Raw genomic sequence first — 57,671 nt, 5'->3', positions numbered from 1 at the left:
TGAAAATTAAATACATATATATCGCTTTGTCCGTTGCTTTTTTGAGTTCCTGCACGAAGCTTGATGAAAATATTTACGATAAAGTGCCGGCAGATGAATTCTTTGCTTTACCCGGAGCTGCGGCAAGTTCGCTTGCCAGTGTTTATGCCCAAATGCCGGGTAACTGGGACGGTGTAGGTTACGCCGGAGCAGATCGTGGTTGGTATGATTTGAATGAAATGTCGGCAGATTATCAGGTGGTACCTCATCGTACAACTGGTGATTGGGAATTAGACTTCGCTAGACTGTATAAACGCGAATGGCTCCCTAGTGACGGTTTTATGAATAATACATGGAATTGGTTGTATAAATCAATCTATAGAGCGAACAGAAGTATTGCTCAATTGGAAACTGCGAAAGCCGATCCATCAGCGATTGCTGAGGCTAAAGTATTAAGGGCTTTCTTTTATTATTTATTGATTGATGATTTTGGTGATGTTCCCTTTTTTACAGTGAATGATACCCCTGTTGAACAGGTTCCGCAAGCTAAACGTAAAGAGGTCTATGATTTTGTCGTTTCTGAGCTGTTAGCTAATATAGATCAGCTTTCTTCTACAAAAGGTGGAAATTATTATGGCAGGTTTAATAAATGGGCAGCGTACAGCTTATTAGCTAAGGTTTATTTAAATGCACAGGTTTATACCGGTACACCCATGTGGAATGAGTGCCTGGCAGCTTGCAATAAAGTTTCTGAGGGTGGTTTTAGTTTGCACTCCGGTGCTGCTGATGCCTCTAATAAATTAGGTTATAAGTATTATGAATTGTTTGGTGACGTATTGCCTGATGATGAAACTATCTTGGCTATCTATGTAACTGCGGATATAGTAGGAAGAAATATTTTCACTGTAAGAAGTCTTGGAGGCACTGATGGTACTAATTTATTTGGAGCGGGTGCATGGAATGGTTCCATTGTTCCCCAAGCCTTTGTGGAAAAGTTTTCGAATACGGATATCCGTAAAAGACAATTCAGATATGGAGCGAATCCTTATGGACCACAGCCAGCAGGGTTTATCAACTACTCGCTTGAAGTACTTAGTCTGGATAATCCTGGTGCCCTTCCTAATGCAGGTGCTCGAAATCAAAAGTTTTTCCCGGTAGCACCTATATCTAATGGAGGATCAAATGATTTCCCAATTTATCGATATGCCGACATTTTACTGATGAAAGCGGAATGTAATGTGCGATTGGGAAGTGCGGCAGTAGGAAAGCCATTTATTGATCAGGTAAGAGAACGGGCAGGTTTGAATGCTCTGACTGCAGCGCCTACTTTGGATAATATTTATGATGAAAGAGGTTTTGAATTGACTTGGGAAGGACACCGCAGACAAGATATGATCCGCTTCGGAAAGTTCCTGCTTGCTCATGATTTTGCTCCGGCAGTTGGGCCTTTCAGGCTTTTGTTTCCAATCCCCACTGCAGCTTTAAATGCAAATAAGTTATTAATACAAAATCCGGGTTATTAAATACAAGAAGATTATGAAAAATATATTTAAAAATATACTAGGATTAAGTGTCCTTTTGCTTCTGCTGGCAGGCTGTAGGAAAGATGCGGCATTTACGTACCTGGAGAAAGTGGAATTCAATTCTACGATAACTTCTTCTTCGAGTAATGTGGTGCTTACAGAGCAAAATGATGCTGAAAGTGCAGTTACCGTAAACTGGACCGCAGTAGTTTATCCTATTGTGGCACCTGTTACTTACCATCTTCAACTGGATGTACCTGCCGATACCTTGACTGCAACACCCTGGTCAAAGGCTGTAAGTGTTGAAGTAGGTGAGGATGTTTATAGCAAGTCAATGACAGTTAAAGAATTGAATGACATAGCCATGGCTTTAGGTCTTAAAGTGGACAAAGCTGATTTGGTGGTACGGGTGAGAGCTTTTGTAGACCGTTATGTGTACTCTGCGCCAATTGTGGTTGCGGTAAAGCCTTATGTACCTATTCCTCCTGCTCCTGTAATTCCTTCATTATGGGTTCCTGGCGCTTATCAGGGATGGAATCCTGCCATTGCACCAACACTTGGTTCTGTAAACCATGATAATGTGTATGAAGGTTATGTAGATTTGCCGGTAGGTCAGATTAAGTTGACAGCTCAAGCTGGTTGGGAACCTATGGCTTATGGAGATGGTGGTACCGATAATCTAATAGAGGCTAATTTTAATGGTGGAAATTTCAATATCGAAACTGCTGGATATTATTTTCTATATGCCAATTTAAATACGATGAAGTATAAGTTCATTCCGGTTACATGGGGTGTAATTGGTGCGGCTACACCTGGAGGTTGGGATAGTGATACTAATCTTACTTATAATACAGAGACCAAGAAATGGACAGTCACACTTGATTTGAAAAGTGCAGACCTGGGTTCATTTAAGTTCAGAGCGAATGACGCCTGGGCATTGACAATGGGACAGAAGGATGGAAAGCTATCTTACTCAGACAATCCGATGTATCCTTATGATCCGGCAACTGCCGATTATACTGTTCCTACAACGGGTAACTATACCATTACGCTTGATCTCAGTGTACCTGGTAATTATACTTGTACAATTAAGAAGAATTAAAAATATTGAACATTAGATAATAGTTTAAATCAGGAGAGGAGTTAAAAGCTTCTTTCCTGTAATTTTTATCTTGATTAAGAGAGAGAAGGTGCAAATGAATTTGTGCCTGCAAAAGTTAAATTTTTGTTGGATGAATTATATTATGAAAAAGAATCGAAAGCTGCTTTTATTTATTTTGATGCTGAGTTTAACTTGGGCAAGCTGTAAAAATAGCGAAACACCTGCTCCAGTTACTCCTCCTCCTGCTCCAGTGGCTAAAGATCCAGCACAGTATGGTACTCCTTTTAGCAATGTGCCTAATACGGAAGATGTGGTCATGTATGAGGTTAATCTTCGTGCTTTTAGTAGTCAGGGGACTTTAAAAGGAGTTCATAACAGGCTTGATTCGATTAAAAATTTAGGAGTGAATGTAATTTGGCTGATGCCCATATATCCAATGGGCGAGTTAAAGGGAGTAGGATCCCCTTATTCGGTTAAAAATTATAAAGAGGTTGGCTCTGAGTATGGTACTTTGGAAGATTTACGCACCTTAGTCAATGAAGCTCATACTAAAAATATGTCGGTTATCCTGGATTGGGTAGGAAATCATACTTCCTGGGATAATCCTTGGATTCTAAACAAAACCTGGTATACAACAGATGCTTCCGGCAATATTGTTAGCCCTAATGGATGGACGGATGTAGCGGATTTGGATTATGGTAATACTGCTATGAAAAAGGAAATGATTAAGGCCATGAAATATTGGGTCTTAACCGCCAATGTAGATGGATATCGCTGTGATTATGCTGATGGGGTACCTTATGATTTTTGGAAACAAGCGATTGACACACTTAAGAAAATTCCTAATCATAAGTTGGTGATGTTTGCTGAAGGGACAAGGACTGATCATTTCACTGCTGGTTTTAATCTAACATTTGGCTGGAACTTTTTCAATGCGATGAAGAGTGTTTTTAACCAAAATCAACCGGCTAATACAATAAATAATACCAATATTGCTGATTACAACAATGTGCCAGCGGGTTCGCATATTCTTAGGTTTATCTCTAATCATGATGATAATGCCGTTGATAACGCACCGTTTGCAACGTTTAAAGGCAATGAAGGATCTCTGTCGGCTTTTGTAATTTCGTTATATATGGGTGGGGTTCCATTGATTTACAATGGACAGGAAGTAGGCAACCCGCTTAAACTTTCATTTTTTACCCGTACGCCAATCGATTGGACTATCAATCCTGCTATAACTGCTCAATACAAAAAGCTTATTTCTTTAAAGAAAACAAGTAGTGCACTCAGAAATGGCACTATTGTGAATTATCCAGGTAACACAGATATCGTGGCATTTAAGCGGACATCGGGTACAGAAAAAGTTGTGGTGCTGGTTAATGTGCGGGATAAAGCAGTTAATTATACGCTGGATACTTCTATAGCTAATAAAAGCTGGACAAATGGTTTAACAGGATTAGCGGTAAATATGGGAACGGAAATTACTTTAGCGCCTTTCTCTTACTTGATCCTGAAAAATAATTAATACTTCGGTAATGGTAAAATAAGTATAAGGCTTGTCATCATACGATGATAAGCGGATTAAATAGTACAGATAGAATAATATAAAAATGAACAAGAGCTGCTTTTTACTTTTCATGTTGCTTTCAACCTTGAGCTACACTGTTTCCAAAGGACAAACAAATCAAAAGTCACCTCAGCAGGTGCAATATGGGAAACCTTTCCAAAAGGTACCTGACCGTCGAGATGTGACCCTTTATCAGGTGAACATGCGCACCTTTAGTAAAGAGGGGAGTTTTAAAGGGGTCATTGCACGTTTAGATTCAATAAAGGCTTTAGGAGCAAATGTGATTTATCTGATGCCTATATATCCTGTTGGGATTGTTAACTCTGTAAACTCGCCTTATTGTGTGAAAGACTATAAGGCTATAAATAAGGAGTTTGGAGATCTTAATGATTTAAGAACCCTTGTTGAAGGAGCGCATGTTCGGAATATGGCTGTTATATTAGATTGGGTAGCCAATCATACTTCATTTGATCATGTTTGGACAGTTAATAAGTCATGGTATCTACAAGACTCAGTAGGAAATATTATCAGTCCGCCAAAGACAGGATGGAATGATGTAGCGCAACTTGATTTTACTAATAATGCTATGCGTTCTGCCATGATCAGTGCAATGAAATACTGGGTGCTATCAGCCAATGTAGATGGTTTTCGATGCGATTATTCTGATGGGCCTCCTTTAGCTTTTTGGAAACAGGCATTGGATACATTAAAAGCGATTCCTAATCATAAATTATTGATGCTTTCTGAGGGCACCAGGACTGATCACTTTAAGGCTGGTTTTGATTATAACTTTGGATTTCGGTTTTTTGAAAATATGAAGGAGGTGTATGAACACAACAGATCAGTGCTGTCTATTGATAGCATGAATGTGGCGGATTACAGAGACACTTCTCCCTCAAATCTGATGGTCAGATATACTAGTAATCATGATGTCAACAGTTCAGATGGCACCGCATTAGATTTATTTGGAGGGAAAAAGGGTTCAATGGCTGCTTTTGTTGTGGTATCCTATATGAAAAGTGTGCCCATGATTTATAATGGACAGGAAGTGGGAACGCCTTACCGGTTAACCTTTCCATTTAAAACTACTACAATCGACTGGAGTGTTAATCCGGATGTGACAGCTGAATATAAAAAGATCCTGGCTTTAAGAAATAGCAGTGATGCGATTAGACGAGGTGAATTGACATCTTATAGCAGCACGGATGTATGTGCGTTTACAAAAGTACTTGGAAACGAGAAAGTACTCATCATATCTAATCTAAGAAATAAACCGATACAGTTTACTGTCCCAGAAAAGCTTAAGAATACAGGATGGAAAGATGCTTTTAACAGTGTCAGCAAGGAAATAAAAACGGTGATTACTTTAGAACCCTATTCCTATTACGTTTTAAAAGCAGTATAAGATAGCTACGTTTTAAAAGTAGTTGAATGTAGCTTTATAAGTTTGGGTTTGCGTATTGATTGCTTCTTGTACCCAGATAAGATAGTTTTTTAAGTTTAGTTAGTAGCGGGCAAGCGCTTTGAAATAAGGCGCTTGCTTTTTAGGTCATTACAGTCCTCTTGAAATAAATATCTTTTGTGGTTTTAAACACAAGGGTATCTTTGAATAATTAATATTAATAATAAGTACGAAATGAAAAAATGCTTCCAGTTTCTATTACTCTTGATCTCTACATCCCTCTTTGCCGTTGAACAGCCTAATCCAGTGAAATTAAAGTCTCCTGATGGAAACCTGGAAGTGTCTTTTTACCTCAAGAACGGAATTCCATATTATAGTTTGAATAGAAAAAACGCAGTGGTAATAAAGGAATCAAGATTAGGATTGATATTGACGGAAAACCAATCTTTAGACAAAGATTTCAAGGTAGCTGATATCCAGGAATCAGCATTCAATGAAACTTGGAAGCCTGTTTTAGGCGAAGTGAGTACCATTCAAAACCACTATAAAAGCGTTAAGATATCCCTGGAGGAAACCAGTAAATTAAAAAGAAGATTAGATGTAGTTTTCAAAGTATACAATGATGGCTTGGGATTTCGGTATGAGTTTCCTAAACAGGCTAACCTTCAATTTTTTGTAATTTCGAGAGAATTAACAGCATTCAATTTAACGGGAGATCATAAAGCATTTTGGATTCCAGGTGATTATGATTCAAATGAGTATCATTATGCTACTTCAAAGATCTCTGAAGTAGATGCATGGAAGCAACCTTTGATATCAAAAGGGAAATTAAACAAGAATATTCCTGACCAGTATGCCGTGCAAACTCCATTAATGCTCAAAACTGCTGATGGTTTATATATCAACATACATGAAGCAGCTCTTGTAAATTATCCAGCTATGCAATTGCATGTGGATAGGAGTAACTATAGCTTATCGGCTAATTTAGTACCTGATGCATTAGGGAATTCCGCTTACCTGCGTGCCCCGGGAAATACACCATGGAGAACTATAATAGTAAGTGATAAGGCGACAGATATATTAGCTTCAAAAATGATATTGAACTTGAATGAACCCTCAAAACTGGCTAATACATCCTGGATTAAACCGTTAAAATATATGGGCGTATGGTGGGAAATGCAGATTGGTAAAAGCAACTGGAACTATACTTTTGATGTGGATTCTCTTTCATCAACAGGTACTCTTATTCCACAAGGAAATCATGGAGCGAACACTGCAAATGTGAAGAGATATATTGATTTTGCTTCCAAAAATGGAATCAAAGGACTCCTGGTAGAAGGATGGAATACTGGTTGGGAGGAATGGACAGGCAACTGGAAAGAAAATAATTTTGATTATGTAACTCCTTATCCAGATTTTAATGTAGAAGAAATAACAGAATATGCGAAGCAGAAAGGTGTAGAAATGATCATGCATAATGAGACTGGTGGAAGTGCTACAAACTATGACCGGCATTTAGATACTGCTTTTCGTTTCATGAATAAGTATTCCTATAAATCAGTAAAAACAGGCTATGTAGGCCAAATTACTCCTCGTGGAGAGCATCATGACGGGCAATGGATGATTGAGCATTTTGTACGTGTGGCAGAGAAAGCTGCTCAATACCAAGTGATGGTTAATATGCATGAATCGGTGCGACCTACCGGTCTGAACCGTACTTATCCGAATTGGATTGCTAATGAAGCTGGGCGAGGTAATGAATGGAACGCCTTTAGTGATGGTAACACACCTGAACATGAAACTATACTTCCATTTACCCGATTAATGGGAGGTCCAATGGATTACACTCCGGGAATTTTTAAGCTTAGAAACTATGCTTCAAATGCACCAGATAGACAAATGCATACCACCCTTGCTAAGCAGTTAGCCTTATATGTGACGATGTACAGCCCTTTACAAATGGCAGCTGATCTGCCTGAAAACTATGAAGCACATCAGGATGCCTTTCAATTTATAAAGGATGTTGGTGTAGATTGGGATGATACCAAAATCCTGGAAGCAGAACCTGGAGATTACATTACTATCGCTCGTAAGGAAAAAGGTAAAGCGAATTGGTTTGTAGGGGCTATAACAGATGAAAATAGTCGCCAGTCTGTGATACCTTTGAACTTCCTTGATAAAGGGCGAAAATATACGGCAATCGTTTACAAAGATGGAAAGGATGCAGATTGGAAAACTAACCCGGAGGCCTATACTATTGAAAAGAGAATTGTAACCAGTTCTACAAAGTTGAAACTCAATTTAGCCAAAGGGGGAGGGGCAGCAATTAGTCTGATTCCTGTTCAATAACAATGTCATAGCTAGCACCCATTACCTGTCACCAGAAGGGATTGCATGTAAAGGGTCAGTAGCGGATTATTTTAATGGTCGTATCTTTTCTACCCGTTATTTGGGAACGGAAACTACACATACAAGTTGGTTAATTAGTAAAAATGCTCAGATGAATATCTGAGCATTTTTTTTAGAAAAGATGGATGGACGTCAATGGATGAACAACTCATCTTTTTATGAATAAACGGAACCTGTAATCTTTATTACATTTTCAATTTTACAAAGTATAAACGATTTCTATCTACTGCATTTGTCAATGGTAATATTTTCTGGGCAAAGCCACTTGCACCATTGTCAACCACTCCGAAATCGTCATCATTAGAAATGACTAAGATGTTTCCCGGCAACAAAGCCAGGCCTTCTGCTTTATCATGTGGATAGACAGATGGTAAATCCTTTAACAGATCTAAGACCAGCGTTTTTGTAACAGGAACTATTCCAGCTCCTTGTAAACCCGCCTGGTTATTCAATTCTTCGACTGTTTTTCCACCATACAGCTTTCCTGCCGTTCCGTTTGCAGCATCAGAAATATCTGTCGCTCCTGATAAATCAATCTTAAAGACCTTTTTAAAGATAGCAGGATTACTAGCTGCACCTCCAAAAAGCCCGTCACGTTCAATGGTTAAAAAAGTTGTTGCATTAACTGCCACGATATCACTTACCCCGGTTAATGTGATGTTATCCATCAAATAAGCATACTGTTTGGTAGCGCCTGTAGCAATATCAAATGTCAATATCCTTAAAACGGTAGAATTTGCAATTGCAGTTTTCGATGGGTTATACATCGGTGATTGCATTATGCCAACTAATGTCTTTCCATCGGGAGTTATTGCTAATCCTTCCATTCCTCTATTGGCTCTGCGATTTGCAAATACGGCTGGAATTTTACGACCACCTGTCCCCGTTCCAAAAGGATTTATTCTTTCTATCATTTTTCCATTGGCATCAAAATGTGCAATGTGTGGCCCGTATTCATCGCTAATCCAAAAAGAACCGTCTGCCAGCCTCACCAATCCTTCAGAATCTATACCATTTGCGCTTGGTGCGATTACCACTCCGTTTAAATTGTATGCTGTTTCTCCAGAAGCACCCATCCCAACGGGATTTGGAATACCATTAAGCTTTGCACCTGCTTCATTTTTAAGATCTATAACCGATTCAAGGAATAACTTGCCATCTTTCAACCTGAACTTACCAATCTGAGGGTCGAAGTCTGGTTTACCAATGATGATGGAGTTGGCAATTTGACCCGCGACATTAGAACCACGATCGGTTAGCATATAGAAAACGTCAGGTTCATTGGGGTCAACGGCAACGCCTGAACCAAAACCCCCATTATACACCTTGATGCCGGCTGTTGTAGTGAAAAGGATAGATGGGTCTACCGCCTCTGCCATATCTGGGTAAACGATAGCAATAGTTTCAGTTTCGTTTTTCTTGCATGATGTAAACAAGAGGGCTGCCAATGCTGGGATCAGTAATTTTATTTTCATAATGAATAAGGAATAATTTTTTTGCAAGAATAAGTGGTCGGTGTAAAATCACAGTTAACATAAAAACAACAATAGAATTCAAACCAATAATGGCATGGGCTTAACTTAGCATCAAGCAAGGTGTGCAAATGGGTTAAAGCTATAAGCTCAACTGAATCGTCATTTAAGTCCAAATAAGCATTAAATTTATTAGTGCCTAGTTTTTTATATTGGATTGTTACCATGATATATTAATTACTTTGCTTTTTGTTATTCATTAAAGCTGAACAGTAGTGAACGGGTAACGAAATAGAAGATTAAGAACGGGAACATACGTTTTCTGTGGTGATAATCAACAAATTAACACTATTCATTTACCCAATTCTATATAAGATTATACACGCTTAAAGCCATGGTCGGCATTGAATATTAAATTGATTTTCAGGTAGTTAAAATCTTAAAGTAACAAATAGGTAACAATGGGAATTGAAAGAACATCGTTAAAAAAATCATTAGCTTACGTGGCATGCAAATGATCTATTAAAAAGGCAGGGTATAATGGTATTGTTTCCAATTTGGAAGATCGTCAGTACGGATAAATTGCTTTTAGCACTGATCAAATAAAAATTTTAGAGATGTTGAATTATGGGGATGAAAGGCATCTGACTGAGGTTCCGGCCAGACGACGTAGTTAATTTAAAATCTGGAGCGTTTGTTTCGCAGGGCTATAAAGTATTGGTAAAAATAGGTGCTCCTTTTCGCGTTGTCTCGAGCTCCTTATAGGCTTTTCAGTAAGGTGAAACACGAAGAGTAGAACAACTCGAAAGGCGATAGCTGGCCCAATGTATGGATAGGTTTTCATGCTCAAATTTGGAGTAATTCACATGAAAAAAGAGTGACCGTTTTTCTTAATGTATATAGATTTTAATTTCAAACTTTCGGCAATAATTCTTTATTTATGCCGAAAGTTTGAATATCGACTAAACCGTTTTTGTGATCGATATCTGGTGCCAATAATAGAACGCTTCAGGGTTTCCTTTCTTAAGTTTATTTAGCTTTTGGTTGAAGCTCTGCTCTATGGTCAGATCTTTTATCTGGTCAATTCCTGTATATTTTTCAAACTTGGTTACGCCATATTTCAAAACTGTAGCTATGTAGGCTGCTTTTGCCGCATCAACAATTGCCCGGTCAATTTGGTAGTTTTCCGAGAAGATAAAATTTCTAACAGATTGTATCCCCTGACTTAATGCTACAAAATCGCCTTTACCTTCAGTACCCCTGCTGCAAATGTGCAATGCAGTGTCATAAATGTCATCCAACACTCCTGTTGCATCCGTTTCACATTTACGGTATCCAATCTCAGTGTTGGCAAAAATATTAAACGTTTTGGCAACGATACTTACATCTTTAGCCGGATTCAGCAGACTTCCGATATCATATAACTGCTTCATAATTTCCATCGCGCGTGAATCTTCTCCTTTATAGTACGGTATACCGGTTGTATTTGGAGCGAAGGCCGTGAGTTTGTCGCCCAGAATATCCTCATAGCAAGGGATATTTACAAATATCGGTTCTCCGTCCTGTTGAGTAAAGGTGGAATCAATTGGCCAGCTGATAACATTTGCATAGTGAGGCTCTTCGAAAAGTATATCCAATAATACATAATCCTCTTCTTTTTTAGACTTGAGAATAGGAGTATAAAAGAATTTGTAATGCGCTTTTTCAATGTCTGATGTTGTTTTTCTTTCTTGGAGCTCAAAACGGGTAAAACTTTGTTCTTCCAGGAATGTCTTAAAAAGTTCCTCCAGTTCCTGATGGGTACTTACTATAATGTCGATATCTATCGACAGGCGTTTGGTACTTCCCATAAGTAGCATCAGCGCTGTTCCTCCTTTGAAGACAAATTGAATGTCAGATTTTACCAGGCCTTCCAGTAGGAGTAATGCCCGTATAACCTTTTCTACAAGGGTTGGATCCACTTTCCTGTTTTTGGCGGACACGGTTTTTAGCCAGTCAGTGGTGAGGCTTTCTTTTGAAATCATGGGCTATTGGTTAGTTCTTTTGCTTGTTAAAGTTACCCTCTTGGATATACTTATGTAAGTCTGGTCGTCTGCCTTTTCGTGCAGCATACCGTAATAGCTTGTTTTCGTTCACTACATATTTATAGTATGCGTTGCTAAATACCGATCTGCATTCGCTGCCGGCCAGGTAATTGAATTCATTATCACAAAATATGTCTACCAACAGCTTTTCAATCGAGACTGTAAATATGTTGTTAACCTGATTTAATGGACTTTCACTGGTTAAATACCGAACAATAATGGGTAATTGAAAGTCAGGCAGCAGGTCATGGATTAATGTTTCGCTGGGGCGCAAAAAAACACCTCTAAACTCTTCCTTAAGACTAAAGTATACCGATTCTGAAACATTTCTCTCAACATCAACCAGTATAAATGGATAGCTGCTTAGATGTTGAGCAAATTCGTTGATCATCCCTGAATCCCATGTGCAGTAAGAAGTGGTAGGAAATTTTTTTTTGATGTATTTACTGATCTTAAGCACTCGCGTCGAAAGCTCAGGAATATAATCACTAGTTGAAACCAGTTGATACAGGCCGTGACCAGTTCTGCTAATGACCGATTGATTTACTAAATCATGAACCCTCCATCTGATTGTTGTATCGGGTAAAGTCGGGTCATCTTTTTTAAAAAAAGCACGCAGTTCGTCTAGGGAAAATTGCAACTGTTTTCCAAAGTGCTTATTTAAACTATCTATGTCATATTTGTTTTTTGCCATTTCAAAGTAATATACAAACTTACGGCAAATATTTTGATCTACTGCCGATTGTTTGAAAATGAAATTTTGTTATATATGTATAATATGGAGCTTATAATTAAATTTTTGCCAGGAATTGATCAAGATAATCCTGAAGGTGATAATTAATTTTGGCAGGTTGTTTATAGCGATATTCAGAAAAATTCAATTCATCCTCTCTTTTGTTACGAAGTGATTTAATGATCTTGAGTTTCTCTTTATCAGGCTCGCTAATCCGGGCATGAGGCATCCGAATAGCCTTTATCAACATAAATCTTTAGGAACTCGTAGTTGCGTTTACTTTTACCCTCGCCAGTATTGGAATACACATCCAAATAAGCACTAAATTTGCCGGTGCTTAGCTTTTTATATCTGATCGTTACCATGATATATAAGTTACTTTTCTTTTGTTACTTTTGTTACTCGTTAAACTCGATAAGTAACAAATGAGTAACAAAAATAAAATAAAATAGAATAAAAATCAATAGAACAAAAAAGATTAAAGATATTATTTATGCTAATAATCAATGAGTTAACGTTACTTATCTGTCCGATTTTATCAGGGATTATACACTCTTAAACCCATGGCCGGCATCTATTTTCATATTCCATTTTGCAAGCAAGCTTGTCATTATTGTGATTTTCACTTCTCCACTTCTAAAAAATATAAGGACGAGATTATAAATTCAATGCTCAAAGAGCTTGAATTGCAAAAAGAATACCTCGGCCGGCAAACTATTGAGACCATTTATTTTGGAGGAGGAACTCCTTCAATTCTAACCGCTCAGGAAATACAAGCGTTTATAGACCGGGTGATACATTTGCATCCGGTTGCTTCAGGTGCGGAAATTAGTATGGAGACCAATCCGGATGACTTAACCCCGCAACAGGTTAAGGAGTTGAAAACTACCGACATCAACCGCTTCAGTATCGGCATTCAATCATTCTTTGAAGAGGATTTGAAGTGGATGAACCGGGCACATAATGCAAAAGAAGCAGATAGTGCCGTGAAACGTGTACAGGATGCCGGTTTTGAGAATATCACACTTGATCTGATCTATGGTTATCCCTTGCTTACGGATCAAAAGTGGAAAGCGAATCTGGACAAAACACATGAGTTAAACGTTCCACATATCTCTGCTTATTCGATGACGGTAGAATCTAAAACTGCCTTGGCTCATTTTATTAAGAAAGGAAAGCAGCCGGAAATGAATGATAATCAGAGTGCTGAACAATTCTTATTCCTCATCGAGCAGCTTAAGGAATGGGGATATGAGCATTATGAAACGTCTAACTTTGCAAAACCTAATCAGTATTCCCGGCACAATACAAATTACTGGAGAGGGGTATCTTATCTGGGTATTGGTCCATCGGCACATTCTTTTAATGGCGAGGCAAGGAAGTGGAATATTGCCAACAATGCCAAATATCTCGAGTCTTTATTGCTGGACAAGATTCCTGCGGAGATGGAAATTCTTACGCAGAATAACCGGGTGAATGAATATATCATGACATCCTTAAGAACTATGTGGGGAATGGATCTTTCTAAAATTGATCGTGACTTTGGCTCTGGTTATAGTACTGAGATAGAAAAGAGTGCAGAGGAGTTTCTTGACAAAGGATGGATTATAAAAAAGGATCCGAACACGCTGGTCTTAACCGATGCCGGTATGTTATTCAGTGATCACATCGCTTCTGAACTGTTTATCGACGAAGAAAGGAAATAAAATTCTTAGTTTAGCAGCAGCCTGTAATTATAATTAAATATGAAAAGAATTAGCTTATTTCTTGTACTGTCCATGTTTTTAAGCGTAGTGGTACATGCCCAAAGTAAAAGTGAAAAACAAGTTGCAATAGCTGTAGAAACACTTAGAAAAGCCATGGTAGATGGAACCAAGAGTGAATTGGAAGCAATAGCGGATAACAATTTAACCTATGGTCATTCCAGTGGTGTGCTGCAGAATAAAGCGGAATTTGTGGAAGCAATAACTAGCGGAAATTCAGACTTTGTTACACTTGAATTTAATAATCAGACTATTCATGTATCTGGTAAAACAGCTATCGTTCGTCATGATCTTGTGGCTTCTACTAATGATAAGGGGAAAAGTCCGGGAACAGTTAATTTGCATATTCTTACTGTTTGGCAAAAAACGCATGGTAAATGGCTGATGCTGGCACGTCAGGCTGTTAAAAAAATCTAAAATAAAGGGGCTTTTAGCCCCTTATTTTTTTACTTACAGATAATTATTGATCCTAAAACTCCCTCTTTAGATTTGCTGATCCGGTTGTTGAGATTAGCTTCCTTCATAGTAAAATGCCACTAGCCCCTTCCATAAATTAATACCCAATCCCTTAAGGCTTTTGCATGTTTTGCATTCAGCTGATCAGGTAATAACCGCCATTCCCAGTTCTTTTCTATTGTTGCCGGACTATTCATTCGGGCACGCTCATCTAAACCAATAATATCCTGTACAGGCAAAATCACCGTTAATGCAACACTGGAGTAAGCTAGGCGACTCAGTTCTATGTGTACATTTTTTGCACTAATCTTTTTCCCTAAATAACTGTTTAAATTTCGTTTGATGATTTTGTCGGCATCTTCCTTGTACCAACCAACCATCGTATTGTTATCATGAGTGCCGGTATACACAAAAAAGTTTTCTTTAAATAAGTGTGGGCTATTAAGCGATTGAGGCATATCATCTCCAAAAGCAAATTGAAGCACTTTCATACCGGGTAGGTTAAAAGCGTCCCGAAGTTCATAAACAGGTTGGTCAATGTCACCCAGATCCTCTGCAATAAATGGTATCTTTCCAAGTGCTTGTTCTACTGCATTGAAGAAGTCTTTGCCTGGCCCCGGTTTCCATTGTCCGTTTCTAGCGGTAAGCTCTTGCACTTGCACTTCCCAATAGGAAGTAAATGCCCTGAAATGATCAAAACGTATAAGGTCAAAAAGTTCTATATTCTTTTTTATCCGCTTAATCCACCAATCATAATTTTGCTTTTTTAAGACATCCCATCGAAAAACCGGCATACCCCAAAGTTGGCCGTCGTCATTAAAGTAATCGGGAGGAACTCCTGCAACACCTAACATTCGGCCTGATTCATCCAGACTAAACAGCTCAGGGTTTGCCCAAACATCTGCGGAGTCGTAACTGGTATAAAAAGGCATATCGCCAAACAGACTAATTCCTAAATCATTGCAGTAACTTTTTAATGCGCTCCATTGTTTGCTAAAAATAAACTGGATCCATTTTATCTCTTCAATTTGCTCGGTTTTAGAAAGCCTAAAAGTTTCTAATGTTTTTGGGTCTCTCAATTTAAAGGTATCAGGCCATTCATGCCAAGCTAATTGGCCAAATTTATCCTTAAGAGCCCTATATAAAGCAAAGTAATCAAGCCATGAAGCTTCCCTTTCACAAAACAAAGTAAACGCATCTGAAGGCATATTCTCGTCTTTAAACCTACGAAATGCTTTTTTGATTAATGCTGATTTTGATTCCTGTACCAATTTGAAGTCAATTCGATCCGTTGGAACCAGATAGTGCTTTTTTAAGTCTTTATGACTTAGTAACCCTTCTTGCTGTAAATACTCAGGACTAATAAGCAATGAATTGCCAGCCATGCTTGAACACGAACTATAAGGAGAATGCATACTGGCCTCCTCTGTAGGATTTAGAGGAAGTATTTGCCAATACTTTTGTTTCGCAGAAGCTAAAAGATCGGCGAATTTAAAAGCTTCAGGACCGAAATCGCCTATCCCGAAAGGGGAAGGCAATGAGCTGATATGTAATAATACTCCAGCTGATCTCTTGTTCTCAAAAGATTTTAGTTTCAGAACAGCGAAAGGCAGCTTATTGAAAATGGATCCAACCAGGAGCTCCTCTTCTGCTTTTCCAGTCGCACCACTGAAGATATTTGTCCATTCCGAAGAAACAGATGAAGGTAGTTCCAAACGGGTTTTATGCCAGTCAATTTTCAATGGTTCACAATTTTGTTCTTCACAAATCTCTACCAGATGAAGAGGGACTACGGTAACTACCCAATTAATATGATGTTTTCGTGCAAATGCAAGAATGTTATCCTTATATCTTCCTTTTACTATCAAAGGTAGATAATCTCCCTTTTCAAATAACTCCGGAGATTGCTGCCTTAAATCAAAAAGTTGATGAGTTAACACCAATTTGATTTCTCCGGAGTAACGATTTTTCCATAAGTGTTCAAAAAGGTTTTTCTGGTCAAGAATCTCTTCATCAAATAATTGTTCCTTTAAAATATGTTCTCTTTGAGAATAATTAACTGGCCTGCGATTATCCGGATCAACCAGACTCAAATCCCATAATTCACAACCCTGATAAACATCGGGTACACCGGGACAAGTGAACTTAAGTATGGTCTGAGCCAATGAATTCAAGATTCCAAAATCGGCTACTTTGTTACGTATTTTTTCAAAGCTTTCCCAAAATGGACCATCGCGTTGAAGTAATTTTAAAGCAAATGATTTCGTTGCTTCTTCATATTGTTCATTGGGCTCCGACCAACTAGTCTGGATTTTTGCTTCCCTTAGTGCTTTAACCAAGTACTCCTGAAGCCTTTCGGGAAAATTATCTTCATCTTGTCCCGGCATTGGGTAAGCGCCGATAATAGTCTGATAGATTAGATATTCGTCATTTGCATCGGGCCTCGTTAAGGTTTTTAGTGGCTCATTCATTTTGATCCATTTATCCACCTTCTTAAACCAGAGCTCAGGAATATCAGTCAATACGTTTAAACGGGCTCTCACATCTTCCCCTCTTTTGGTGTCATGTGTCGATGTTCCATTCATCGATAAAGGTCCAGACTGTTGTCTTTCTTCCATTTTAGTGTGGAAATCCTTTACTGAGATTCCAAAGGAACCAGGTGCGTCTCCTACTTCGTTATGACCAATAAAACGATTATAGGTATACATGAGGGTATCTTCCACTCCTTTAGCCATTAGTGGCCCGCTGAATTGCATACAGCGCTGATAAAAATACAGAGCCTGTGCATTGCATTCCTCGTCTTGTGTATCTGGTTTCGGTAAAATAGTATCTTCCAGAATATCGACAGCAGTTCTTAAATGTGGTTTTTTATCTCTAATCTTTTGGAATATACTCTTAAGACTTTTCCTTTCGGCTTTATTTAAAGGCAGAGCATTTCCATAATAACGGTAAACAGGTGTGTAAATAAGGAAATAAGCAATTGCCGTTTTAAAATCAATCTCTGGATATACCGCCCTTGGAGAGAGATTTGAATTGATGAAAAGGTGATACAGATTTTCAAGCTCACCCGTCATGTTTTGAAAGAGTATGGCTGCTTTCTTTTCATGTATCTGATCTTCAATCTGTTTTCCCAAAGGTACCAGATCATTGTAAAAATTGATGAAGAACTTTTTGTTCTTTTGCTGACTAAATACATTGTTTACGATGCTAAGAAAATCATAACCGGAGTTTCCTTGTACGGGCCACGAGGTGGGTATCGATTCTCCTTCTTCCAATACCTTTTCCACAATGATATAAGGCTCTGGTCCTGTTAACGTTCTTAATCGATTTAAGTACTCTTCCGGATTAAATAAACCGTCTATATGATCTATTCGCAGGCCCTGAAACAGGTTTTCATCCACTAGCTTTTTTAAATATTCATGATAAACGTCAAATATGTTTTGATCCTGAATATTGATGCAGATCAGCCCGTTAACCGTAAAAAAACGGCGAAAATTGATTTTGTTGTCGGTTTCTTGCCAATGGCAAAGTTCATAAAACTGTTCGTCTGCAATGTGTTCCAGAAGATCAGGACTTGCATTGATATGATCCAGACGGGAATGAATGGAATCATCTTCTTCATGCGTAATATTGTCGTCGTTGAATATTAATGCATAAGATGCCGCATTCAAGGGATAATACGCATCTAAATAGTTTAATACGAATTTTTCATTCTGATAATCCAGTTTTAACTCTTTCTTTTCTATCGCCTTTTTTAGCGTAGTTCCTAAAAAAGGAACCATGAGTTTCCCCTGAAAGAAATCACCACTGAATGCCGTATCGAAAAATGTAGCATAGATGGAGTCTTTCCCTTTCTCTAATACATCCATTAACCAGGAGTTCCTATGGTCGAACGCCATGTGGTTTGGGACAATATCCTGAAGCCATTGGATCTTACTTTCCTCAAGTAGAGCATGAATCGCCCGCAAATCTTCTTCAGTGCCTATTTCAGGATTAATCCGGCCAGGATTTAATCCATCATAACCATGTGTACTGCCGGGTGTGGACTCGAAAACAGGTGAGGCATAAATGGTGCTGACCCCCAGTTTTTTAAGGTAAGGAATAATCTTTTTAAAATGCTTGAAGGTAAATTCTTTATGAAACTGGATTCGGTAGGTAGATATAGGGTTCATGAAACTATATTTGAAGAGTTCTAATCTTGATCTAAAATTAACAGCGACTGTCCTGGTAATACTACCATCGTTTGATCGGTATAGTTTTTAGGAATTTTTAAATGACCATTCCATTGTCTATCCCCAGAGAAAATTAATGTCGTCCAATTTTTATGAAGAAGAGGCAATTGAATTTCTTGGTCCGTAGAAGAAAAGTTCATCAGGCAAAGGATATGCCTCTCTTCCTGCCAGCGATGTACCAATAAAGTGTTGTTTCCTTCATTAACCGTTACTTCAATCTGTTTTCTATTTAGGGATCTCAAAGCGGAATGATGCTTCCGGAGATGAATAAGTGCCTGATAGTATTTAAACATGTTTTGATGCAAAGGATCTTCCAATAAGTTCCATTGCAACTTAGAGTGTTCAAATGTTTCCATGGACATTGGATCAGGGGCTTCACCCTGCAAATGAAAATCGGCGAACTCTTTTTTACGACCCTCACGTACCGCTTCAGCAAGTTGCTCATCGGTGTGACTCACAAAGTACTGGAAAGAGTTTGTTTCACTCCATTCCTCTCCCATAAAGAGCAAGGGTAAGTATGGAGCAGTTAAAACAGCACCTGCAAGTAATCGTTGCATTTCAGGAGAATGCAGCTGACTGGTACGCTCGCCTAACATGCGGTTACCGGTTTGATCATGATTTTGCGAAAACACCACAAATTGCTTTCCCGAGTTTTCATCTGCTTGTACCCCGAAGTGTTTTTTACGGTGAAGGGAATACTGCCCATCATACACATACGCATCAGTATATGATTTAGCAAGATCTGAGATCCCTTTAAAATCAGCAAAATAGCCTGTTGCAGGTTCCCCTGCTGTGATGCGCAAAGCATGATGAAACTCATCAATCCATTGCGCATCCATTCCATATCCTTGTTTTGCTAAAGGATTAATAAACCGGGTGTCATTCAAGTCTACTTCAGCAATCAGATAATGCTTTTTCCCGGTTTCAAGATTTAACTGATCTACCGCTATTTTTATTTCTCTTAAAATATGTACCGGACTAAAATCTTTTATAGCATGTACAGCATCGAGTCGAAGTGCATCAATGTGGAAATCTTTGAACCACATCAATGCATTTTGTTTAAAGTAGTTCCTTACCGCATCACAATAGGCATCATCAAAATTTAATGCTTCTCCCCATGGGGTATTGTATTTTGAGGTAAAATAATAGCCGAAGTCATTAAAATAATTACCTTCCGGCCCTATATGGTTATACACCACATCAAGTATCACAGCTATCCCTTTTTCATGGCAGCAATCAACCAGGTGTTGCAATCTATAAGCGCCTCCATAAGAATTCTGAACGGCATAAGGAGCAACACCATCATACCCCCAGTTGCGTTCGCCTGGAAACTGAGCTACCGGCATGATTTCTATTGCATTGATCCCTAATTGTTTAAGGTGCTCAAGTTTGTCTTCAATCGCAGCAAATGTTCCTTCCAGAGAAAATGTCCCGGTATGCAGTTCATAAATAATGTAAAATTCCAGATCTGTATTTTGCCAATTCGTATCAGTCCAATTAAAGTCATTCAGATTGATGGCTTTTGATGATCCGTGTACTCCGTTAGTCTGCGATAAAGATGCCGGATCAGGCCGCTCGGTCTTTCTATCCAAAATCAATTGATACAAATCGCCTTCTTTGATCTGATTCGTTTGGATAGTCCAATTGCCTAAAGCCGTTTCTGTAAGAGGTAAGCGTATTTTTTTTTCAATTACACTAATTTCTACAAAGGTTGCTTTAGGAGCCCATAACGAAAACTCTGCAATTCCTTGTTCATTAAAATGAAGCCCTGGCCGTACCTGTTCATTTGTATTCAGCGTCATGTTGTATTAAGGTTTTACTAGTCTCAAAAGCACAGTACTCCGGCTCTCAACAAGTAATGCTTCAGAAAATTTAAAACGATCTCCTTCATTTTCAAAGAAGTTTTCATGAGTATCGAGCACCTTCATCCACTCTTTTCCATACTTTTCTCCGGGTAATATAAAGTTTAAAGGTTCATAATGGGCGTTAAAAATTACATAGAAGCTTTCGTCTATTATTTTTTCGCCTTTAGGTCCAACTGACTTTATTGCATTGCCATTTAAGAACACACCTAATGATTTCGCAAATGTATGACCCCAATTTTCATCTGGCATCTCAATCCCTTCCGGAAGAAACCAGGCAATATCTTCCAGGCCAATTCCTTTAAAGGGCAGGCCAGTAAACCAGCGACGTCTTCGAAATACCGGGTGCTCTTTTCTTAAGTGGATTAATTTTCTGGTGAATCTCAGTAAACTCATATCAGCCTGTTCCCAATTCAACCAGGAAACTTCATTATCCTGACAGTAGGCATTGTTGTTTCCTCCCTGGGTTCTGCTAATTTCGTCGCCAGCAACCAACATTGGTATACCTTGAGAAAGGAAAAGAGAAGTTAAAAAGTTCCTTTTCTGCTTTTCACGTAGATCATTTATAAGTTTATCATCTGTAGGACCCTCCACTCCACAGTTCCAGGAGCTATTATGACTTTCTCCATCATTATTCTCTTCTCCATTAGCCTCATTATGCTTTTCATTATAAGAAACCAAGTCGTTCAATGTAAAACCATCATGAGCAGCAATGAAGTTAACACTAGCGGTAGGCCTGCGATAATCATCTTTGTACAAGTCAGAACTTCCTGTAAACCGTTCTGCAAACTCTGCAAGCATGCTATCGGCTCCACGCCAGTAGTCGCGCAGACAATCTCTGTATTTCCCATTCCACTCTCCCCATCCCGGTGGGAATTTTCCTACTTGATATCCGCCTTCTCCAATGTCCCATGGTTCTGCAATTAACTTGACCTGTGATATGACAGGGTCCTGATGGATGATGTCGAAAAATGATCCTAAACGATCCACATCATGAAGCTCGCGGGCTAGTGTTGATGCCAGGTCAAAACGGAATCCATCTACATGCATTTCAGTAATCCAATAACGAAGACTATCCATCATCAAACGAAGCACTACAGGTAACCGGGCATTCAATGTGTTGCCTGTCCCTGTGTAATCTTTATAATAGCGTGCATCTTCCTCCCTGAGGCGATAATAGGAGGCATTGTCAATTCCTTTAAATGATAAGGTTGGACCCAGTTGATTTCCCTCTGCGGTATGATTGTACACCACATCGAGTATAACCTCTATCCCGGCTTTGTGAAACTCCTTAACCATTTGTTTGAATTCAGTGACCTGTTCGCCAAGTACTCCACTGCCTGAATAACGTACATCAGGTGCGAAGAAACCTATCGAATTATAGCCCCAATAATTGGTTAGCCTTTTATCAGCTAAATAGGAATCTCTGACGAAATGATGCACAGGCATTAATTCAATAGCGGTAATACCTAAGTCAATCAAATACTTGATAGTTACCGGATGACCGAGTGCAGCATAGGTTCCACGAATGTTTTCAGGAATGTCGGGATGGCGTTGAGTAAAACCCTTTACATGAGTCTCATAAATAATCGATTTATGATAAGGAATGTTGGGTGCCTTATCATTCTCCCAATTGAAATGCGGGTCAATAACTACTGACTTTGGAATATAAGCAGCACTATCATTTGTACTATAACTTAAATCGGTATCAGGATGCCCAATTTCATAACCAAACAAAGAGTCATGCCATTGGATAGTACCTGCAATTGCTTTTGCATATGGATCGATAAGCAATTTGTTAGGATTAAAGCGATGACCGTTCTGTGGTTCATATGGTCCGTAAACCCGATAGCCATATAATTGGCCAGGTTGCAGATCGGGGATATAGACATGCCATACATGATGGGAACGTTCGTTAAGTTTGATCTTTACAACCTCAGCAAGGTCCTCTATGGAATTAAATAAGCATAAATCGACTCCCTCTGCATTCTCTGCATGTAGCGCAAAATTGATTCCATTTCCATCCCAGGTTGCCCCAAGTGGGAAGGGTGATCCAGGATATACAGTAGTGTTCATGCTTTTCTAAGCCTAAAAAATATAAAATGTTTGCAAAAAAAAGCATTAAATGGCCAATAATCGGTGAGAGTTAATCAAGATTATGGCTTTATGTGATCTAAGTCATGTTTTAATAAATAAAATATCTTGTCTTTTGTAAAACATTTTATACCAAATTGATGAGTCATACATTTCATATACCTGTATTGGGGCTGGGGTTTACAGTAGATACACCATTAAAAGTAGGGCGTTACGGGATTTCATCTGTGATTTCCATCGTTGACGATATGTTGATAGAACGAATGAGGAAGTTCTATGCTAAAAAAAATCAGGAAGAGTACGCTGCTATTGATATGAAAGATGAAGATCATAGAGCAAAACGTATTTGTGATTATTTAAACATGGTTAACCGCAAGCTCAACGAACAGTTTGAACAATTGAAATCTCAGTTGTTTACTGCTGAATCTGATCTGACACGTTATTTTCAACTGTTACCTGAAACTTCTTTCCTGAAAATAAAATACAATCAGATGTTTCTAGAAGCAGATCAAGTTGAAAAGGATCGTATCGGTGTTGCATTACGCCAGGAAATGAATAAGGGAGCTATTGATGTAAACATCATGGCTAAAATTGATAAAACTAACTTTAGGCCAAACGGCGAAACTACAGGAGATGATAATTCAGATGCTCTTGCTGGTCTAAGAGGTTTTGCAATGAGTGATCTTGATTCATCAATAGTGCTGTCAGCAGGAATGAATCCTCGTTTGTATGGCTATTTGGAGAGTTTTGCTGACTTTTTCCCTGACCAACAGGAAAAGCTTAAAAAGAAAGTAATTTTAAAAGTGAGTGATTTTCGTTCTGCTTTCATACAAGCTAAGTTTCTCGCTAAAAAAGGAATCTGGGTATCTGAATTCAGAGTGGAATCCGGACTTAATTGCGGAGGTCATGCTTTTGCTACAGAAGGATATTTAATTGGCCCTATTCTGGAGGAATTTAAAACGAAGCGTCAGGACATGATCGCCGACATTTATGTGATTTACGAGAATGCGTTGCTTACAAAAGGAATTACTATCAGTAACCCACCTGCAATGCGAATCACTGTACAAGGTGGTATTGGTACTGTTGAAGAGAATAATTTCATATTAGATCATTATCAGGTAGATGGCACTGGTTGGGGAAGCCCTTTTTTATTAGTTCCTGAAGCCACTAATGTTGATGATGAAACGCTTCAAAATTTAGTGAAATCTACTGCGGCAGATTTTTATATCAGTGGATCATCTCCATTAGGAGTTCCTTTCAATAACTATCGTTTGAGTAGTGCTGAGAAACTACGAGTTGCAAGAATAGAAAAAGGTCGCCCGGGAAGTCCTTGCAAAAAGAAGTATTTGGTGTCAAATACTGAATTTACGGACAAACCTATATGTCTTGCTTCAAGGGAATACCAAAATCTGAAGCTTAAACAATTGGAAACGCTCGGTCTTGGGGCTGAAGATTATCAAACTCAATATACAAAGATTACTGAAAAGTTATGTCTATGCGAAGGTCTGACTGCTGCAACCTACATCAAAGATGGAATTCTTAATCCGAAAGAAGATGCAGCGGTTGCAATATGTCCTGGTCCTAACCTGGCTTATTTCTCCAGAACATTTTCTTTAGATGAAATGGTTAAACATATCTACGGTAAAATGAACTTACTACAGGGTGTAACCAGATCCTCTTTTTTTGTAAACGAATTAAACTTATATGTTGATTATCTTAAGAATGATATATCCAATCATCTAAAAACTTTAGACTCTAAAAAGATCAAACAACTAGAGAAATTTAAAGAGCAATTGTTGATTGGTATCGAATATTATAAAAAACTGGCAGGTAGTATCACCAACCAGACTGAACAATATTTAAATAAATTTACAAATGAACTTCATGAGATTGAAGCTCAATTAAGATTGATAGCGATTCAGGAATATAGCGAAGTTTAATTATATCGAGGTAACTACTGAAATGATCAACACCAGTGCTACCAGAAAGATGTAAATAATCAGATCAGATCTTCTTTTTTCTGTATCGCTTAGCTTCGTTTTATAGGATTTTTCATTAAAATATTTAGCTATCATGGCTTAAATTTTATCTATTTATAAGTAGACAAAATTTAAGCCATGATAGCTTTTTTTATGCATTTAATGCTGGATTTCAGAAGTTTAGCTTCGGATTAAAAATTATTTTTTTCAGAGGTTTATAAACGTGAATATTAAAGTGGACGGTTTAATATCTACGTTTAGGAAATATAGGACATCTGCATAAAAAACCAGGGTTTTATCTAATTTTAAATCAACTGGGAAAGGGCACTCTTTATCTGCACAACAGGCTATGGTATTTATAATTAAAAGGGATATACTTCCGAATTAATTCTCAGCTTGTATGCATTTCGAGCGGAGAAGCTGCGGAGAAGGTGCGAGTAAGGTGGGGCTGATTTGAAACTTAGTTAGCTAGAAGGGAGTAGGAAGATCGATATTAAACAGGTGCTTTACCACAATTTGTTCTAAACTGTTGGTATGGCTTTACAGTGTTGAAACAAATTTACAAAAATATAGATGTATCCCGGTGGCTGTATGCCAATTTTTACTGTTAAATCAATCAGTTCTCCTCAGATAACAAGGCTTTAATTAATATCTTTCTGGCTTTGTGAATCCTATTCTTGGTGGTTCCAATAGGACCTTTCAGAATATCGTTGATTTCATTATACTTATAGCCGTTAATAAACATTTGAAGTGGTTGTTTATATTGGAAAGGAAGCTTGCCTAATAAAGAATTAATATATTGGACATTCATGTTGGATTCAGCTGTATTGTTTACCCGGAGTTCAACTCCTTCCTCATGCTCTATTGGACAGGTTATGTATTTTTTCTTTCGGTATTGATTTACGAATAAATTTCGCATAATAATAAATAACCATCCCTTTATATTGGTGTCGTCTCTGAATTTATCCCAATTTATAATTGCTTTAATTAGCGTATCCTGAATCAAATCTTTTGCATCATCTTCATCCCTGGTGAATTTCAGAGCATGAGGCTTCATATATCGAATCTGCTTACATATCAAACAGTTAAATTGCTCCTTATTCATGATTTTTAACGTTAAGGAAAGATCTGAAAATTTGTTTTTACATACAAATAAAGTATAATAGCTTCATAATGTTAGTGATAATGGTCATTCTTAAGATTGATTGTAATCACTGTGGTAGAAGGGGGATAAGTGATAAGGATCATATTTAATATTAACATTTGTCATTAGGATGTTTAAACGCATATTGCATCTTTGATCTCTTATAGAAGTATTATGACAACATCTGATACATCGGTCCAAACATGCTGCTTTCATTGTGGGGATAATATTGTCACAGAACCTTTAATAGCTGATGATAAATTATTCTGCTGTGCTGGATGTAAGGGTGTTTATCAAATATTAGCACAAAATAATTTATGTAGTTATTATAATTATAATAGCTCACCAGGAGAGAAAAAAGGTCACACTGAGCAACATCTGGAATATTTAAATGATCCTGGTATATTTTCTAAACTGGTTGATTATTCAGATACAAAAAGAACGCTTATTACCTTTTATATTCCTGCAATCCATTGCAGTTCTTGTCTTTGGCTCCTTGAACATCTTCATAAAATAAACTCAGCTGTAGCACATTCAAGAGTAGATTTTTTAAAGAAGCAGGTAGAAATTACTTTTGATCATAATGAACTTCCTTTGAAAAATCTGGTTGAAATTCTTATCTCAATTGGATATGAACCTCTCATCAGTTTACAGGACATTGTTAAGGACAAAAGCAATTTAGTAAATCGTGACTTGATTCTTAAGATCGCAGTTTCTGGATTTTGCATGGGAAATGTAATGTTGTTCAGTTTTCCAGAGTATTTGGGACTATCCGCTTTAGAGCATCAGTTTCAAACCTTGTTTGGTTGGCTAAATTTGGCTTTTGCCAGTGTAGCTACTTTTTACTGTAGTCGCGATTTCTTTGTTTCAGCTTGGGGAAGTTTGAAAAATAAGGTAATTAATCTGGATACACCCCTTGCTCTGATTGTGGCGGTGTTATTTATCCGCTCCGCATATGAGATAATAAGTGGAGCAGGCCCTGGTTTTTCTGATACTTTAATTGGACTTGTTTTTTTACTGTTAATGGGAAGATGGGTAAAACAGCGGACGTACAACCATATTTCCTTTAATCGGGATTATCGATCCTATTTTCCAGTGGCTGTAACTCTTTTAAATGAAGAGCGGGTAGAGGTTCCTGTTCCGATTAATGATCTGGAGATTGGTGCAAGGATTTTAGTGCGTAATAATGAGATTGTACCTGCCGATTCAATTTTGATGAAAGGGGAGGGCTGTTTTGATTTTAGCTTCGTTACCGGAGAGTCTCAACCACAATCAAAAGTGCTTGGTGAGATCATTTATGCAGGAGGCCGGCAAATAGGAGAGGCTATAGAAATGGAAGTGGTGAAACCAGTCTCGCAAAGTTATCTGACAAGACTGTGGAATAATGAAGCCTTCAAGAGAAGTGATCAAAGTAAAATCAAGAATTTTAATGATACTATCGCGCAATATTTCAGTGTAGCAGTGATTGCTATTGCTTTAGTGTCTGCAGGATTTTGGTGGTATATGGGTGATACAGGTAAAGGTTGGGATGCATTTTCTTCTGTACTTATTGTGGCCTGTCCTTGCGTGCTTGCGCTAAGTACTCCCTTAACTTTGTCTACGGTGTTAGGGATATTTGATCGGAATGATTTTTATCTTAAAAATACGGATGTGGTTGAACAGCTGGCCCGTATTGATACTGTTGTGTTTGATAAGACGGGTACAATAAGTTGTCCTGAAACTAATAATTTAACCTTTTCTGGAGAGTTGACCCTTTTTGAGGAGTCGCTGGTTTCCTCTGTCGCCAGGAATTCATCCCATCCTTTAAGTCGTCAGATTACGAAATGGTTGGATGGCAAAGATTATTTAAAGGCGGATAGCTATATTGAGATTCCAGGTAAAGGTATTTCTGCTTCTTTTGATCCTCACGAAGTGCTCATGGGAAGCCGTTCATTCGTATCTCCTGAATCCTTGTCCTTTAGTAATGCATCAACTGTTCATGTGCGTATTGATGGCCAGTATAAAGGTTATTTCAAGATCAATCAAAAATGGCGGACGAGTTTAAAGGGTCTTATTGTATCATTAAAAGTGCATTACAGGTTGCATGTGATTTCAGGGGACCATTCAGACGAAAAAAAGGATCTGATGGAAGTATTTCCGGAATATGTACCTATGCTTTTTAATCAAAGTCCTCAGGATAAACTGGAATATGTAAAAAGACTTCAGGTAGACCAAAATGTGGTGATGATGCTTGGTGACGGGTTGAACGATGCAGGGGCACTCCGCCAGAGTGACCTTGGTGTAGCAGTTACCGACAATATAAATAATTTCACCCCTGGAAGTGATGCTATTTTGAAAGGAAATGCTATGGGTAAAATGCCTCAGTTTATTAGTCAGGCAAGAAGTGCAGTGCTGATTATAAAATGTAGTTTTATTATAGCTACCATTTATAATTTGATAGGTGTTTATTTTGCTGTTCAGGGGAGGCTTTACCCACTCACAGCAGCTATATTAATGCCTATGAGTACTATTACTATTATCATATTGACTAATTTAGCAAACCGTTATTTCGCTAAGAAATATAAACTACGATGAATATATTATACTTTCTCATTGGCACGAGCGTAATTATGGCACTCCTTTTTTTAGCTGCCTTTTTTTGGGCATTAAAAAATGGTCAGCATGATGACGTATATACTCCCGCCGTACGTATGCTTTTTGAAGATGATAAACCGGAAGAAGAGAAACCAGAAGGAAAGGAGTAATTACTGCTTATTTAAATAAACGATCTATTGCATATTTTCCGGGACCGGTAAAGAATAACGTCACAAAAATACTTAGGAAAAGGAATGCAAGTTCCTTTGTTCCAAAAGGGTCTGTTGCGTGAACAACAAAAAAGGCAACCAGCATAGTGATTATTAAAGGGATTAAGGCCAATCTGTGTGCAAATCCAATTATAATCAATAGTGCGCAAAAAAATTCTGCAAAAATAGCCAGATATAAAGATATCTCAGGTCCAATACCTATTGGATCCGCAAATTCAGTAACCCCCTGTAGTGCCTTTTGTAGCTTGGTCCAACCGTGGCTTAAAAGGCTTCCTCCGGATGTTAGTCTTAACAATAACAAGCCGAAGTCAATAGAGATATCATTGCTTTTTAATAGTGGCGATTTCATTTTTCGATAATTAAGTTGATCAGTGATTAAATAGTTAATAAACGGATCATTTAAAATGTTTTCTTAATTGGTAAGTTTTATAAAGTGACCTATGTCACTTTATAATGAAATAGATATCATTCAAATAGAAGTTATAACAAACTATTTTTGGCATTAGGAATACATAACCTATTTTTTGAATATGCAGCTTGAGAAATTTGAATACGACAACAAAACCGTCCGGAACTTTGCAATTGCTACCATTGTTTGGGGTTTAATAGGAATGACAGTGGGGCTACTAATCGCTTCACAGTTATTTCAGCCGGCTATGAATATGTCATCGCAATACACGTCATTTGGGCGTATAAGGCCATTGCATACCAATGCCGTGGTTTTTGCATTTGTGGGGAATGCGATTTTTATGGGTGTTTACTACTCCTTACAAAGACTTCTAAAAGCGCGAATGTTTAGTGATCTCCTGAGTAATATACATTTTTGGGGATGGCAATTTATTATCGTTTCAGCGGTAATTACCTTACCATTAGGATTAACTACTTCTCATGAGTATGCTGAACTGGAATGGCCTATAGATATTATGATCACCTTGATCTGGGTAATATTTGGGGTCAACATGTTTGGAACCATCATTAAACGGCGCGAAAGACACATGTATGTAGCCATTTGGTTTTACATAGCCACCTTTGTAACTGTTGCTGTTCTCCATTTGGTTAATTCATTTGAGTTGCCCATTTCCTTTTTTAAAAGCTACTATGTTTACGCAGGAGTACAGGATGCTTTGGTGCAATGGTGGTACGGGCATAATGCAGTTGCGTTTTTCTTGACTACACCTTTTTTAGGAATGATGTATTATTTCCTTCCTAAAATGGCCAATCGCCCGATATACTCTTACAAACTAAGTATCCTCCATTTTTGGGCGCTGATCTTTATTTATATATGGGCTGGTCCCCATCATTTATTATATACCTCATTGCCTTCATGGGCACAATCGTTAGGTGTAGCCTTTTCCATTATGTTGATTGCTCCAAGTTGGGGTGGTATGATCAACGGACTTCTTACTCTTAGGGGGGCCTGGGATAAAGTGCGTGATGATGCTATTCTTAAATTTATGGTTGTAGGCATAACTGCCTATGGTATGGCCACTTTTGAAGGTCCGATGCTAGCCTTAAAGCAAATTAATGGTATTGCTCACTTTACGGATTGGATTGTAGCACACGTGCACGTAGGGGCTTTGGGATGGAATGGTTTCCTAACCTTCGCGATCTTGTACTGGTTAATTCCACGGATTTATCAAACTGCATTATATTCTAAAAAAGCGGCGAGTTTCCATTTCTGGATAGGAACCTTGGGGATTTTATTCTATGCTGTTCCGATGTATTGGTCTGGTTTTACCCAAGGCCTGATGTGGAAAGAATTTACTCCCGAAGGGATGTTGAAATATCCAAATTTTCTTGAAACTACTTTAGCGATTATTCCAATGCATGTTTTGCGTGCTGTAGGAGGAACGTTATATCTGGCTGGAGTAATTGTGATGACTTGGAATCTTTGGAAAACCATGGCTCAAGGTAAACTTTTAGCCAATGAACCGGCGGAAGCGATGCCTTTAACTGTTGCTTTTGTTCCAGAAGGTACTGATAAGGGTTGGCACCGTAAGCTTGAACGCCGGCCAATGCAATTCCTTGTGCTGTCTCTTGTAGCTATATTGATCGGTGGATTGGTAGAGATGATGCCCACATTTATGATTTCTTCAAATGTGCCTACAATCGCTAGTGTAAAGCCTTACTCTCCTTTAGAACTTCAGGGACGTGATATTTACATTCGCGAAGGATGTGTGAACTGTCATACTCAAACTGTTCGTCCTTTTCGTTCAGAAACTGAACGCTACGGGGAGTACAGCAAGGCTGGTGAATATGTTTATGATCATCCATTCCTTTGGGGATCTAAACGTATAGGTCCTGATTTGCATAGAGTTGGAGGAAAGTATTCCAATGCATGGCATTTTAATCACCTGTTTGATCCAACAACAATGTCTCCAGGAAGTATCATGCCTCCATATCCTTGGTTAACTGAGCAAGAGCTGGATATTACCACAACCTTCGCTAAGATCAATGCAATGCGGTCTTTGGGTGTTCCATATCCAGAGGGTTTCGAAAATGAAGCTAATGCCGACCTGAAGAAACAGGCTGCTGCAATTTCTGCTAATCTTGTAAAGGATAATATTAAAGTCAAAAGCGATAAAGAGATTATTGCTGTTATTAGTTACCTCCAACGCTTAGGTGTCGATATAAAAGCGAATATAACTGCAGTAACTAATTAATTCTATAAATTTTATAGCCATGTTCAGACAATTTATAAGTTCAGTAGATGGAAGTCAGGTTTACCTGATAACCTCTTTTGGAATATTTCTCGTATTTTTTATTGTGGTTTCTATTATGCTTTTTTTTATGAAAAAAGATCATATCAAGTATATGAGTGAAATGCCATTTGAAAGTGATATAAATAAAACAGATAACCCAGAACCCGAATATAATGAAACACATTTATAAAATATTACTCATGCTTGTGATCAGTATTCCGGCTTCTGCACAGGAAAAGGCAGTTGAAGTTGTGACGGCTGCTCCTGCTTCACCGGGGAATACAATGATGAATATTGTTATAGCTGTTTTTATCCTTGCGGCCTTGGTGATGCTTATTGTATCCTTTGTATTGCTCCGGACTTTTAAGATTCTAGCCCGTGAACTTACAAATCCAACTGCATATGTGGCTCGTGAACCTGTAGTTAAGCTTGAGTTTGAGGATTGGCTTACGTTAAAGAAAAGCAAACCTTCTATTTTTACTAAACTGTTAAGTTTAAGACCGATGGAGGAAGAAAAGGATATTGTGATGGAACATCAGTTCGACGGTATTTCTGAGCTTGATAATCCTACTCCACCTTGGTTCATGTGGTTGTTTTATGCTTCTATCCTATTTGGTGTTGGTTATATGTTAAACTACCATGTATTTAAATGGGGTAAACTCCAGGATGAAGAGTATGTGGTGGAAATGGAGGAAGCTAAAGTTTCGAAAGCTGAATACCTTGCAACTGCTGCGAATGTGATTGATGAGAATTCGGTAAAGGTGGATAAAGAGGCTTCAACTATTTCATTGGGAAAAGCAGTTTTTACAAGCAATTGTGTGGCTTGTCACGGAGATAAAGGACAGGGAACAGTTGGACCGAATCTTACTGATGCGTATTGGCTGCACGGTGGAAGCGTTAATATGGTATTTAAAACTGTTAAATATGGAATTCCTGAAAAGGGAATGATTTCATGGGAAAAGACATTAACCCCTAAGCAAATTGCTGAAGTCGCAAATTACATTTTGTCTTTAAAAGGAACTAATCCTGCAGGTGCAAAAGCATCTCAGGGGAATAAGGAAGTTTAAGGTTTCCTGAATCTATTCATACTTAAATAGGGATTTATTCATGGTTGATAAAACATCATCTTATAAAGATCACGTAAGTACTATTACTGAAGATGGGAAAGGCCGTAAATGGATGTATCCTAAACTTATAAAGGGAAAACTTTATATACTTAGGAATATCTTTGCGGGAGCACTTTTGACTTTGCTTTTTGCTGGTCCATTTATTAAAGTAAATGGTGAACAGCTCATTTTGTTGAATATACTGGAAAGACGTTTTGCTTTTTTTGGGGTTATATTCGTTCCTCAGGACTTCTATCTTTTTGTATTAGGTACATTGATTTTCATTGTATTCATTGTGCTCTTTACTTCTTTGTTTGGAAGGGTGTTCTGTGGTTGGGCTTGTCCTCAAACTATTTTTATGGAAATGGTATTCCGCAGGATAGAACGATGGATAGAAGGGGATGCCAAACAGCAAAAGAAGTTGGATAATGGGCCGATGACTACCGAAAAGATTTTGAAGAAGACAAGCAAGCATTTTCTGTTTCTTTTAATTTCCTTTTTGATCTCGAATATATTTCTATCTTATATTATCGGCTCTGATCAACTGATACAAATCATTACAGAGCCACTCGCTGGTCATGTTACCGGATTTATATCGATCTGTATTTTCACCTTTGTGTTTTATATTGTATTCTCAAAAATTAGGGAACTTGTTTGTACAATGGTTTGTCCTTATGGTCGTTTGCAAGGCGTATTGCTGGATAGTAACTCGATGATTGTTGCTTATGATTATGTTCGGGGAGAACCAAGAGGTAAAAGAAAACGAGAGGCAGAACCGGATGTAATAGGCGATTGTGTGGATTGTGGTTTATGTGTGGACGTTTGTCCAACGGGTATTGACATCCGTAACGGTACACAAATGGAATGTATTAATTGCACCCTGTGTATAGATGCATGCGATATGGTGATGAAAAAGATCAATAGGCCGAAACGCTTAATTGGATTTTTCTCTGATGAGCATATCACAAATCGTAAGCAGTTTACAGTAGGCCGCAGGATATATTCATATGCTGCGCTTATATTAATTCTGAGTGCGATACTTTCTTTTTTAATACTCAGAAGGACTGATATTGAAACAACTATATTAAGAGCTTCAGGTACCTTGTATCAAATGAGGGATGATGGAACAACAGTAAGTAATTTATACAACGCGGAGTTTTATAATCGCACGAGTCAATCGATCAAATTTCAAGTTGTACCACAAGGTTCAGGTACACAAATTCAGTATATTACTAAGCCGGAAGAGTTGAAAAAGGGTGCTAGTATGAAGATTACCTTTTTCATTATACAGGATATCAAAAATATTAAATCGTATAAATCTGATATCAAGCTTCAAGTACTATCTGCTGGTAAGGTGCTTGAAAATATAGAAACAACTTTTATTGCACCACCTAATTAAAAAGAGATGAACTGGGGAACAAAATTAGTGATCGCATTAGGATTATTTATTTCTTTTATAGTAGTGCTAAGTACAAAGATGATCTTTAGTGATAAAGATGATTTAGTGGAAAGTGATTATTATGAAAAAGGTTTAAGTTATGATTTAGACTATAATAGAGCCAGAAATGTAGCTATATATCATGCTGAGCCTACAATAACATTGGGTATCAATAAAAGTATCGACATACAGTTTAAGAAGCAGGCAACCGGAACGATTAAGTTTTTGCATGCCAGTAATAAAAAACTGGATCGTTTATATCAGGTGAATACTGATGCAGATGGGAATGCGGCCTTATCCCTTAAAGACCTGTCCAATGGATATTGGCATGCCGTATTAGAGTGGAAAAGTGATAATACAAGCTATCTGTTCAAGAAAAAAATGCACATACAATGAGTCTTTGGGCACTAGCATTTTTCACGGGGTTGTTCGGTAGTGTGCATTGTTTAGGGATGTGCGGTCCATTGGCTTTTGCTATTCCTTCGAAACATTCAAATCGCTGGTTGGTGTTGCTTGATAAATTAATGTATCAGGTAGGGAGAATTATATCTTATAGCATTCTGGGTATAATAATAGGTATCATCGGAAAGCAGCTTTGGCTTTCCGGATTACAGCAATCGGTAAGTATCTTAAGTGGTGTTTTTATTATCTTAGCCGCTTTATCTCAACTAAATAGAAGACAATTTTTAAGAAATCAATCTTCAGTAGTTATAACCTACTATAATAAATTGTTTTCTTATGCACTGCGGCATAAAGCAAATCACTTAATTACAGGACTCTTGAATGGGTTTTTGCCTTGCGGATTTGTGTACCTGGCTCTTGCAGGAGCAGTAAATACAGGTAATGTGATGGATTCGGCATTGTATATGGCTCTTTTTGGATTAGGCACTTTACCGTTGATGCTGATTGCAACCTTCGGCATGGGAATGGTAAGTTCCTTCTTTAAGCAAAAGATCAATCGGATAGTCCCTTATTTTATGATTTGTTTGGGATTGTGGTTTATTTTAAGAGGATCGGCATTAAGTATCCCTTACTTGAGTCCTCCTGTTTTAGATAATTCAGAAGTCTGCGAATAAACTTTATCCTGCCATACTAAACATGACAGTTTTAGGCTGATTAGCCCACAGTCTAGCATCCAGCGCCATACATATATTACGAAGGAAACGTTGCCCCTGAGGAAGTACAACCAGCTTAAAGGGCTCTAATGTTAGTAACCCGTCTTCTTCAAGTGATTCAAGACGCTTTAATCCGTCCATGAGTGCCTTACATTGAAGGTTAGTATCCTGCCATGAGGTACTGCCATTACACATGATGTTTTGAATATGCTGACGCATAATCAAATCTTCTTTAGTGAGCAGGTGACCTTTAAATACAGGTATTTTCCCTTCTTCAACACGGGCCCTGTAATCTTCTACTTTTTTCTCATTCTGAGCAAATGCGTAAAGCGTATCACTGATAGAAGACACACCCAGACCAATCATCAGTTGAGTGTACTGATGTGTATAACCCATAAAGTTTCGGTGCAAATGACCTTCAATCTGAGCTTTATATAAGGAATCGGATGGCAATGCAAAATGATCCATGCCGATTTCCAGGTATCCTGCATTGATCAGCATTTCCCGGCCTAGCTCATATAACTTTTGCTTTAATTCAACAGAAGGAAGATCTTTCTCTGTGTATCGCCTTTGTCCGGGTTTAACCCAAGGCACGTGAGCGTAACTATAAAACGCAATCCTATCGGGCATTAATAAAAGTGTTTTATGGATTGTCTTTTCCAAACCTTCCAATGTTTGAATTGGAAGTCCATAAATTAAATCATAATTAACCGATAAATAACCAATTGCCCTGGCAAAATCAGTAACTGATTTTACGTCTTCATAGGATTGCATGCGGTTGATCACAACTTGTACCAGTGGATCAAAATCCTGAATCCCCAGGCTTACTCTCCTGAATCCAAGTTTGTATAATGTTTTAAGATGTTCTTCTGTGGTGTTAGCAGGGTGTCCTTCGAATGAAAATTCTGCTTGCTGATGTGTAATGGCATCTTTAAACAATCCCTTTATCAATAGCTCTAAATTGTCCGGACTGAAAAATGTAGGGGTACCTCCACCTAAATGAATTTCCTTAATTACAGGCTTCTCCGTAAATAGAGATTTATATAAATCCCATTCTTTAAGTAAGGTTTGAATATAAGGTTCTTCAACAGTATGATTTTTGGTAATGCGGGTGTTGCAACCACAATAAGTACACAAGTTTTCGCAGAAAGGTAAGTGAACGTATAAACTTATTCCATCGCGTGTGTTACTTTCTTCGAATGAAAACTGGACAGATTTGATCCATTCGTCATTTCCCATAAACTCCGCATTCCAATAAGGAACAGTTGGATAACTGGTATAACGTGGTGCTGGAACATGGTATTTATTGATTAAATCTTCTTCAACGTTCATCTTTCAGGGTTTTTATCTATTCGGCTCTGAAACTCACCTGCAATAATATGGCTTTCGCAATCCTGTGAAATAGTACAACTATCTCCATTGCATTTCGAGTTCTGCCAATAATCCAGATTGTGTATAGTGTCATTAGCAATCTTAGAATGATATAATGTCGCATCCATTGTCGCTGAATCTGCATTTGATACAGATATCGAAGCAAGTTTTATATCATGTAAAGCAGCTGCTTTTTTGTCTATATGTTCAAGGGCTAAAGATCTGCTTGAAATAAATTTTATTCCTAAAGCAGCAAGTTTTTCTATGACGCTCAATGTAACTTTATCCTTGTCAGAGATTATAACAACCTCTTTCCCAGTGGCATATTCGGCTGTTTCAATACCAAGTTCATTTGATATTAATGTAATTTCGTGCTTCTTATGATTGGCTTTTGCCAGTGGTTCCTTTTCAAAGGACCTTATACTGTATGCTACGGCTCTCATTCTTAAATAGATAATGTAAATTGACAATATTACCTCAAAGATAAGAATGAGAGTTGTAACTTGGAATGAGGGAAATCAGGCAAGAAAATGACTTTGGTCAGTTTTTCATATTTATTAGTTTTGTTGCGTTTAAAATGATTATCTGGCTGCCCTTTTTTTCTATCAGTCCTTCATCTTTAAAATCACTTAAAGTACGGCTTACTGTTTCAGTAGCCATTCCTGCCATAGCAGCAAGGTCATCTCTGGAAATCCGTAATACGCCTTTTTCCGGGTCGCTTCCTGCCAGACGGAGAAGAACCTGAGCCATTCTTTTTCTAACGGAATGGTATGCTAGCTGCAATAGCTGATCTTCCTTTTCTTTCAAATTGTTCGAAAGTATTTTTATAAATGCGCGTCCTACCTGTGGATAATGATTAACCAGCTGATCGATCATTTCTTTAGGAAGCATGCAGATGGAAGTATCCTCTACCGCTTCTGACGTTTCATGATATACATCATTGGAGAGCAGTGCATTGACACCAATATATTCATCCGGACCATAAATGGATGTGAGAAGCTCTCTGCCATCATTACTTAATTTGAAGGTCTTAACCTTGCCATTTAAAATTAAATATAGACCTGAAGGATTATCGCCTTCATAATAGATAACTTGTTTTTTCTTTACTGTTCTGATTTTACGATCGGCTACAAGCTTTTGTAGTTCTGCAAGACCATCTCCCCGCCCAACGAGATTGTCCAGTTTTTCTAAAGACTTGTTATAGAAAGCTTCTTGTTTATCTCTTTTATTAAGCCGGCTTTCAATGGCGTTCAGTAATTCAACGTCATCGAATGGTTTGGTAAGATAGTCGTCGGCGCCCATTTCCATGCCTTTTCGCATGTCAATTCGTTCCGCTTTTGCTGTTAAAAATATAAAAGGGATAGTTGATGTTTCGGGTGTTTTACCTAGCATAAACAATACTCCGTAACCATCAAGCTCCGGCATCATAATATCACATAAAATGATATCTGGCAGGTGTTTAACAGCTAATTCCACACCGGTTTTTCCATTGTTTGCATGAAATACAGTATAGTTTGCTAATTCTAAAATCTCCGTAGTGCTTTCACGGATATCATCATTATCCTCAATTATAAGAATGGATGTTTTTTTCATTATTTGAAGAAAAAGATATAGTAAATGTAGTTCCTTTATTTATAATGCTTTCGAATTCAACCTTGCCGTTCATTAAACCGGCATAGCGCCTTACAATATTAAGTCCTAATCCGGTGCCAGGAATATTCCCTGTATTATGAGCACGGAAAAATGGTTGAAACAAGTGTTTTTGATCTGCATCCGGGATGCCAATACCATTATCTCTAACGGTTAAAATGTATTCTTTTTCTGTTACTTCTGAATTAAATTCTATAAAGGTGTTCTCTCCGGAGTATTTAATCGCATTGGTAATTAGGTTGATGATACAATTCTTAAGTAGATTCTGATCCAGGATAACCATACTGGTCAGTCCCGTATGTTCATAAATGATATTTTGATTCTGTTTGGTAATCATTTGCATTTCTTCAGTAATCTCTTCCGATAATTTAACTACATCAAAGTGCGTGTAAGTCGGTTCAACCCTTCCGGCTTCCAGTTTTTCAAGGGAAAGAAAATCATTCAATATGGCGGTTAGATTACCTACTGCATTTTTGATTTTATTTACATGCTTGGTAATATTGGTTGGATCTTCCTGCTGCGAATATTTCTCAATCAGAGATGCTGACAGTTGAACCGAACTCAATGGGGTACGGAACTCATGTGAAGCCATCGAAACAAACCTGCTTTTAAGCTGGCTTAATTCCTTTTCTTTTTCCAAAGATAAACTCACTTCTTCCTTCGCTTCCTGTAATGCCCGAACGGTCTTTCTCAATGACGCAGTACGCTCTTCTACCAGCTCTTCTAATTGTGCCGCATGGTTTTTAATCCTTTCCTCTGCAGCTTTTTCCCTGCTAAGATCGTTGACAAAGCCGGTAAAGATGGTGCGGTCTGACAGAATCACTTCGCTTACTCCTAAGCGGAAGGGAAACTGAGTGCCATTTTTTCGCAAACCCTTTACCTCTCTGCCTATCCCAATGATGTGACGTTCCTTTGTTGTATTGTAACGATGTAGGTACTGATCATGTCGGGAATGATCAGGTTCCGCCATGAGCATGGATATATTATGGCCTATTACCTCTTGTGGAGTATATCCAAATAATAGGCAAGCAGATGGGTTAATAGATTCAACAATTCCTTTTTTGTCAATCGTAATAATACCATCAATGGCATTTTCTATAATAGCATGTAAAAGGGTTGCATCATTCATTTGAAAAGATATACCTTAATTCTCATCAAAAGTAATAAATTTATAATATCACAAAGCTTTCGTACCATTGAAAAGATAAATATCTGGCATATATTATATTGTAAACTAATGTAAATTATTATTTTTGTATCCAAATGCAATCAATTAAAAGAATTGTTTATCAATTTTTGGCTCTGATAGTCATTACCTCAGCTAGTGGATTTACTATTTCTGTTCAGCATTGCTGTGGTAAAATAAAAGGAATCAATTTTTTTGCCGAATCTAAAGGTTGTCAAATGCACAAAGAAGGTGCAAAAGACAGTTTGCTAAATAATAGACCCGCTTTCTCGCTAACCGGTAAAAGCTGCTGTTACAATCAGAAAATCTCTATTCATAACAATATGCAAAGTGCCGGAGATAAGCTGCCCATGCACAGCCCATCCATGCCTGTTCTTTATTTAATTCAATCCCTTTTTAATAATTGGTTCGGCTCTTCTACACATGTTGAAGTTAAAGTAAAACCTTATACTATCCTTTGGTATCAAGAATCACTTAATATACTTTTCCGACAATTTAAAATATAGAATTCCCGTTTCTATATCAGAAAGCGATTGCAGAGGATGTGCTAAAAAGAAGAAATTACTTAATGTATTCATGTAAAGCTCTTTTTTATTGTGGTTTAAGCAATCAATGTGATTTTTAAAGTGATCTGTTTTTGTTCTGGCAGCTCTATCCGTAGATTTGACCCGCTGATTTATTTAGCAAGTAAAAAAATAATACAGTTTTATCGCTTCGAAAAACTAAAATAACCTAATTTGCAGCGTACCCACAGGATGATAAAACCTAAATAAGAAATAAGTTCATTCCTGTGCTTCCTCTTTTATCTTTAATATAACAACAAACATGAAAAGAAACTATTTAGTAAAATCGCTGATGTCCTTGGCTTTTATCGTATTTATTACCCTGGTAGCCTGTTCTTCAGATACTAAAACAAATCAAAGTGCTTCTGTAGCGCAAGCAAATAACAGCAAATCGATCCAGAGTATTCCGCCTGTATTCAGCGATTCAAAAGTTAAACAGGTATATAATAGTTATATTCAGTTAAAAAATGCATTGTTTAACGCCAATGTGGTGCAGGTGAAATCTGCTGCTTTGACTCTAAAAACTGCCTTGACTGCAGTAGCTAGTTCAAAAGGCGCAGATCTCTCAATTAAAATGGCAAGTGTATCTTCTTTGGAAGTACAGCGGGGTTTACTAACTCCCCTAAGTGCAGAGGTTGAGAAAATTATTAAAGGATCGAAGCTCTCATCCGGAATTGTTTATAAGCAATTTTGCCCTATGGCAAACAATGGAGATGGTGGCTACTGGTTGGCAAGCGAATCGACTATCAAAAATCCATACTATGGTGATCAGATGAGTTCTTGCGGAAGCGTAAAGGAAGAGATTAATTAGAAGGGTCGGTTTGCACTAATGGTTATCCGCCTTGGCTTAAATTTAAGTAATGCTCATTAACCTGGGTTTAGTCAGTAGCATATGAAATTTCTATAGGACGCTATTAGTTCTCCATTTATTACAACAGTTCGACATTAGAGTAAACCTGCAGGAAACGAATCTGCTTTTTTAATCAATTGGTATGCTGAATTTGACTCATAGCTATTAGCTCATGTACTGTCGTGCAAAGAAATGTTTATTTTTTACATGACAGTGCATGACGGATGTACAGTCCGTTTTAGTTAGTTTTAGCCAAACTAATTTTATAACCACAATTAAATGTCAGCAATATTTGGAGTTCTTTTTCATTTTATCGGAGGATTTGCCTCAGGAAGCTTTTATATACCTTATAAAAAAGTTAAAGGATGGGCTTGGGAAAGTTATTGGATTGTAGGCGGGATATTTTCCTGGCTAATAGTACCTCCTCTTGCCGCTTACTTAACCATTCCTGGATATCTGGAAATTATAGCGCGCACTGATGGTGGTATTTTATGGTTGACTTACTTCTTTGGAACCCTTTGGGGAATCGGAGGATTAACTTATGGACTTGGTGTAAGGTATCTTGGGGTTTCATTAGGAAGCTCCATTATATTGGGACTTTGTTCTGTATTCGGATCTTTAATACCTTCCATTTATTATGATTTTTTTCCTTCACCGGGAAAAGACACCTTCACTATGCTTATTTCAAGTCAGTGGGGACAAATGGTTTTATTAGGTATTGTAATATGTATCATAGGAATCATCATTTGCGGTAAAGCCGGTATGATGAAAGAAAAGGAATTAGGAGACAAAACTAAGGATGCCAGTAATACGGAGTTCAAAATAGGCCTTGGTCTTACAGTAGCCATTATTTCGGGTGTATTAAGTGCCTGTTTTAATTTCGCTTTAGAAGCCGGAAAGCCAATGGCTGAGGTTGCCAATGAAATTTGGAAAAGTGCTAATCCTGGTCAGGGTGAGTTTCTGTTTCAAAATAATGTCACTTATGTGGTTATACTATGGGGTGGATTAACAACTAACTTTATATGGTGTATGATCTTAAATGCGCAGAATAAAACTTTTGGAGATTATACCAATAAAAATACGCCTATTCTTCGTAATATAATTTTCTCTGCTTTGGCAGGACTAACCTGGTTTCTTCAGTTCTTCTTTTATGGAATGGGGGAAAGCAGATTAGGTAACGGACCAAGTTCATGGATTTTACACATGGCATTCATTATTCTAGTTGCCAACGTTTGGGGTATTGTGTTAAAAGAATGGAAGTTTGTAAGTAAGAAAACATATGCTACGGTGCTTTCTGGAATTCTGGTAATTGTAATATCAGTTTTAGTTGTGGGGTATGGGAACTCCTTAAAATAAATCAATAAAAATATACATATGTCTATCGTAAAAGAATTTAAACACGTCAACTATCTATGGGAAGATAGCGTTGCTGCAAAGCTTGCTGGCGATGAAGTAGCATTACTCATTTACAGGTCAAATTTGCTAGGGGCAGACCTTCGTCTTACCAATTATGGTGGTGGTAATACCTCCTGTAAGACAATTGAAAAAGATCCAATAACGGGAGATAATACCGAAGTGATGTGGATCAAAGGTTCTGGTGGTGATATTGGTACATTAAAACGTAGCGGACTTGCAGGCCTGTATGTTGACCGTTTAAGAAGTCTTGAAAATGTGTATAAAGGAATTGAGCAGGAAGATGAAATGGTCGAACTATTCAATCACTGTATCTTCGACTTAAAGTCAAAAGCTCCTTCTATTGATACGCCCTTACACGGATTTCTTCCCTTCAAACATATTGATCATCTTCACCCTGATGCAGCTATTTCAATTGCAGCAGCAAAAGACGGTAGAAAAATAACACAAGAATTATTTAACGGAGCCATTGGATGGGTTGATTGGCAAAAACCAGGCTTTGACCTGGGCTTACAATTAAAACAATGTCTTGCTGAAAATCCAGGAATCCGTGGAATTATGTTAGGTTCTCATGGATTATTTACCTGGGGAGATACTGCATACGACTGTTACATCAATAGTCTTGAAATCATTGAAGCATCAGCTGAGTACTTAGAGCAGAATTACGGTAAAAAGGGTCCTGTATTTGGTGGACAGCGTATTGAAAGCCTTGAGGCTGATGCCCGTAAAAAACAAGCAGCAGCTATTGCCCCTGTTTTAAGAGGATTTTGTTCAAGTGAGCGCCATATGATAGGCCACTTCACTGATGATGTACGCGTACTTGAGTTCATTAACTCAAATGATTTAGATCGCCTGGCGCCTATGGGAACGAGCTGTCCGGACCATTTCCTTCGTACAAAGATCAGTCCGCTTGTATTGGAATTAGAAGCAAATGCAAATCTTGCTGATATTGACGATTTAAAAGAAAAGCTAACTCCGGCATTTGAAGCTTATCGTCATATGTATAGAGCCTATTACGATAATTGTAAACATGATAATAGTCCTGCTATCCGCGATTCTAATCCGGTAGTTGTATTGTATCCAGGAGTAGGGATGTTTACCTTTTCAAAGGATAAACAAACTGCCCGTGTAGCCGCTGAGTTCTACACCAACGCAATAAATGTGATGAAAGGTGCTGAAGCGGTATCTGAATATACCTCTTTGCCTCGTCAGGAAGCTTTTGATATTGAATATTGGTTATTGGAGGAAGCAAAACTATCCCGTCAGCCAAAACCCAAACCACTATCTGGTCGTATTGCCTTGATTACTGGTAGTGCCGGAGGTATTGGAAAGGCAATTGCAAAACGCTTTGTTGATGAAGGTGGTGTAGTTGTGATTAATGATAATGACTCAGGCAGGTTAGAGTCGGCAAGAACCGAATTTAATACCCAGTTTGGTAAAGATGCCTTTGCTGCAGTATTATTAGATGTTACCGATTCAGAAAAAATAGTAAATGCCTATAATGAAGCTGCTTTGGCTTTCGGAGGTGTAGATATTATCGTAAATTGTGCTGGATTATCCATTTCAAAGCCTATTCAGGATCATACTGAAAAAGACTGGGATATCTTATATGATGTATTGGTTAAAGGTCAATTCCTGGTTACTCAAAAAGGACTAGCAGTAATGCGTAAGCAGGCTTTGGGTGGCGATATAATCAATATAGTAAGTAAAAATGCGTTGGTATCCGGACCGAATAATGCCGGTTATGGATCTGCCAAGGCAGCACAGTTACACCTAAGCAGGTTAAATGCTGCTGAATTAGGGGGTGATGGTATCCGTGTTAACGTCGTTAATCCTGATGCGGTTATTTCTGATAGTAAAATTTGGGAAAGCGGATGGGCAGAAGGCCGTGCGAAAGCATACGGTGTTACAGTTGCCGAATTACCAGCGTATTATGCTAAACGTACACTGCTTAATAAGATCATTTTACCTGACGACATTGCCAACGCATGTTTCGTATTGGTAGGTGGTTTATTAAACAAGTCAACTGGAAATGTGCTTAACGTTGATGGGGGTGTTGCGATGGCATTTGTAAGATAGAAACCAAATAAATTAAGGGCTTCAGTTGGTTCATTTATCCATATGTATGCTGAAGCCCTCCTTAAAACCATAGTATATGAAAATTGAGAGGTATCAGATTGAGGAACACAATAGTAAATTGGCTCAATCGCACCAAAGAAAGTTTGAATTTTTAGCTCAGGATATCAAGGGTACAGAAGATATCATAGCGAAGCTGATGAAGTTTCAAATTGCTATTCCAAGCTGGGCTCTTGGCACAGGAGGAACACGTTTCGCTCGTTTCTCAGGAGGTGGAGAACCTCGTAGTCTGGAAGAAAAGATAGAAGATATTGGCGTACTTCACCAGTTAAATCAATCCAGTGGTGCTATCTCGCTTCATATTCCCTGGGATATCCCCGAAAATATTCAGGCTACCAAAGTACTTGCAGCTCAACATGGCCTGCGTTTTGACGCCATGAACTCTAATACTTTTCAGGATCAACCTGGTCAGAAAAAGAGCTACAAGTTTGGCTCTATGCAACATGTGGATAAAGCAGTACGCCAACAGGCCATTGATCACAATATTGAAGTGATTAAATATGGTGTTGATCTGGGTTCAGAATCATTAACCGTTTGGTTGGCTGATGGATCTTGTTTCCCCGGACAGCTGAGCTTTAAAAGAGCATTTGAAAATACATTAGAAAGTTTACAGGAAGTCTATGCTGCCCTGCCTGAAAAATGGAAAATCTTTGTAGAATACAAAGCATTTGAACCTAATTTCTATTCTACAACTGTAGGAGATTGGGGACAATCACTTCTATATACCAGTAAATTAGGACCTAAAGCATATACCCTGGTAGATCTTGGTCACCATTTGCCAAATGCCAATATTGAACAAATCGTTTCCTTGCTTTTAATGGAAGGAAAACTAGGTGGATTTCACTTCAATGATTCTAAATATGGCGATGATGATTTAACTGCCGGAAGTGTAAAACCTTACCAATTGTTTTTGATCTTCAATGAGTTGGTAGCCGGAATGGATGCAAAGGGCATGGATCATGCAACTGGTTTAGGCTGGATGATTGATGCCTCTCATAATGTAAAAGATCCTTTAGAAGATCTGTTACAATCAGTAGAAGCAATTATGATGGCTTATGCTCAGGCGCTATTAGTTGATACTTTAGGACTTGAAGAAGCTCGTTTAGCGAATGATGTAGTACGTTGCCAGGAGATTCTTCAGCATGCTTTCCGTACAGATGTACGTCCTTTAGTTGCTGAAGCACGACTTCGTGCAAATGCTGCTGTAAATCCGGTAGCTTTATTCCGCGAACTTCAGATCAGAGAAAAACTGATTGGAGAAAGAGGATTCAAAACCGTAGCAACAGGATTATAGTCACAGAGTAAAGTATCTAGTTGAAGCAGCTTTTTCCATATAGGATCATCCTGCTTCAATTTTTTATTAAAGCTCGAAATATTCGTATAAAAAGATGGTAGTTCCTGTTATAGCAGTATTTGATGTTGGGAAAACCAATAAAAAGGTTTTCTTTTTTGATGAACAATATAAGATTGTCCTGGAGCGTAGTGCTCAGTTTGACGAAACAATAGATGAGGATGGCGATCCTTGTGAAGATATTAATCTTTTAACTTCCTGGATTAGGGATACAATTGATGAGATTACCAAGCTGGACAAGTTTATTATAAAGGGAGTTAATTTCTCTGCTTATGGTGCATCATTTGTGCATCTGGATGAGCAAGGAAATCCGCTTACCCCGATTTATAACTATCTGAAACCGTATCCTCAGTATTTGCATGAACAGTTTTATGCCAAGTATGGTGGAGAGTTACTGGTTTCTAAAGAAACAGCTTCTCCTGTGCTGGGAAATCTAAATTCCGGTATGCAGTTGTACCGACTGAAGTATGAAAACCCGAAAATCTTCAACAAGATTAAAGTATCCCTGCATTTACCGCAATATCTAAGTTTCCTTATTTCCGGAAAGGCATATACCGATATCACCAGTATTGGTTGTCATACAGGCCTATGGGATTATACGGCCAATAACTACCACCGCTGGGTAACCGAAGAGGGAATTGAAGAAAAACTTGCACCGATCAATGCCACTGATTTCGCATCTGAAATAAAAATTAATGGGTTAACCCGTTATGCAGGCATTGGATTGCATGATAGTTCTGCTGCATTAATTCCTTTCCTTGCCAGTTTTCAGGAACCTTTCATGCTGCTTTCTACAGGCACATGGTGTGTGAGTCTGAACCCATTTAATCAATCTCCACTCACAGAGGCTGAGTTGAAAAAAGATTGTTTGTGTTATATCAGTTATAAGGGTAATCCCGTTAAGGCTTCAAGGCTTTTCGCAGGAAACGAACATGAACAACAAACCAAAAAGATAGCTGGACATTTTAATAAGACAGCGGACTTTTATAAAAAATTAGAATATAATGTGGAGAGTTTAAATCGCCTCCATAAAAAACAGCAAGGAGTTCATACTACAACACAATCAGGAGATCTTTTAGCTTCAGGTTTTGAGTCGAGGGATTTAAAAACCTTTAGTTCCGCCGAAGATGCGTATCATCAGCTGATTAGTGATCTGATGAAATTGCAAACTCAGGCCAGTAAACTGGTACTTGAAGGCACAGAAGTGAAACGTATTTTTGTGGACGGAGGCTTTAGTAAGAACCCGATATATATGCAATTACTGGCATCAGCATTTCCTGAAATGGAAGTTTTTGCTGCATCCGTAGCTCAAGCTACCTCAATAGGGGCAGCGCTGGCTATACATAAACATTGGAACAGTAAAGCTTTACCCACCAATATTATTGATTTAAAATTTTATTCAGCATCAGAACTCGTATTATGACCGTTGGGTTATTCATTCCTTGTTACGTAGATCAATTCTACCCCAATGCAGCCATTGCAACCTTGCAGTTGCTGGAAAAATTGGGCGTGGATGTCGTGTATCCTAAAAAGCAGACTTGTTGCGGTCAGCCAATGGCCAATTCAGGGTTTTCTCATCTTACCGGAGGATGCGACGATTTATTCACTGAACTCTTTGAAGAGTTCGATTACGTCGTTGTTCCCTCTGGCAGTTGTACTTTGCACTTGAAAGATCATCTGCATTCAGATAAACACCCTGAATCCGCAAAAGGTCTGCGTAAAAAGGTATATGAACTGGTGGAGTTTTTAACCGATATCTTACAGGTTAAAGAGCTGAATGCGAAGTTTCCTTACCGTGTAGGTGTTCATCAAAGCTGTCATGGACTGAGAGGTCTTCATCTTTCACAGATGACAGAATTGGTTGCTCCGGCATTCTCTAAGCCCAATCAACTTTTAAGTATGGTTGATGGTTTGGAACTGGTCGATCTCGACCGTACAGATGAATGTTGCGGTTTTGGCGGCACATTCTGTGTGGCTGAAGAAGCGGTCTCCTCTAAAATGGGCAAAGATCGTGTTGCTGATCATATTAAACACGGTGCCGAATATATCACCAGTGCCGATTTATCCTGTCTGATGCATATGGAAGGTATATTGCACAGGCAAAAAAGTAATGTTAAAGTTGTGCATATCGCAGAGATTTTGAATGGAATATGAAGGATCACGCTGAACTATCTGAAGAATTTAATAAGGATGAAGCCCGTGTGGATTGGCATGATGAAACTTTATGGTTCATCAGAGAGAAGCGCGATAAGGCCGTTCATACCATTCCTGAATGGGAGTGGTTGAGGGAAACAGGATCGCAGATTAAGAATAATGTACTTTCTAATCTGAGTGTCTACCTGGAGCAATTCGAATCAAATGCACTAGCAAACGGCGTTAAAGTCCATTGGGCTGCCAACGCTGCCGAGCATAATGAGATCGTATTATCCATCTTAAAGGGACATCAGGTAGACCGCATGGTGAAGAGCAAATCGATGCTGACCGAAGAATGTCATTTGAATGATTACCTTACCGGCAATGGAATTGAGGTAATTGATTCTGATTTAGGAGAGCGGATTGTTCAGCTGGCCAACGAAACGCCAAGCCATATTGTGTTGCCTTGCATCCATAAAAAGAAGGAAGAAATAGGCGACTTATTTCATGAGTTTTTAGGAACAGCAGCTGGTGAATCCGATCCTCAGGTACTTACAGAAGCGGCCCGTCAACATTTACGCGAAACGTTTATGACCCGTAAAGTAGCACTTACAGGGGTTAACTTTGCCGTAGCTGAAACAGGTGAGTTCGTAGTTTGTACCAATGAAGGAAATGCAGATATGGGTGCCCACCTCTCTGAAGTGCACATTGCCTCAATGGGGATCGAAAAGATCATTCCTGAACGTAAGCACCTGGGCGTTTTTTTACGCTTACTCACACGAAGTGCAACCGGCCAGCCGATTACAACTTACTCCAGTCATTTCATGAAACCACGCCAAGGTCAGGAGATGCACATTATTCTGGTAGATAATGGTCGTAGCCGTCAGTTAGGGCGTGCAGACTTTCGTAATTCGCTTAAATGTATCCGTTGTGGATCGTGTATGAATACATGTCCTGTTTATAGAAGGAGTGGTGGTCATAGTTACCATACCGCTATTAGTGGTCCAATAGGAGCAATCCTGGCACCCAATCTGGATATGAAGGATTACGCAGATCTTCCATTTGCCTCTACTTTATGTGGCTCTTGTTCCAATGTATGCCCTGTGAAAATAGATATTCATGAGCAGCTGTATAAATGGCGTCAGGTATTGGTAAAAGATGGATACGTGAGTCCTGTTAAAGCGATCAGTATGAAAGCCATGGCCTTTACTTTTGCAAATCCTACTGTATTTGAAGTAGCTGGAAAATCAGGACGCTGGTTTATGAAAAACTTCCCTTCCCTGGTAAGTAATAAGTTGAACCCCTGGTACAAAGAACGCGAAATGCCCGAACCTCCAAAGGAGTCCTTTAGAGAATGGTACTCAAAAAATAGAAAAATAACTTAAGCCAAAACAGGAAATGATTCTTATTAATTTCCTGTTTTTAATAGGATCTAAAATATACTTCGGTAGCCAGCACCAAGGGATAAAATCTTATTATTCCTTGAATTAATAGGATTCAAAAATGTACTCCGTTTAATGATACCACGATGATACCAAGAGATAAATTCTGATTTATTTCTTGAATTAAAAACAGTCAATATATAATACTTTAAAGATGTCAAGCAGGAATTTAATATTAGCAGCGTTAAGAGAAAATCAACCAGAATTTAGTGCTTTGCCAGATCTGGATGGTCCTATATCCTTGGAGACTGAACCAGTAGAAAAATTCAAGACGCTTGCAACGGCTATAGGCAGCAAAATTTTTGAAGTCAGTAACTTTGATCAGATCAAAGAAGTAATCATTAAACAGTTCTCCGCAAAGGCACGAATCATTTCATCTTTCGAAGAGCTCGCTGCGATCGCTGAAACCGATATAAAAGGCATCAACCCACATCTTCTGGAAAATACTGAACTTGCTATCCTTAAAGCACAGCTGGGTGTTGCCGAGAATGGCTCTATGTGGGTACCTGAATTGAATATGATGCAACGCGTGTTACCTTTTATTTGTCAGCACCTTGCTTTAGTTGTTTATAAAAAAGATATTGTTTCCAATATGCACGAAGCCTATCAGATTTTGGGTAATAGTAATACAGGGTTTGGTGCATTCATTGCCGGACCATCCAAAACAGCTGATATAGAACAATCCCTGGTTCTTGGGGCACATGGCCCAAGGAGTATGACCGTTTTTATAATGAATTAAAGACCTTATCCATATAAGGAAGACCGGATGATTAACCAAGATTATAAGGATGCTTAAAGGCGCAGTTTCTCTATTTTATGAAAGTGGATACAGGAAATGAAGCGCAGCGTTTAATCAAATAACCACTTGAAATAAATTAACCCCAAATAAACCTTATTTTAATATCACATTATCAAAGTACTTATTAAATATAGCAAGCGTTTTCTGCTTGCTTTCCTCCGTAGGAGTAGGCGTGTCTTTTAAAGGATAATCCATCTTTAATAATTCCCATTTATGTAGTCCCAGCTGGTGAAACGGAATAATTTCAACCCGTTCTACGGTCTTAAAATTAGTAAACCGCTGTCCCCATTCTTCTATATATTGTTCCTGATCGGTCCATCCCGGAACCAGTACATAGCGCAGCCACAATCTCTTTCCAATCGATTCGCAATAATCAGCCAAAGCCAGCGTATTTTTATTGGTTAACCCAGTTAGTTTACGGTGAATCTCCTCATTGATATGTTTCACATCCAGCATCACCAGGTCAGTATGTATGAGTAGCTCATGTACATGCACGTCATTCAACCGTCCATTTGTATCCAAACAGGTATTGATTCCTTCCTTATGCAGGCGCTGAAATAATGTAGAGAGTTTACTTCTTTGTAAAAGTGGTTCACCACCTGATACCGTTACTCCCCCAAATTTGCCGAAGTAGGCTTTTTGCCTCACAGCCCTTTGTACCAGCTCGTCAATGGCAATTAGTTCTCCAGCTTTTACGTCAAGCGTATCCGGATTCTGACAATACAGGCAACGGAACTGGCATCCCTGAACGAATATGACCATCCGTATTCCCGGACCATCATGTGTTCCAAATGTTTCAAGAGAGTGGATGCGGAGATGTTCAGGATCATCAATGTTCAATTTTGAAGCTTCGATATCCTGTAGAGGTAAATACAACATGGCGTAAGATGTGAAAAATAAATTAAAAAAAAAGGGTCAGGCGTAAAATACCTGACCCTTTCACTATTTAAACTGATTATTACTTACATTTTTTCGTGGAATGTACGGGCAATAACTTCTAATTGATGTGCACGAGATAAACGAACAAAGTTTACAGCGTATCCAGAAACACGAATGGTTAACTGTGGATATTCTTCTGGGTGATTATAAGCATCCATCAAAGTTTCACGGTTCAAAACATTCACATTTAAGTGATGGGCCATATGTTTGAAGTATCCTTCAATAGTGTTCACCAAGTTTGTTACTTGTTCCTCTTTTGTATCTCCTAATGATTTTGGAATCATAGAGAAGGTATTTGAAATACCATCCTGAGCATCTGTGTATCTAAGTTTAGCTACAGAGTTCAACGATGCAATAGCACCACTGCTATCACGTCCATGCATTGGATTTGCACCTGGAGCAAATGGTTCACCAGATTTACGTCCATCAGGAGTTGCACCAGTGTTTGTTCCGTACATTACATTTGATGTAATGGTTAACAATGAAAGTGTAGGAGTTGAGTTTTTATAAGTCTGATGCTTACGCAATTCATTGATAAAGAAATGAGTGATTTCCTGTGCGATAGTATCCGGACGGTCATCATCATTACCAAACTGTGGATATTCTCCTTCAATCTTGAAATCAACTGTTAAGCCTTTTTCATTTCTGATTGGAGTAACCTTTGCATATTTAATTGCAGCTAATGAATCGGCGATAATTGAAATACCGGCAGCACCATAAGCGATATCTACACGTGGATCAGAATCAATTAATGACATCTGAGCTCTTTCATAATAGTATTTATCATGCATGTAGTGAATGATGTACATTGCTTTCGCATATACACGGGCAAGATCACTTAAAGTTCTCTTGAATACATCCAATACCAAATCGTAATCTAAAGGTCCTTCTGGTAATTCTGGAATTCCCTTAACGATTACAGTTCCTTCATGTTCCTCTCTACCTGCATTCAAAGAGATTAATAAAGCCTTAGGAAGATTTGCTCTTGCTCCAAAGTGTTGAATTGCTTTACCAATTTCCTGGTATGATACGCAACATGCAATACCATAATCATCAGAACCTCTGTTAGGGCGCATCAAGTCATCATTTTCATATTGAATAGATGATGTATCGATAGACACCTGTGCACAGAATCTCTTAAATCCTTCTGGTAATTCTTCAGACCATAGAATAGTTAAATTTGGTTCTGGAGATGATCCTAAGTTGTATAAGGTTTGAAGGAAACGGAAAGAAGTCTTAGTTACCTTAGTACGTCCGTCGTTTAACTGACCACCTAAAGATTCTGTAACCCATGTTGGATCTCCACCGAAGATTTCATCATAAGAAGCAGGACGTAAATGACGAACTAATCTTAGTTTCATCACAAATTGATCTACTAATTCCTGAGCTTCTTCTTCAGTAATTAAGCCACTTTTTAAATCTCTTTCTAAGTAAATATCAAGGAATGAAGATACATTACCTAATGACATTGCAGCACCATCTTGTTCCTTAACAGCAGCAAGGTAACCGAAATATACCCATTGGATAGCTTCTTTCGCAGTAGTTGCAGCATTAGAAATATTCAAACCGTATTCAGCAGCCATCAAAACGATGTCCTTTAAAGCAGCGATCTGAGAGTTTATTTCTTCACGTAAGCGAACTTTATGTTCAGTCATTTCTCCACTAACCTGTTTGAAATCGGCTTTTTTGAAAGCGATTAAGGCATCTGCACCATATAAGGCCAGACGGCGGAAGTCACCAATTATACGTCCACGTGCGTAATTATCAGGTAAACCTGTTAATACGTGTTTTGAACGGTATGCGCGAATCTCAGGATCGTAAGCATTAAATACACCTTCATTATGATTCTTTGCATATTTAAATATATCCTTGATCCGGTCTGAAACTTCAAGTCCGCGTTCTCTTGCTGCAGACTCTACCAATTTGATACCACCAAACGGTTTCAATGATCTTTTAAGTAATACGTCAGTTTGAAGACCAACAATTACTTCATCTTCTTTTTTAATATATCCTGGCCTGAAGGCTGTGATGTTAGAAATTGTTTCAGTGTCTACTGCAAGGCACCCATTGTTAGCTCTTTCAATTGCAAGTGCTTCCTTAGTTGCATTCCATACATTGATGGTTTTTGCAGAAGGACCAGATAGAAAGGAAGAATTTCCGGTATACGGTGTAATGTTTTTTACAACAAAACTGTATACGTTTAATGTTGAGTTCCATTCTCCTTGTTCAAATGGAATTGCTGTGACATCTGTTTTCATAATTTTTTAAAATTACCGTTGTTCTTATTAGATACAACAAATTTAACTAATGTTTCAACTTATAAATATGATACGGGTCACATTAATATATGATTCTATATTCATAAATAAGTGAGTAAAATTTTGCTTAATTTTCAAACAATATAGCGTTTTTATTGTCAGTATCGCAAATTATTTCTTTTTCTGGCTTGGAAATCATTTTGTTTTTTAAAGCAATTGACATCATACAAGTAGCAAATAATATGCCAGCAAATAAATAGAATATCCGGGTATAATCAGCACTTAAAGTGATCAACCAAGGGCCTACAAAGGCAGCTGCGGACCATGCAATTAATACATATCCAAGTACAGAACCCATTTTGTCTGACCCATAGATATCTTTAATAAATGCTGGTATCGTAGCAAAAGCCCCACCATAACAACTGATAATAACGAGTACAGCTATATAAAATACGGTTGCTCCAGGAGTCTGGCTAAGTATAAGAAAACAAATAGTTCCTATAACAAAGAAGCCCATAAATGTATTCCATCTACCCATTTTATCAGATACGCTGGACCATATTAATCTACCCAAACCATTGAATAAACCAATGAAACCGACAAACACAATGGCCGCTGCTTCACTGATATGAATAATGTCTTTAGCCATTGGAGCCGCTACGGCTATCAATGCAATTCCACAAGTGGTATTCAAAAATAACATAAACCACAGGCCATAAAACCGAACGTCTTTCAATAATTCTGAAGCCGGTACGGAAGAACCTCCACTATGATAATCGAGCACGGTTGATGGTGTTGTTGGTTCTGCCAGGTACAAAGATGCAATCACCATGAAACAGAAGTAAGTCAATGCCAAGGTGTAAAAAGTATTCGGCACACCTATACTATTAGATATAGGATTGATAATTTGCGATGCAATCACTGATCCGACAGCAAAAGACATAATCACAAGTCCTGACGCAAATCCGGGTTTATCGGGAAACCACTTGATCACGACAGAAACCGGCGTGATATAACCAAAACCCAACCCTATACCACTTATTACCCCATATGATAAGTAAAAAAGGGGTAAGGAGCCGATGCTATTGGCGTAACCTGCAATTGCTAGTCCTGTTCCAAAAAACAGAGCTCCAATTATTCCTGCTTTTTTCGGACCTATCTTATTCACAAAGCTGCCCATAAATGCTGCGGTAAGTCCTAAAAAGCAAATTGCCAGACTAAAAGCGAACTTTAACTGATGGGCATCCCAGCCGTTCAAAGATCCGATAGGTTTGATCCACACACTGTAAGCGTAGATAGACCCGATTGATAATTGTAAAGTCATTCCGGCTAATGCCATTAGCCATTTATTCTTTGAATTCATATTGATGAAAATGATATTATGAGGCAAAGGTATATACCACCATCCTATAAAAAATTGATCCCGGTCATATATGCACAATATCATCGATCAGGTTAAAAACAATTCGTATAGAACATTAGGCTGATTAAAAACAAAAATTTAACTTAGCCTTTCCAACGACAGCTTTTATAACGAATGAAACCCATCCGATTCTTTGATCACATCCGGATTGATGAGTTCTCCGCAACTCCAAAATATCTACAACTTACTAATGCAATTCTCATTGCCATTGAAGCAGGGAAGCTCGATAAAAATGAAATGCTCCCATCCATCAACGAATTAAGCTATGAGTTAGAAATTTCCCGCGATACCGCAGAAAAGGGCTATAAGTATTTAAAAAAGATAGGAGTACTGGCTTCTATTCCGGGCAAAGGTTATTATATCGCCAGCACAGAGTTCAGGCAAACCCTGCGCATTTGTTTGTTTTTTAATAAACTGAGTAGCCACAAAAAAATCCTTTATGATGCTTTTATCGCCACGCTCGGAGAACAAATAGCTGTAGATTTTTATATTTATAATAGCGATTGTACTTTATTCAAAAAATTGCTCAGCAATAAACTGGAAGGATATTCGCACTATGTAATCATTCCTCATTTTTTTGAAGGCGAAGAAAGCGCCTGCCAGATGATCAACTCGATCCCTAAGGCCAAGCTGATTATTTTGGATAAAAAGATTCCAAGCATAACTGGGGAGTACGCTGCCGTTTATGAAAACTTTGAAAAAGACATTTATGACTCTCTCGAACAAGCCCGCGAACCTCTTAGTAAATACCATACCATTAAACTGATCTTTCCGGAACGGAGCTATTTCCCGAAAGAAATTAAAAAAGGTTTTCTTCGCTTCTGTCAGCAATATGCATTCAATCATAAAGTGATAAGCGATATTGCGAATGAGCCCATCCAGGAAGGGGAGGTATATATAAATCTCATGGAAAGTGACCTGGTTGCTCTAGTAGAACGCCTCATCTCTCTCGATCTTAAAATAGGAAGTCAAGTAGGTGTAATCTCCTATAATGAGACCCCTTTAAAGCGGATTATACTGGATGGAATAACCACCATTTCAACTGATTTTCAAGAGATGGGATCTATTGCTGCAAAGATGATACTCGAAAATTCCAACAAACACGTCGAAGTTCCGTTCTCTTTAATACTAAGGTCATCTTTGTAATTTAAACAATCCCTTTATAATGAGTAAACATACGTATCAAACCGGACTTATTGGTAATTGCGCTTTTCTTGCACACGTACACAAAAACACGGATATTTCTTGGTTATGCTGGCCTCGTTTTGATAGCACATTCGTCTTCGGATCACTGCTTGATGATAAAAAAGGCGGAGAATTTACTATCCGTCCTGAGGAAGAGTTTACCTCTACACAACATTATCTTGAAAATACCAATGTCCTGGTAACCGAAGTGACCTGCGAAAGTGGAATCTATCGGATTACCGATTTTGCGCCCCGTTTCAATCAGTACGACCGCTATTTTAAGCCACTGATGCTGATCAGAAAAATTGAGCCTGTAACCGGAACCCCACGTATAAAAGTAAAATGCGAACCTGTAGCCGAGTATGGCAAACTGAAGCTGGAGGCCCAACGTGGAAGTAACCACATTGAGTATGTTGGTGCCGATAGTGACATGCGATTGACTACTGATATTCCCATCACCTATATTTTTGATGATAGCTATTTCGTATTAAATGAAGTCAAATACTTAGTACTTACCTATGGCGCCCCTTTGGAAGCTCCATTAGTCAGTACCAGTGAAACCTTCTTAAGAGAAACGGTTAATTACTGGCGGATGTGGATTAAGTATTCTTCCATAGCCGGCTTTTTTCAGCAATATGTAATTCGGTCAGCACTGGTTTTAAAAATTCATCAATACGAAGATACAGGAGCCATTATAGCGGCTAGTACCACCAGTCTGCCCGAATTTGATGGCAGCGGACGAAACTGGGATTACCGCTATTGCTGGTTGCGCGATACATTTTATGTGATCTCATCACTCAACCACATTGGCCATTTTCAGGAAATGGAACGCTATTTTAATTATGTAGCTGATATTTCGGTGTCCGAAAAGTCGCGCTATCAACCCCTTTACCGGATTGATGGCAATAAAAAACTCGATGAGTCAATACTGGATTATCTCGACGGATACAAAGGAAATAAGCCTGTCCGAATCGGTAACCAGGCCAATGAACATATTCAGAATGATATCTACGGACAGGTTATGATTTCGATCATGCCCTTGTATACCGATCACCGGTTTATATTTCGTGAGCGTAAGGATTCACGCATGTGGATTTCCTCCATTCTGGATAAAATAGAACGAACGATTGATGAGAAGGATGCCGGTATTTGGGAGTTTCGTAACTTCGCCAATGTACATTGTTATAGTAATTTATTTCAATGGGCAGGATGTTCGGCAGCGGCAAAAACGGCAGTCACTATTGGCGATAAAGAATTAGAAGAAAAGGCCTTGATGCTGAAAGCTAAGGCCGCAGCGCACATTGAAAGTTGTTACGATCCGGTAAGAAAAGTATACACCAATGCAGCTGGAAGTAGCCATTTAGATGCCAGCACGCTGCAATTAATAATGATGAACTATCTTGATCCTGCATCCGACCGGGCTAAGGATCATCTGAAGGCCTTGGAAGCAGAGCTTAAAACAGAAAAAGGATTAATTTACCGGTATGTACATGAGGATGACTTTGGTAAGCCAAAGACAACTTTCCTGATCTGCGCTTTCTGGTATGTTGAAGCTCTTGCCTGTGTGGGTAGAATAGAGGAAGCCGTAACCGAGTTTGAAAAACTAATGGAATATGCTAATCACCTGATGTTATTCAGTGAGGATGTGGATGAGGCTACCGGAAGTCAGTGGGGGAATTTCCCTCAGGCGTATAGCCATGTTGGTTTAATGAATGCGGCTTATCGGATCTCAATGAAACTGGATAAGCCTATATTTCTATAGATTACATCATCAGATCTTATAAGAACGCTATCTTTGACGAATCAACATGAACGCGTTTAGTAGGATAATGGAATAAGAGAGGAAAGGCTCTGATAAAGTGGTTGTCCCTTGCTTGTTCGCTGGTTGTCCCTTGCTTGCTCACCATGAGCCTAACAAGCAAGGGACAACCAGCGAACAAGCAAGCCGTGAGATGCAACCAACGCGTACAGGAGTTGTCTCGTCCTAATATAGCTATACACTT

The 57,671-nt window shown here is 38.4% G+C and carries 44 protein-coding genes (1 of these 44 running past the window's edge); 27 read left to right on the top strand and 17 right to left on the bottom strand.

Annotated features, from left to right (window positions below; genetic code table 11):
* The 5 genes from BFL47_RS11300 to BFL47_RS11280 form a co-directional block, all read left to right on the top strand.
* Positions 1-1,502 carry the 3' portion of a RagB/SusD family nutrient uptake outer membrane protein gene (locus BFL47_RS11300; protein WP_069659905.1) on the top strand. The gene continues 1 nt to the left of window position 1, outside the view, so the window shows 1,502 of its 1,503 coding nt (coding positions 2-1,503); only part of the start codon is in view: it crosses the left edge, with 2 bases visible at positions 1-2; the stop codon is at positions 1,500-1,502.
* Positions 1,503-1,515: 13 nt separating this feature from the next.
* On the top strand, positions 1,516-2,604 hold the full coding sequence (locus BFL47_RS11295; RefSeq protein ID WP_069659904.1) for a SusE domain-containing protein: 1,089 nt from the start codon (positions 1,516-1,518) through the stop codon (positions 2,602-2,604).
* 142 nt (positions 2,605-2,746) lie between these two features.
* Entirely contained in the window at positions 2,747-4,132 is a 1,386-nt protein-coding gene (locus BFL47_RS11290) for an alpha-amylase family glycosyl hydrolase (protein WP_245681355.1), read from the top strand.
* Positions 4,133-4,217: 85 nt separating this feature from the next.
* Entirely contained in the window at positions 4,218-5,579 is a 1,362-nt protein-coding gene (locus BFL47_RS11285) for an alpha-amylase family glycosyl hydrolase (protein WP_069659902.1), read from the top strand.
* Between the two features lie 231 nt (positions 5,580-5,810).
* Entirely contained in the window at positions 5,811-7,925 is a 2,115-nt protein-coding gene (locus tag BFL47_RS11280; RefSeq protein WP_069659901.1) for a glycoside hydrolase family 97 protein, read from the top strand.
* 245 nt (positions 7,926-8,170) lie between these two features.
* On the opposite strand, the gene BFL47_RS11275 is transcribed toward BFL47_RS11280, so the two are convergent.
* From BFL47_RS11275 to BFL47_RS19800, 4 genes are all read right to left on the bottom strand, one after another.
* Positions 8,171-9,460 (bottom strand): esterase-like activity of phytase family protein, encoded by a 1,290-nt coding sequence (locus BFL47_RS11275; RefSeq protein ID WP_069659900.1) that lies wholly within the window; start codon positions 9,458-9,460, stop codon positions 8,171-8,173.
* Between the two features lie 959 nt (positions 9,461-10,419).
* Positions 10,420-11,481, bottom strand: a complete 1,062-nt coding sequence (locus BFL47_RS11265; protein WP_069659898.1) for a nucleotidyl transferase AbiEii/AbiGii toxin family protein — start codon at positions 11,479-11,481, stop codon at positions 10,420-10,422.
* A 10-nt stretch (positions 11,482-11,491) separates the two neighbouring features.
* A complete protein-coding gene (locus BFL47_RS11260; protein ID WP_069659897.1) occupies positions 11,492-12,235 on the bottom strand; it encodes a DUF6577 family protein in 744 nt (247 codons plus the stop codon).
* A 248-nt stretch (positions 12,236-12,483) separates the two neighbouring features.
* Entirely contained in the window at positions 12,484-12,639 is a 156-nt protein-coding gene (locus tag BFL47_RS19800) for a hypothetical protein (protein WP_170827310.1), read from the bottom strand.
* 198 nt (positions 12,640-12,837) lie between these two features.
* On the opposite strand from BFL47_RS19800, the gene hemW reads away from it, so the two are divergent.
* Together hemW and BFL47_RS11250 are read left to right on the top strand one after the other, a co-directional pair.
* The gene (gene hemW / locus BFL47_RS11255; RefSeq protein WP_083257132.1) at positions 12,838-13,980 is read left to right on the top strand and encodes a radical SAM family heme chaperone HemW; all 1,143 of its coding nucleotides are present in this window, start codon (positions 12,838-12,840) and stop codon (positions 13,978-13,980) included.
* A gap of 39 nt (positions 13,981-14,019) precedes the next feature.
* Positions 14,020-14,454: a nuclear transport factor 2 family protein gene (locus tag BFL47_RS11250; protein ID WP_069659896.1), complete on the top strand. Its 435-nt coding sequence runs from the start codon at positions 14,020-14,022 to the stop codon at positions 14,452-14,454.
* Positions 14,455-14,573: 119 nt separating this feature from the next.
* On the opposite strand, the gene treY is transcribed toward BFL47_RS11250, so the two are convergent.
* From treY to glgX, 3 genes are read right to left on the bottom strand one after another with little or no spacing between them, the layout of a single operon-like run.
* Positions 14,574-18,665 (bottom strand): malto-oligosyltrehalose synthase, encoded by a 4,092-nt coding sequence (treY, locus tag BFL47_RS11245; RefSeq protein WP_069659895.1) that lies wholly within the window; start codon positions 18,663-18,665, stop codon positions 14,574-14,576.
* Between the two features lie 20 nt (positions 18,666-18,685).
* Positions 18,686-20,527, bottom strand: a complete 1,842-nt coding sequence (gene treZ / locus BFL47_RS11240; protein WP_069659894.1) for a malto-oligosyltrehalose trehalohydrolase — start codon at positions 20,525-20,527, stop codon at positions 18,686-18,688.
* Between the two features lie 6 nt (positions 20,528-20,533).
* The gene (glgX, locus tag BFL47_RS11235) at positions 20,534-22,663 is read right to left on the bottom strand and encodes a glycogen debranching protein GlgX (protein ID WP_069659893.1); all 2,130 of its coding nucleotides are present in this window, start codon (positions 22,661-22,663) and stop codon (positions 20,534-20,536) included.
* Between the two features lie 158 nt (positions 22,664-22,821).
* Between glgX and BFL47_RS11230 the strand changes: the two genes are divergently transcribed.
* On the top strand, positions 22,822-24,621 hold the full coding sequence (locus tag BFL47_RS11230; RefSeq protein WP_069659892.1) for a hypothetical protein: 1,800 nt from the start codon (positions 22,822-22,824) through the stop codon (positions 24,619-24,621).
* Here BFL47_RS11230 and BFL47_RS20370 read toward each other — a convergent pair whose 3' ends face one another.
* Positions 24,622-24,756 carry a hypothetical protein gene (locus tag BFL47_RS20370; protein ID WP_262482889.1) on the bottom strand — a complete coding sequence of 45 codons (135 nt, stop codon included), beginning with the start codon at positions 24,754-24,756 and terminating at the stop codon, positions 24,622-24,624.
* Between the two features lie 520 nt (positions 24,757-25,276).
* Complete coding sequence (locus tag BFL47_RS11225) at positions 25,277-25,717, bottom strand: RNA polymerase sigma factor (protein ID WP_170827309.1); 441 nt, start codon at positions 25,715-25,717, stop codon at positions 25,277-25,279.
* A gap of 261 nt (positions 25,718-25,978) precedes the next feature.
* On the opposite strand from BFL47_RS11225, the gene BFL47_RS11220 reads away from it, so the two are divergent.
* Together BFL47_RS11220 and ccoS are read left to right on the top strand one after the other, a co-directional pair.
* Positions 25,979-28,378, top strand: coding sequence for a heavy metal translocating P-type ATPase (locus tag BFL47_RS11220; protein ID WP_069659890.1), 2,400 nt, complete (start codon positions 25,979-25,981; stop codon positions 28,376-28,378).
* Entirely contained in the window at positions 28,375-28,548 is a 174-nt protein-coding gene (gene ccoS / locus BFL47_RS11215; protein WP_069659889.1) for a cbb3-type cytochrome oxidase assembly protein CcoS, read from the top strand. The genes BFL47_RS11220 and ccoS overlap by 4 nt, the downstream gene beginning before the upstream one ends.
* A 7-nt stretch (positions 28,549-28,555) precedes the next feature.
* On the opposite strand, the gene BFL47_RS11210 is transcribed toward ccoS, so the two are convergent.
* Positions 28,556-28,957 (bottom strand): DoxX family protein, encoded by a 402-nt coding sequence (locus tag BFL47_RS11210; protein ID WP_069659888.1) that lies wholly within the window; start codon positions 28,955-28,957, stop codon positions 28,556-28,558.
* 181 nt (positions 28,958-29,138) lie between these two features.
* Between BFL47_RS11210 and ccoN the strand changes: the two genes are divergently transcribed.
* From ccoN to BFL47_RS11180, 6 genes are read left to right on the top strand one after another with little or no spacing between them, the layout of a single operon-like run.
* Positions 29,139-31,271, top strand: a complete 2,133-nt coding sequence (gene ccoN / locus BFL47_RS11205; RefSeq protein WP_069659887.1) for a cytochrome-c oxidase, cbb3-type subunit I — start codon at positions 29,139-29,141, stop codon at positions 31,269-31,271.
* 19 nt (positions 31,272-31,290) lie between these two features.
* A complete protein-coding gene (locus BFL47_RS11200) occupies positions 31,291-31,500 on the top strand; it encodes a hypothetical protein (protein ID WP_069659886.1) in 210 nt (69 codons plus the stop codon).
* Complete coding sequence (locus tag BFL47_RS11195) at positions 31,484-32,377, top strand: cbb3-type cytochrome c oxidase N-terminal domain-containing protein (RefSeq protein WP_245681354.1); 894 nt, start codon at positions 31,484-31,486, stop codon at positions 32,375-32,377. Before BFL47_RS11200 ends, BFL47_RS11195 begins: the two co-directional genes overlap by 17 nt.
* A gap of 40 nt (positions 32,378-32,417) precedes the next feature.
* Positions 32,418-33,815 carry a cytochrome c oxidase accessory protein CcoG gene (gene ccoG, locus BFL47_RS11190; RefSeq protein ID WP_069659884.1) on the top strand — a complete coding sequence of 466 codons (1,398 nt, stop codon included), beginning with the start codon at positions 32,418-32,420 and terminating at the stop codon, positions 33,813-33,815.
* 6 nt (positions 33,816-33,821) lie between these two features.
* Positions 33,822-34,250: a FixH family protein gene (locus BFL47_RS11185; protein ID WP_069659883.1), complete on the top strand. Its 429-nt coding sequence runs from the start codon at positions 33,822-33,824 to the stop codon at positions 34,248-34,250.
* Positions 34,247-34,930: a sulfite exporter TauE/SafE family protein gene (locus tag BFL47_RS11180; protein WP_069659882.1), complete on the top strand. Its 684-nt coding sequence runs from the start codon at positions 34,247-34,249 to the stop codon at positions 34,928-34,930. The genes BFL47_RS11185 and BFL47_RS11180 overlap by 4 nt, the downstream gene beginning before the upstream one ends.
* A 3-nt stretch (positions 34,931-34,933) precedes the next feature.
* Here BFL47_RS11180 and hemN read toward each other — a convergent pair whose 3' ends face one another.
* The 4 genes from hemN to BFL47_RS11160 all read right to left on the bottom strand — a co-directional run bounded on the left by hemN (position 34,934) and on the right by BFL47_RS11160 (position 39,119).
* Positions 34,934-36,301, bottom strand: a complete 1,368-nt coding sequence (hemN, locus tag BFL47_RS11175; protein ID WP_069659881.1) for an oxygen-independent coproporphyrinogen III oxidase — start codon at positions 36,299-36,301, stop codon at positions 34,934-34,936.
* Complete coding sequence (locus BFL47_RS11170; protein ID WP_069659880.1) at positions 36,298-36,783, bottom strand: Rossmann-fold NAD(P)-binding domain-containing protein; 486 nt, start codon at positions 36,781-36,783, stop codon at positions 36,298-36,300. The genes hemN and BFL47_RS11170 overlap by 4 nt, the downstream gene beginning before the upstream one ends.
* Positions 36,784-36,880: 97 nt before the next feature.
* Entirely contained in the window at positions 36,881-37,933 is a 1,053-nt protein-coding gene (locus BFL47_RS11165) for a response regulator (protein ID WP_069659879.1), read from the bottom strand.
* Positions 37,905-39,119, bottom strand: coding sequence for a PAS domain-containing sensor histidine kinase (locus tag BFL47_RS11160; RefSeq protein WP_069659878.1), 1,215 nt, complete (start codon positions 39,117-39,119; stop codon positions 37,905-37,907). Before BFL47_RS11160 ends, BFL47_RS11165 begins: the two co-directional genes overlap by 29 nt.
* A gap of 134 nt (positions 39,120-39,253) precedes the next feature.
* Between BFL47_RS11160 and BFL47_RS11155 the strand changes: the two genes are divergently transcribed.
* The 9 genes from BFL47_RS11155 to BFL47_RS11115 all read left to right on the top strand — a co-directional run bounded on the left by BFL47_RS11155 (position 39,254) and on the right by BFL47_RS11115 (position 49,803).
* Entirely contained in the window at positions 39,254-39,682 is a 429-nt protein-coding gene (locus BFL47_RS11155; protein WP_069659877.1) for an HYC_CC_PP family protein, read from the top strand.
* A 319-nt stretch (positions 39,683-40,001) separates the two neighbouring features.
* The gene (locus BFL47_RS11150; RefSeq protein ID WP_069659876.1) at positions 40,002-40,550 is read left to right on the top strand and encodes a DUF3347 domain-containing protein; all 549 of its coding nucleotides are present in this window, start codon (positions 40,002-40,004) and stop codon (positions 40,548-40,550) included.
* Positions 40,551-40,868: 318 nt separating this feature from the next.
* On the top strand, positions 40,869-41,945 hold the full coding sequence (rhaT, locus tag BFL47_RS11145) for an L-rhamnose/proton symporter RhaT (RefSeq protein WP_069659875.1): 1,077 nt from the start codon (positions 40,869-40,871) through the stop codon (positions 41,943-41,945).
* 18 nt (positions 41,946-41,963) lie between these two features.
* Positions 41,964-44,081, top strand: coding sequence for a bifunctional aldolase/short-chain dehydrogenase (locus BFL47_RS11140; RefSeq protein WP_069659874.1), 2,118 nt, complete (start codon positions 41,964-41,966; stop codon positions 44,079-44,081).
* Positions 44,082-44,157: 76 nt separating this feature from the next.
* Positions 44,158-45,432, top strand: coding sequence for a TIM barrel protein (locus BFL47_RS11135; RefSeq protein ID WP_069659873.1), 1,275 nt, complete (start codon positions 44,158-44,160; stop codon positions 45,430-45,432).
* Between the two features lie 94 nt (positions 45,433-45,526).
* Positions 45,527-46,912 carry an FGGY-family carbohydrate kinase gene (locus tag BFL47_RS11130; RefSeq protein ID WP_069659872.1) on the top strand — a complete coding sequence of 462 codons (1,386 nt, stop codon included), beginning with the start codon at positions 45,527-45,529 and terminating at the stop codon, positions 46,910-46,912.
* On the top strand, positions 46,909-47,643 hold the full coding sequence (locus BFL47_RS11125; protein WP_069659871.1) for a (Fe-S)-binding protein: 735 nt from the start codon (positions 46,909-46,911) through the stop codon (positions 47,641-47,643). The genes BFL47_RS11130 and BFL47_RS11125 overlap by 4 nt, the downstream gene beginning before the upstream one ends.
* Entirely contained in the window at positions 47,640-49,007 is a 1,368-nt protein-coding gene (locus BFL47_RS11120; RefSeq protein WP_069659870.1) for a lactate utilization protein B, read from the top strand. Before BFL47_RS11125 ends, BFL47_RS11120 begins: the two co-directional genes overlap by 4 nt.
* A 211-nt stretch (positions 49,008-49,218) precedes the next feature.
* A complete protein-coding gene (locus BFL47_RS11115) occupies positions 49,219-49,803 on the top strand; it encodes a LutC/YkgG family protein (RefSeq protein WP_069659869.1) in 585 nt (194 codons plus the stop codon).
* 153 nt (positions 49,804-49,956) lie between these two features.
* Here the strand turns inward: BFL47_RS11115 and pflA are convergent, their stop codons facing one another.
* The 3 genes from pflA to BFL47_RS11100 all read right to left on the bottom strand — a co-directional run bounded on the left by pflA (position 49,957) and on the right by BFL47_RS11100 (position 54,423).
* A complete protein-coding gene (pflA, locus tag BFL47_RS11110; RefSeq protein WP_170827308.1) occupies positions 49,957-50,742 on the bottom strand; it encodes a pyruvate formate-lyase-activating protein in 786 nt (261 codons plus the stop codon).
* Between the two features lie 83 nt (positions 50,743-50,825).
* Positions 50,826-53,060 carry a formate C-acetyltransferase gene (gene pflB / locus BFL47_RS11105; protein WP_069659868.1) on the bottom strand — a complete coding sequence of 745 codons (2,235 nt, stop codon included), beginning with the start codon at positions 53,058-53,060 and terminating at the stop codon, positions 50,826-50,828.
* Between the two features lie 127 nt (positions 53,061-53,187).
* On the bottom strand, positions 53,188-54,423 hold the full coding sequence (locus BFL47_RS11100; RefSeq protein ID WP_069659867.1) for an L-lactate MFS transporter: 1,236 nt from the start codon (positions 54,421-54,423) through the stop codon (positions 53,188-53,190).
* A gap of 174 nt (positions 54,424-54,597) precedes the next feature.
* Here BFL47_RS11100 and BFL47_RS11095 point away from each other — a divergent pair, with 174 nt between their 5' ends.
* The gene (locus tag BFL47_RS11095; RefSeq protein ID WP_069659866.1) at positions 54,598-55,629 is read left to right on the top strand and encodes a GntR family transcriptional regulator; all 1,032 of its coding nucleotides are present in this window, start codon (positions 54,598-54,600) and stop codon (positions 55,627-55,629) included.
* Between the two features lie 19 nt (positions 55,630-55,648).
* Complete coding sequence (locus BFL47_RS11090) at positions 55,649-57,430, top strand: glycoside hydrolase family 15 protein (RefSeq protein ID WP_069659865.1); 1,782 nt, start codon at positions 55,649-55,651, stop codon at positions 57,428-57,430.
* Positions 57,431-57,671 lie beyond the last annotated feature (241 nt).

The organism is Arcticibacter eurypsychrophilus, from assembly GCF_001730525.1.
Classification (GTDB): Bacteria; Bacteroidota; Bacteroidia; order Sphingobacteriales; family Sphingobacteriaceae; genus Arcticibacter; species Arcticibacter eurypsychrophilus.
This window is presented reverse-complemented; position numbering and strand designations above follow the sequence as displayed.

Bases quoted from the DNA above. Each gene is read 5' to 3' on its own strand.
- BFL47_RS11295 (WP_069659904.1), top strand. From the start codon at position 1,516: ATGAAAAATATATTTAAAAATATACTAGGATTAAGTGTCCTTTTGCTT.
- BFL47_RS11290 (WP_245681355.1), top strand. From the start codon at position 2,747: ATGAAAAAGAATCGAAAGCTGCTTTTATTTATTTTGATGCTGAGTTTA.
- BFL47_RS11285 (WP_069659902.1), top strand. From the start codon at position 4,218: ATGAACAAGAGCTGCTTTTTACTTTTCATGTTGCTTTCAACCTTGAGC.
- BFL47_RS11280 (WP_069659901.1), top strand. From the start codon at position 5,811: ATGAAAAAATGCTTCCAGTTTCTATTACTCTTGATCTCTACATCCCTC.
- BFL47_RS11275 (WP_069659900.1), bottom strand. From the start codon at position 9,460: ATGAAAATAAAATTACTGATCCCAGCATTGGCAGCCCTCTTGTTTACA.
- BFL47_RS11265 (WP_069659898.1), bottom strand. From the start codon at position 11,481: ATGATTTCAAAAGAAAGCCTCACCACTGACTGGCTAAAAACCGTGTCC.
- BFL47_RS11260 (WP_069659897.1), bottom strand. From the start codon at position 12,235: ATGGCAAAAAACAAATATGACATAGATAGTTTAAATAAGCACTTTGGA.
- BFL47_RS19800 (WP_170827310.1), bottom strand. From the start codon at position 12,639: ATGGTAACGATCAGATATAAAAAGCTAAGCACCGGCAAATTTAGTGCT.
- hemW (WP_083257132.1), top strand. From the start codon at position 12,838: ATGGCCGGCATCTATTTTCATATTCCATTTTGCAAGCAAGCTTGTCAT.
- BFL47_RS11250 (WP_069659896.1), top strand. From the start codon at position 14,020: ATGAAAAGAATTAGCTTATTTCTTGTACTGTCCATGTTTTTAAGCGTA.
- treY (WP_069659895.1), bottom strand. From the start codon at position 18,665: ATGAACCCTATATCTACCTACCGAATCCAGTTTCATAAAGAATTTACC.
- treZ (WP_069659894.1), bottom strand. From the start codon at position 20,527: ATGACGCTGAATACAAATGAACAGGTACGGCCAGGGCTTCATTTTAAT.
- glgX (WP_069659893.1), bottom strand. From the start codon at position 22,663: ATGAACACTACTGTATATCCTGGATCACCCTTCCCACTTGGGGCAACC.
- BFL47_RS11230 (WP_069659892.1), top strand. From the start codon at position 22,822: ATGAGTCATACATTTCATATACCTGTATTGGGGCTGGGGTTTACAGTA.
- BFL47_RS20370 (WP_262482889.1), bottom strand. From the start codon at position 24,756: ATGATAGCTAAATATTTTAATGAAAAATCCTATAAAACGAAGCTAAGC.
- BFL47_RS11225 (WP_170827309.1), bottom strand. From the start codon at position 25,717: ATGAAGCCTCATGCTCTGAAATTCACCAGGGATGAAGATGATGCAAAA.
- BFL47_RS11220 (WP_069659890.1), top strand. From the start codon at position 25,979: ATGACAACATCTGATACATCGGTCCAAACATGCTGCTTTCATTGTGGG.
- ccoS (WP_069659889.1), top strand. From the start codon at position 28,375: ATGAATATATTATACTTTCTCATTGGCACGAGCGTAATTATGGCACTC.
- BFL47_RS11210 (WP_069659888.1), bottom strand. From the start codon at position 28,957: ATGAAATCGCCACTATTAAAAAGCAATGATATCTCTATTGACTTCGGC.
- ccoN (WP_069659887.1), top strand. From the start codon at position 29,139: ATGCAGCTTGAGAAATTTGAATACGACAACAAAACCGTCCGGAACTTT.
- BFL47_RS11200 (WP_069659886.1), top strand. From the start codon at position 31,291: ATGTTCAGACAATTTATAAGTTCAGTAGATGGAAGTCAGGTTTACCTG.
- BFL47_RS11195 (WP_245681354.1), top strand. From the start codon at position 31,484: ATGAAACACATTTATAAAATATTACTCATGCTTGTGATCAGTATTCCG.
- ccoG (WP_069659884.1), top strand. From the start codon at position 32,418: ATGGTTGATAAAACATCATCTTATAAAGATCACGTAAGTACTATTACT.
- BFL47_RS11185 (WP_069659883.1), top strand. From the start codon at position 33,822: ATGAACTGGGGAACAAAATTAGTGATCGCATTAGGATTATTTATTTCT.
- BFL47_RS11180 (WP_069659882.1), top strand. From the start codon at position 34,247: ATGAGTCTTTGGGCACTAGCATTTTTCACGGGGTTGTTCGGTAGTGTG.
- hemN (WP_069659881.1), bottom strand. From the start codon at position 36,301: ATGAACGTTGAAGAAGATTTAATCAATAAATACCATGTTCCAGCACCA.
- BFL47_RS11170 (WP_069659880.1), bottom strand. From the start codon at position 36,783: ATGAGAGCCGTAGCATACAGTATAAGGTCCTTTGAAAAGGAACCACTG.
- BFL47_RS11165 (WP_069659879.1), bottom strand. From the start codon at position 37,933: ATGAAAAAAACATCCATTCTTATAATTGAGGATAATGATGATATCCGT.
- BFL47_RS11160 (WP_069659878.1), bottom strand. From the start codon at position 39,119: ATGAATGATGCAACCCTTTTACATGCTATTATAGAAAATGCCATTGAT.
- BFL47_RS11155 (WP_069659877.1), top strand. From the start codon at position 39,254: ATGCAATCAATTAAAAGAATTGTTTATCAATTTTTGGCTCTGATAGTC.
- BFL47_RS11150 (WP_069659876.1), top strand. From the start codon at position 40,002: ATGAAAAGAAACTATTTAGTAAAATCGCTGATGTCCTTGGCTTTTATC.
- rhaT (WP_069659875.1), top strand. From the start codon at position 40,869: ATGTCAGCAATATTTGGAGTTCTTTTTCATTTTATCGGAGGATTTGCC.
- BFL47_RS11140 (WP_069659874.1), top strand. From the start codon at position 41,964: ATGTCTATCGTAAAAGAATTTAAACACGTCAACTATCTATGGGAAGAT.
- BFL47_RS11135 (WP_069659873.1), top strand. From the start codon at position 44,158: ATGAAAATTGAGAGGTATCAGATTGAGGAACACAATAGTAAATTGGCT.
- BFL47_RS11130 (WP_069659872.1), top strand. From the start codon at position 45,527: ATGGTAGTTCCTGTTATAGCAGTATTTGATGTTGGGAAAACCAATAAA.
- BFL47_RS11125 (WP_069659871.1), top strand. From the start codon at position 46,909: ATGACCGTTGGGTTATTCATTCCTTGTTACGTAGATCAATTCTACCCC.
- BFL47_RS11120 (WP_069659870.1), top strand. From the start codon at position 47,640: ATGAAGGATCACGCTGAACTATCTGAAGAATTTAATAAGGATGAAGCC.
- BFL47_RS11115 (WP_069659869.1), top strand. From the start codon at position 49,219: ATGTCAAGCAGGAATTTAATATTAGCAGCGTTAAGAGAAAATCAACCA.
- pflA (WP_170827308.1), bottom strand. From the start codon at position 50,742: ATGTTGTATTTACCTCTACAGGATATCGAAGCTTCAAAATTGAACATT.
- pflB (WP_069659868.1), bottom strand. From the start codon at position 53,060: ATGAAAACAGATGTCACAGCAATTCCATTTGAACAAGGAGAATGGAAC.
- BFL47_RS11100 (WP_069659867.1), bottom strand. From the start codon at position 54,423: ATGAATTCAAAGAATAAATGGCTAATGGCATTAGCCGGAATGACTTTA.
- BFL47_RS11095 (WP_069659866.1), top strand. From the start codon at position 54,598: ATGAAACCCATCCGATTCTTTGATCACATCCGGATTGATGAGTTCTCC.
- BFL47_RS11090 (WP_069659865.1), top strand. From the start codon at position 55,649: ATGAGTAAACATACGTATCAAACCGGACTTATTGGTAATTGCGCTTTT.